Here is a 57,671-nt window from a genome sequence, read left to right as displayed (position 1 = left end):
AGTCGAGAAGTTTTCCTTGGTGCCGCACATCGATTCCACCGCCCGCGAAGGCTTGCAAGACCTGTATCCGCTGTCGCCGATGCAGCAGGGCATGCTGTTCCATTGCCTCGAATCGCCGCAGCTCAACCCCTACGTCAACCAGTTGAGCGTGGCAGTGGACGGCTTGCAGGTGCCGCGATTCCGCGCGGCGTGGCAAGCCTTGATCCAGCGTCATGAAGTCCTGCGCGCCGCGTTCCGTTGGCGCGATGGCCTGGCCGATCCGCTGCAAGCGGTGTTCGCCAGCGTCGAGTTGCCGATCGAGGAACTCGACTGGCGTGAGCACAGCGACACAGAAAAGGCGCTGGGCGAACTGGCCGCCGCCGAACAGGCCAAGGGTTTCGACCTGAGCTGCCCGCCGCTGATGCGCTTTGTCCTGGTGCGCCTGGGTGAAGAACGGTACCAGATGATCTGGATCTACCATCACCTGCTGCTCGATGGCTGGAGTGCCTCGCGCCTGCTCGGCGAGATGCTGCGCCTGTACCACCACGACAGCCTGCCGGCGCTGACCGGGCGCTATGCCGACTACATCGCCTGGCTGCAACGCCAGGACCAGGCGCAGGCAGAAAGCTTCTGGCGTGAGCGCCTGGCGTCGCTCGAGGCACCGACCATCCTGGCCTCGGCCTCGGGTGCCGCAGGTTCCGGTCACGGCGTGATGTACAGTGACCTCGACGCCGAGGCGACGCGCAAGTTGCATCGTTTCGCCAAGCGTCAGCGCGTCACCCTCAACACCCTGGTGCAAGGCGCCTGGCTGTTGCTGCTGCAACGTCACAGCGGCCAGCGTAGCGTGGCGTTCGGCGCGACAGTGGCGGGGCGGCCGACGGGGCTGGCCGGTGCCGAGGACATGCTCGGCCTGTTCATCAACACCTTGCCGGTGATTCAGGTCCTCGACCCGCACCAGCCGCTGGGCGAGTGGCTGCGTGACTTGCAGGACTACAACCTGGCCGTGCGCGACTTCGAACACACGCCATTGTCCGACGTGCAGCGCTGGGCCGGGCAGGGTGGCCAGGGCCTGTTCGACAGCATCATCGTGTTTGAAAACCATCCGGTAGACCGTGCCTTGAAAGGGGGCGAGGAAGGTGAGCTGCGCTTCGCCGAAGTCGGCAGCGGCGGCGTCACCAACTTCCCGATGGACTTGATGGTCAGCGCCAACGACCAGGGCCTGGAAGTCGAGTACCTGTACCTGCGAGATCGCTTCAGTGAACAGGAAGTGCAGCGCATTCGCGCACAGTTGGAAGGTTTGCTCCGTGCGTTGCCGGAGGATGCGGACTGTCTGCTCGGTAACATCGGCCTGCCCGAAGCGCGCGTGAGCCTGCCGCAAGCCTTTAGCGACAACCCTGATCTGCTGCACAGCTTCAATCAGCATGTGCGCAGCCAACCGCAGAAAATCGCCTTGTTCTGTGAGGATCGCGAAGTCAGCTACGCCGATCTTGAACAGCAGGCCAATGCGCTGGCGCAGTTGTTGATCAGTCGAGGCATTGGCCCGGAAAGCCTGGTGGCGGTGGCCTTGCCCCGTTCGGAACGCACCATCGTCGCGTTCCTTGCCGTGCTCAAGGCCGGTGCGGCCTATCTGCCGCTGGACCTGGCCTACCCGGCCGAGCGCCTGGCCTACATGCTCGATGATTCGGCCGCCAGCCTGTTGCTGTGCGACAGCGACCTGGGGGATCGCCTGGTACTGGCCGCCAGCCCGCCACGCGTGTTGCTTGATCAGACGAGCCTGGTTGGCAACACCGAGTGCCCGGTTTCCCATCCACTGCCGGGGCACCTGGCGTACCTGATCTACACCTCCGGCTCCACCGGCCAGCCCAAAGGCGTGGCGGTGGAACGTGGACCGATTGCCCGGCATTGTCGCGGCATCATCGACCTCTACGAACTGGCGCCGCGCAGCCGCGAACTGCACTTCATGTCGTTCGCCTTCGACGGTGCCCAGGAACGCTGGCTTAGCGTGCTGTTGGCCGGTGGCAGCCTGGTGATTCGCGAGGACAATCTGTGGACCCCGGAACAGACCCTGGAGGTGCTGCATCGCCACAACGTCACCGTCGCCTGCTTCCCGCCGGCGTACCTGCAACAGATGGCCGAAGTGGCCGAGCGCCTGGGCAATCCGCCGGCGGTCGAGGTGTATTGCTTTGGCGGTGATGCGGTGCCGGACGCCAGCTTCGAGCAGGTCAAGCGCGCCCTGCGTCCGCAGCGTCTGGTCAACGGCTACGGCCCGACCGAAACCGTGGTCACGCCGCTGCTGTGGCGTGCGCAAGCCAGCGAAACCTGCGAGGCGGCCTATGCGCCGATTGGTCGTGGTGTGGCGGGCCGTGGTCTGTACATTCTCGACGCCGACCTCAATCCGTTGCCGGTCGGCGTCAGCGGCGAGTTGTACCTGGGCGGCGAATGCCTGGCACGGGGTTATCACCTGCGCCCGGGCATGAGCGCCGAGCGTTTCGTTGCCGATCCGTTCGCGGCCGGTGGTCGCATGTACCGCACCGGCGACCTGGTGCGCCAGCGCGAGTGTGGGTTGATCGACTACCTCGGCCGGCTCGACCAGCAAGTGAAGATCCGCGGCTTCCGTATCGAACTGGGCGAGATCGAAGCCCGTCTGCGTGATTGCGCAGGGGTGCAGGATGCCGCCGTGGTGGTGCATGACACGCCCACTGGCAAACAGTTGGTCGGTTATGTAGTGGCCGCTGCCGCTGCCGGGCTGGATCGGCGCTTGAAGGCCGAGCTGCAAACGCAGATGCCGGACTACATGGTGCCGGCGCGGATCCTGGTGCTGCAGCGCTTCCCGCTGTCGGCCAACGGCAAGCTTGATCGTCGCGCACTGCCGGTGCCGGAATGGACGCTTGGCGGTTACCGCGCGCCGCGTAACGCGCTGGAATGCGCGCTGGCGACGATCTGGCAAGAGGTATTGGGTGTGCCGCAAGTGGGCATCGACGACAACTTCTTCGAACTCGGCGGCGACTCATTGCAGGTGCTCAAAGTCATCTCGCGGGTGCGTAGCCAGCCACAACTGGGCTTCGAATTGAAACTGCGCGACCTGATGCAGAAACCCTGCATCGCTGAACTCAGTGGCTACCAGGCTGCCGAGACTTCGAGTGCGCCGGACCCGTTGCTGGCCTTGAATGGCCGGGTGGCGAAGGTGCCGGCGCTGTTCTGCCTGCACGCCGGGTTCGGCACGGTGTTCGACTACGAGCCCCTGGCCCGTCGCCTGGAAGGCCGGCGTACGGTGTACGGCCTGCAATGCCGCATGCTGCTCGACCCGCAATGGCAGGATGTGTCGTTGCTGGCCATGGCCCAGGCCTATGCCCAGCGCATTCGCACGCAACAGCCGCAAGGCCCGTACTACCTGCTCGGCTGGTCGCTGGGGGGCGCGTTGACGCAATTGGTCGCCCATGAACTGGAGAGCCAGGGGCAGACGGTAGCCTTCGCCGGGCTGGTCGACAGTTATGTGGCGGGTACCGCCGAAGCGGGGGACTGGCGCGAAGATTTGGCGGACTTCCTGAAGTTTGTCCTCGGTCAACCGTCTGAACAAGCACAGGCATTGATTGCCTTGAAAGCCCAAGGCCTCAACGAGCGCGAAGGCGCCGCCGCGGTGATCGAGGCGGCCATGCACGGCTCTAATGACCACGCGGCGCTGGGCGCTAGTGAACTGACGCAGATATTCGCCACTGGCTCGTCGCTCAAACAACTCGCCTTGGCCCAGAGGCAATTGCCGAAGGTACAGGTTGGCAGCCATCGATGGTGGGTGGCCGGGCGCGACGACGAACGCCGGGTGTTCGAAGCCCAGGTGGGGCATCACGGAGTGGATCGTCTGTTGGCGGGCGGGCACTACGAGTTGCTGCGTGGTGATCAATTGCTCAATGAACTGGACGACTTGCTGGAGCATCGCTTAGCGACTGCATGACAAAAATTGTGGCGAGGGGATTTATCCCCTCGCCACAGATGACCGCACTCACCTCTGGGGGAGCGTCGCTCGTTACAAGATTGATTATTGACCTCTTTGTGTAAAAGGACTCCCCCCATGGCCCTACTGCCAGAACTTGAAGCTTTCCTCGAACTCGCCGAGTTCGGTCGCCTCACCGGCAAAAGCCGCCCAATGCACGAACAAACCCCGCAACAGGCACGGATCGACTTCGAAGCCTCTTCCAGCTTCCTCGATGTACCACTGGACCACATTGCCTGCGACCACTTCACCATCCCCGCCCGCGACGGCCACAGCCTCGCGGCGCGCCTGTATCGCGACGGCCAACCCTTCGACGGCCTGCAACCGGTGATGCTGTACTTCCACGGCGGCGGCTACGTGGTCGGCAGCCTCGATTCCCACGACGCCCTATGTCGTCGCCTCGCAGCCCAGGGTGGTTTTGCCCTGTTGACCGTGGATTATCGCCTGGCCCCCGAATGGAAATTCCCAACCCCGGTACAAGACGCCTGCGACGCCGGCAACTGGCTGGTACGCGAAGGCGCCCCCCGTGGCCTGGACGCCACCCGCGTGGCACTGGCCGGTGACAGCGTCGGCGCGACACTGGCCACGGTGTTGTCGATCATCGCCGTTCGCGAGCCTGCGGAACTGGCGCTGAAACCCAAGGCGCAGCTGCTGGTGTACCCGGTCACAGATGCCACCACCCACTGCGCCTCGCACCGGGATTTTGCCGAAGGTTACCTCCTGGAAACCCCGACCCTGGACTGGTTCTACGCCCACTACGCACGCACGCCTGCGGACCTGGCCGACTGGCGCTGCTCGCCGTTGCTGGCTGACGACCTGTCGGGTTTGGCGCCGGCGCTGGTGTACCTGGCCGGTTATGACCCGTTGCATGATGAAGGGTTGGCGTATGCCGAACGTTTGCGGGCGGCGGGGAATGAGGTGACGTTGCTGGAACAACCGGGCATGACCCATGACTTTTTGCGGATGGCGGGGTTGTTGAGGGAGGTGGAAGGGATTCATGCGGAAGTGGCGGGGTGGGTGCGGTCGCGGGTGATCTGAACGAATACACACGCCAGGATCGTTCCTACGCTCCGCGTGGGAATGCATCCCGTGACGCTCTGCGTCACAGTTGGCTCCCGCCTGGTGGAGAACTTGAACACCTGATTTTGCGCGCAAGACATTACCATACCCGCTTGGGAAACTCGGCTTTACGCACTGGATGCGCGCTTTCTGGCAGCGGCTTCGTGCGCCCATTAGGTTCGCTCAAGTCTTGAAAGACCTGACCGTCCTCGCCGGCCAGTCGATAGAAGTAAGACGGCAATTTATTGCCCCACTCGTCCGCAACGACGTAGCGACCAAATCCCGGTTTTCCGGGCTCGGGCAGCCAATCAGGTAATAGCTGTGGGCGACGGTCTGGGCAGTTGGCGTAACGCCAAGAATCGAAGCAATCGGCGGCGCGTCCGGTGCGGATGGTTTGTAGCCTCAGGAAGTTAGGGTGCCACTTACCATCTGCCACAACGCTGCCGTTGGGATAGGTGAATTCGGTGTAGTTACCTTTTTTCTTTACCTTAGGGCCGGCTGAATAAATCACGTAATCGGAATGCAGGACAGGTTCGAAATACACTTGCCGTGCCTCTAATGCCTGATACGCGAGATAGATATCGCCTTCGCCTGCCAAGCGGATAGTTTTTTTGTACGGTCCTAGAAACTCCTCATCAACCCAAGGGTAGTAATCCTTCTTGAGTTTCAAATCTCCATCCACTTTGATATCCGCGCCGCCTCGTGGTGAGTTGTTATGGTCGAATATCACAACCACACCGCCTCCCCCTCCTGCGATTACGTTCTCGCCAAAGCGAGCCGGATCGGCATAGACAACGCCAAAAGTCACATTGGCCAGATGCCATTTGCACGCGCCACCACCATCTTTGGGTAGTTCGACTTGATAGAGATCGCTCTGCCCCTGACGTTGAAATTCCTCGTAAACCGAATGACGACCATCCTGCTCAACGCGCTGGCCGCTGGCACCATGACTGATACTTTTGCAAGTGGCTGAGCGATACATCACCCACATGGTTTCGGTTTTCAGTTCCTTTGGCAGTTTGACGGTCACGGTTATCTTTTCGCTGTTCGCGGGCGGCGCCATGCTGTAATCCTGACTGCAACCACTGAGACTGAAAAACAGTGTGCATAAAACGACGGGCAGCCTGTGGCGCATGGGTTTGTCCTTTGTCGCGTTCATGGGCTTAACCGAAGGTTTTCTCGTAATAGGCGCGCGGGTCAGCGATGGCATTGAAACGCTGTAGCGCTTCTGTACCGCCTTCGGCCTGTTGCGTTACCCCCAGCGCTTGGTCAATCAGCTTCTGTAATTCCAGGAACACGCTGTTACGCTCGTACTCATCCGCAGGAATGGTGGCGTAGTTGTCCTTCATCTGCTGCTTGAACTTGTTCCGCTGTACCTGGCGCTCCAGTAACGGACTGCGCTCCGGGTCGAGCGATTCCATCAACTGATTGTGGATATAGGGTTGGTACTGCGACATGAAGTGATCGCCAATACTCAGCATGCGGCCTATATCCGGGTGACTGTGGCGCGGAAAGAATCGGGCACGGCTCTCGGCGCTCAGGGACGTGATCAGACGTTCCTGGGCCTGCTCGGCCTGTTTGTCTTCGGCCGCGCTCAGGCTTGGAACCAGATACAACTTGGCCATTTCCTGCAACTTCACCGTGATGTTACTGCGATAGGGTGCGCCGTCCGGTTTGCGGTAAGCGGGGTATGGGGTGATTGCCTGTTCCCGGTGCTGCTCGGCTCTAAGAAACATGGCGAGTTCGCCATGATGGCTGAACGGATCACCGTGTTTGAACAGCGTACTGGCCAGTGCCCGACCTGAAGACCAGCTAAAACCCATGACTGTCCCCATTGAGCCGTAGACGTCGTAAAAATGATTGTCCAGGGCCGCTTCGGGCGGCACACGGGGGACGAGGTCGGTGTCGTTGACATGGCGGAAATGCCATAGCTCGCTCAAGGACTGAATGGCCTTGAGGGTAAAGGTGCGTGGCATGCCATAGGTATATAGCAGCGGATTGCGCTCTTTCAGTGAGGCGGCATGGACTAGACCAAGAGCACCCCCAAGACTGTGACCGCATATAAAAAGCTCTTTATCTCGGGAATGTACAGAAATCATGTCCCCAAAATCCGTGGCATAAATCCTCCTGGCTATTTCAAACGCATCTCGAAACCCCAGGTGCACGCTGCCCTCTGGAACCAGATCAGCACAGGGCACCTTCGGTTCGCAATTGGCTGCGACCTCCGGTTTCACCGGGCGAAAAGTCAAATCGGTGCTCAAGTCGGCCAGGCCATTCATCTCGGTGCCGCGCCAAGCCACCAGCATCTGGGAAGCACTGATGGCGTAAATCAGCTGGGTATGGCCTTCCGGTGGCTTGGCCTTGGCAGTGTCCAAGGACTTGACCGCTGTATAGCGATCGCGAAAGGGAACGTCGGTCACCAGACAAGGCCACGCCTGACCGTTATCCCAAACCCGAGGTGTGCGCGACAAATCCAGGCACTGTTGCTCGAACAGTTCCTTGACCGAACCCAGATCGCTTTCTGGCCGATTGCTGTAAGCCAGAATGCTCATCAGCCCCAGGTTGTATGCATTGGCCAGGCTGTAGTCAGCCTGGTGGTGCAACGTCAGCGACCAGGCACGGAACGGACAAATCTCCAGCACATGGCGACGATCCAGTTGATCATCAGCCACGGTAAAACCGCCAAATGACCGGTCCGGAAAATGGAAGGCCGGAAGCTGATCCGGGTCAGCCAAGGGTGGATCAAACGTAGGCTTTTGATCGCATAACTGACCAATACGCAAGTAGTGGTAGCCATGACCGTCCGCAAGCGCCCTTTCCTCGATCGGCGAAAAGCCCGAACGCTGTGGCCCATACAGCGGAGTGTGGTCACCCGGGCCAGGACGAGGTGGCTCGGGCCGTACGGCGCGCAGGCGGCGAGTCTGCATCTGCTCGAGCAGCGGGGCGGCCTCGATCTTGAGCGTGATGGCCAGCGGGTGCAGGCCGTCAAGGCGGATCACGCCTTGAGCATCGCTTTGGCCAGCGTATTCAGAAACATAACCGGTACGGGTGGCCTCATTAATCGCCCGATAGGGCATGTTCGCGACGGGCTCACCCAGTTCGTCCAGTAATTGGAATTCCACCCAGTAATCTTTTTGCTTGCCGCAAGTAACATTCTTGAAAGGGTTGAGTGTGTCCGTACGGTGCAGGGTGTCGTTCATATCAGTCCTTGAGTATTTGAATTATTCGAACAGCAGCTCGATAGCTTTCAAGAAACCGACAAGGGTCGAAATAGGATTTTTCCATTACACACGTAGGATGCATCCGAGATGGTTGTGCGCCGGATCTGTAGGAATGGTGCCGGGTTTGGAGAGGGGTGTTGCGCGGTGGAATCGGACGGCGTTCAAGCGTTCGGGTCGAGGGTTGTTGGGCATCTATTTGCGGCGCTTTTTCGAGCAATTTGCAGCGCGTTTAATTGCCAGACAGGTTACTTCCAGAAAGCCACAGCACCTTGCGTCGTTGCCTACAGTTACTCCAGAATCCGCCGGCTTGTGCGCCTTGGGGTCGCTCGGTAACTTGGCTCGGGTCACTGATTGTCAGTGATCGGGTTTAGTAGCCCGTGGTGTTATCAGTAAGGTGTACAGGCTCTGTCAATCAGGTATCCCATCCCTGAACTTGATGGTGGCTGGCGCAGGGCGCTTCGGCGCGCCGGTAAATGCTGATCTCCCCGGTCTACTAACCTGCGTCCAGCCGCCACCCTTCTTTTAGTAGAGAAGAGTTGGCGGCTCCATTCAGGAGTAATCAGCATATGATCAGAGAAACGCCGAATCGGCCGGACCGCGATCCGACACCCTCGTCAGAAAATTCCGACCCAAACAATCCCAACGACCGCATCCCCTCGGCCGCCGACATCCAGTCCACCCCACGCAAGCTCTGCAGCATGTTCATCGTCAACCCTGAGCTCGATGTCGAAACCCTGCTGGCTCATGCCTGTGAGTCTCTGGCTTCGGCCAATGTCATGGCGTTGGATCTGGCGGATCATATGGAAGGGACAGGTCGTCATTCGTTGCTGGGGATTGCCCAGGTGATCATGTTGGGGGAGTTGGCGGTGAACCGGGCGTTGGACCGGATCGATCCGCCTGAATAATCAATGTTGGGGCGAAGGCGGCATCACATGCACCGCAAATATCGGCACATACAAAAATGCCCGCATCTCTCAATACGGGCATTTTTTATTTCAGCTCAGCCTCAGAAGTCGTACTTCGCGGTGATCTGCATGTTGCGCGGCTCTCCGTAGAAGGTGGTGCCGAAGTTGCCCAGGCCCGTCAGGTAGCGCTTGTCGAAGACGTTGTAGGCGTTGACGGTAAAGCTCAGGTGGTCGTCGTATTGATAACGGGTCATCAGGTCGACGAGGGTGTAGCCGCCTTGCTTGAGCGAAGTGCTGCCATCGGTAGGGCTGAAGCTCTGGCCGTAAAACGCACTCTGCCAGCTGACGCCACCACCGACGGTGAACTGGTCCAATGCGCCGGGCAGGCGGTAAGTGGTGAAGGTGCGTACTACGTGTTCCGGTTTGCTGGTGGCCAGCGGGAAACCGTAGATGCGTTGGTGATCCTTGTCGCGGGTACGGGCATAGGTGTAGCCGGCCGATACGTTCCAGTCCTGGGCCAGTTCGCCGGCCAGTTCCAGTTCCACGCCGTTGGTGGTGGCGCCGGAGGTGGGTTTGTAGACGTCCTGGCCGGTGGTGGTGTCGGTGGTGACGTACTGGGCGACGTTGTCCTGCTCGATGCGGAAGAAGGCCAGGTTGGCATTCAGCTTGCCGTCGAAATAGGCCGCTTTCAGGCCGGTTTCGTAGCTGTCGCCTTCAACCGGCTCCAGGGTCTTGCCGCTGGCGTCCTTGTAGATCTGTGGCTGGTAGATGCTGGTGTAGCTGGCGTAGACCGAGTAGGTATCGTCCAGGTCATAGACCACACCGGCGTAAGGCGTGACGACGCCATGTTCCTTGTAGCTGGCGTGGGTGTCGGCCAGGCCGGCGCCGGGGTAGTAGGTGTAGTCCTCGTTGTACTTGTAGGTGCTTACGCGACCGCCAAGGATGAACGACAGGTCGTCGGTCGGGCGCAGGCGCGTGGCCAGGTAAGCGCCGTTCTGGCTTTGGGTGCGTTCGTACTTGCCGTTTTTCGGGAAGTCCGGTTTCGCGATATGGCCTGTCCAGTCGAAGATGTTGCCCGGTACCAGTCCATCGGAGTCGGTGGGGCTACCATAGGTTGCGCCAGTCTGACGGGAGTGGGACGTCATGAAACCCGCCACCAGTTCATGCTCGCGACCGCCCAGGGTAAAAGGGCCGGAGACGTTCACGTCAGCGGTGTTCTGCACGCGATGGCCTTCCCAGTGCCCCTGGTAAAAGAACATGCCTTCGCCGGTGTCGCGGTTCGGGTAGCCACCGCTGGCCGAGGCCAGTTGGGTGTCGTGATCGGTGGTTTTCTGGTCGAGGCTGAGCTTGAGTTTCCAGTCGTTGGCCAGCGCTTGCTCGAGGGACGCGAAGTAGGTGGTGCTGTCGAAGTCGCGGCGGCTCCAGTCGGCGCCCGGGTTGAAACCGCGGGAGAAGTCGGTCTTGCCGCCGTCGGCGTAGTAAACCGTGTTACCGGTCCAGGAACTGCCGCGAGGGGTGGCGCTGGATTTGTCGACGCCCAGGGTCAGCAGGGTATCGTCGGTCAGGTCGGCTTCGAGGATGCCGTAGTACAGGTCTTTCTTCTGGCTGTAGTGGTCGATGTAGGAATCTTTGTCCTGCAAGGCACCGACGAAACGGCCGCGCACGCTGCCGCTATCGTTCAGCGAGCCGGAGATGTCGCCCTCGGTACGGTAGTTGTCCCAGGAACCGGCGGTGGCGCTGACCGAGGCCTTGAATTCCTTGGTTGGTTTCTTGCGGATCAGGTTGACGGTGGCCGCCGGGTCGCCGGCGCCAGTCATCAGGCCGGTCGCGCCCTTGATGACTTCGATGTGATCGAGGCTTGCAGCGTCATCGCTGTTGTTGGGGTTTTCACCGTACACGCCGTCGTAGGGAATGTTGACGCCATCGTATTGAAAGTTGGTGATGGCAAAGCCTCGGGCGGAAAATTCGGTACGGTCGCTGTCGTACTTCTGGGCGGTGACACCCGGGGTGTTGCGCAGCGCATCGGCGACGCTCGTCACACCGCGATCGTCCATCTGCTGACGGGTCACCACGGTCACCGACTGCGGCGTTTCGCGAAGGGTCAGCGGCAGCTTGGTGGCGGTAGTAGTCGCACCCGTGGTGTAGGAGCCGGTGTCTTCAGTGGTCAAGCCCAGGGCCTGGCCGGAAATGGTGGTAGCGCCCAGTTGCAGGCTCGACGAGCCACCCGACACCAGCGTCACGCTGTTGCCGTTGATCTGGAACGAAATGCCGGTGCCCTTGAGCATCTCGGCCAGGGCTGCGGAAGGCTCCAGCGAGCCGGACACCGCGCGGGACTTGATGCCGGCCACCTGGTCCGGGCTGTAGAGGATTTGCAGATTGGTCTGCATGCCCAGTTGGGTCAGCGCGCTGGACAGCGGCTGCACGGCAATACTCACTTTTACAGGCGCTGCGTTGGCCATCGTGCTCCCCAGCAACGTGGCGGTCAGCAGGACGCTGGTCAACAGCGTTTTGTGCAGTGACGGGCGCTGTACGGCCAGCGCGAGAGGGGTACGGCGTGGAAGAGATCGCATTACTTGCCTGTGCTCCTGAAAAGTGTCGTGCAGATTTTTTATTAATGGGAATGATTATTAAGACGAGATGCGATTGCGAAACCGGAAAAGAAATGTGAAAGAAATGTCATTGGGGTTCAGGCAGGCACCAGCTCGGTGACGACCCGGCCGCTTTCCATGCGCACCAGTTGGTCCGCTACATCGAAATAACGGTCATCGTGGGAGATCACGATGATGGTCTTGCCCAGGCGCTTGAGGTCCGGCAGCAGCTCGGTGTAGAAAATCCGTCGGAAGGTCGGGTCCTGGTCGGCCGCCCACTCGTCGAACACCAGCACCGGCCGCTCTTCCAGCCAGGCATTGACCAGCGCCAGGCGCTTGCGCTGGCCGGTGGACAGGTCGGTGGTGGTGAAGTTGCCGTCCTTGACGCTGACCTTGTGCGCGATCTCTAGGCGCTGCAGGTATTTGTTGGCGTCTTCGGGGATTTGCGTATCGCCCTGGACCACGTCGTCAAACAGGTAATAGTCGGCAAAGATGGTGGTGAACAATTGCCGATAGTCATCGCGATTGTGCGCGTCGATGGCCTCGCTGTTGACACGAATCTGTCCCTGTTGCGGCGTGTACAGGCCTAGCAGCAATTTGATCAGGGTGGTCTTGCCACAGCCGTTCTCGCCGACGATGAAGGTGATGTCGCCCTGCTTGATCGACAGGTTGACCGGGCCCAATTGGAAGGGCGCAGCACCCTCGACCGACGGGAAGGCGTAGCGCACGTCCGTCAGTTGCAGTTCGTGCACGGCCTGTTTGACCTTGCCTTGGTCGCTGAGCAGCAGGTGAGGTTCCGGGGTGGAAAACTGTTCGGAAAGTTCAGCGATGCGGCGAAAGGCAATCTGCGCACGGCTGACGATCGGCAGGGTGCCGATCAAATGCTCCAGCGGGCCTTTCATGTACAGCAGCACCAGCACGAAGCCGCTCATGACGGTCTTGTCGGCGCTCGGCCAGAACGCTTGCAGGGCCAGGGCCAGGCCGATGACCACAAAGAACAGCATCGAGCCGAAAGTCTTGGCGATGACGAAGGTGTTGATCGAACGCACCTGGGTGTTGCAGATGAATTCGGCGGTGCCCTTGATGCCCGAGCTGAACATGCGCTGGCGGCGAGGGCGGTGGATGCGCAGTTCCTTGGCGCCTTCGGCAATGGCGTTGTAGTGCTTTTGCAGCTCGTCTTCAGCGTCGCGGGCGGCCATGAAGCCTTGCACACCCTTGCTCTGGGCGTAGGCCTGGATCGCGCTGCCGATCAGGATCGCGGCCACCATGATCAGGAACATCGGCCACGACAGGATCGCCAGGTAGCCCATGCATCCCAGGGTCACGGTCAGGGAAATCGCCAGCGGCGCGAAGGCGAAGGCGAAGTCGCTGATGGTGTCGACGTCGTGGGTCAGCACCGGGATCAGGCGATGGCTGCGATAGCGCTCGATCTGTTCGATCGGCGCCGACAGCACCTTCTCGCCCAGCTGTTTGCGCAGCTTGGCGATGATGTGCTGGCCGACATAGTTGGTGCCGATGTCGGAGCAGATCGAACTGGCCAGCGCCAGCAGGCACAGGCCGGCGAACAGCGCGACCACGCCCTGGGTCAGGCCGCTGTCCGAGTGCAGGGCATTGTTGATGGTCGCCAGCAATACCGTGACGCTCAGGCCGCCGACCATGCCCAGGAATATGGACGCGACGACGATGAGTCGAAAGGGCTTGAGCAGGGCGAACAATTCGCCGATGGCGCCTCGGGTAGGCTGGGTCATGGAAGACGGTTCCTTGGGTCGGAAGGCAGATACCCAGTAGAACGTCTGGTCGAGGGGTTAATTTAGAGGGGGTGACTGGTGGCGGGGAACTACACGTAAATCCCTGTAGGAGCTGCCGCAGGCTGCGATCTTTTGATCTTGTTTTTAAAAAAATCAAAGTCAAAAGATCGCAGCCTGCGGCAGCTCCTACAGTGGATGGTAGGGGGGGGGTCAGAGATTGCGCACTACACGAAAGCCTATCCAGTCCCCGCGTTCCTGAGGGTATTGGCTGTTGCGGTTTCCGGAGCGGGAGAACACCGGGGCTTCCCCCCAGTCGTTGCCGCGGATGCGCACGGCTTCGCAGTTGGGTTCCAGCCAGGCGCTGCCATCGGTGGGGGCGTCGACGTAGTTCGGGTGTTCGCAATCTTCGACCCACTCATAGACGTTGCCGTGCATGTCGTACATACCGAAGGCGTTCGGTGGGTAGCTGCCCACCGGCGAGCTGTAGCTGTAGCCGTCCGCCGGGCCGTAGGTGTTGGCGTGTTTGGCGATGCTGTATCCCTTGCCTTCATCGAACGGAAAGGGGAACGGGCCTTGGGTGCCGCCGCGTGCGGCGTATTCACGCTGGGCCTCGCTGACCATGCTGTATCGCTGTCCGGTTTTCTTCGACAGCCAGGCGACGTAGTTCTTCACGTCGTCGAAGTTCATGCACACCGCCGGCTGACGCGGGCCCTGCGGGTAGCGCGGCTTGCTGGCGATGCACTCGCGACCTGGCCGGGTATCGCCGTTGGCGATGGTCACGCCGCTTTCCTTGATATAGCTGTCCCATTCACCGGCGGTGATCTGGAAGCGGCTCATGGCGAAGGGGTTGGCGAAGGTCACCTCATGCATCGGACCCTCATCGGGCTCGCGGCCGACTTCGTCATCCGGGGTGCCCATGGTGAAGGTGCCGGCGGGCAGCACGACCATTTCCGGGCAGTTCTTGCAGTCCTTGAATACCTTGCCCGCTGGCGGTGGGGTGGCGGCCTGTGCGGCGCAGGGGAGCAGGCCGGCGATGAGGGCGGTTAGGGCGAGGGCTAACATGTGACGGGTCATTTTCTATCTCGATAAAGAAGAGCGAACCCTGTAGGAGCGAGCATGCTCGCGATGGACGTCAACGATAACGCGGGGTGTCTGAATATCCGCAGTGTTCTGGCGACCATCGCGAGCATGCTCGCTCCTACAGTGAATGGTGGTTTCAGGCGGTTTTGTTCAGTAGGGCCGTGAACCGGTCGATTTCGTGTTCACTGTTGAGCAGGCCGGGAGCGATGCGGATCACCGGGCCAGCGTCACGGTCCACCGAGTCGCAGACCACGCGGTTCTGCATCAGCCCGCTGGCGACCTTTTCGCAGTCCTGGTCCTTGATCCGGAAGAAGGTGAAACCGGCGGACAGTTGCGGGCTCCTTGGCGTGACCAGTTCGATCCGCGGCTGTTCCAGCAGGCGATCCTTGGCATAGCTGTTGAGTTCATGAATGCGCGCCTGGACCTCGGCCTTGCCCAAATCCAGGTGCAGCTTGAACGCTTCGTCCACGGCCCAGCGATGTTCGAAACTGTGATAGCCGCCGGGGGTCATGATGGTCGCGAAATCGGTGGATTCGCTGAAGGTCGGAATGATCGGCGTGACGTCCCGGACCTCGGCGGAGCGGGCACAAATGATCCCGGTGCCACGGGGGCCGAACATCCATTTGTGCGTACCGGCGATAAAGAAGTCGCAGTGCATGTCGGGAAAGTCGAGGTCCTCGACGCCAAAGCCGTGCACGCCGTCGACCACATACAGGATGCGGTCCTTTTCGTCGCGCTTGCGGTTGTGCTCTTCGACCAGCTTGCCGATTTCGCCGATCGGCAGTTTCACACCGCTGCCCGATTGCACCCAGGTCATGCCCAGCACGCGGGTTTGTGGGCGGATGCCTTGGGCGATCGAACCCAGCACTTCGTCCACGGAAATGTCGCGGCTGCTCTCGAACAGCTTGAGCTTGCGCACGTTCGTGCCTTGGCGTTGCTGACGAAATTCCAGCGTGTAATTCGTGGAATAGTGTTCATGTTCGCTGACCAGGATTTCCTGATCCGGCCTTACATGAATCCCGCCATAGATCATCGCCAGGCCTTCAGTGGTGCTGCCGGTCAGCGCGATCTGCTCGGGTTTGGCATTGAGGTAGCGTCCGGCCCATACCCGCACATTGTGCTCGCGTTTCTCGGTTTCCTGCAGGTCCCAGTCCATGGCCCGGCCAGGGTTGCGGTCGATGTTGGCGCGGTGCATGTCGATCGCGTTGCGCACCGGCGTTGGGTGCGAGGTGATGAGGAAATTGGCGAAATGCAGGTAGTTCGGGTCCTGATTGAACAGCTGGCGCAACTGCGCCCATTTGCCCTTGGGCAAAGGCGGTGGCTGCTGTTGTAGATCGCCGGCCAGGGCTGGCGGGTACACGGAAGCAGCCAGGGGCAGGCCGGCGGCGAGAATGCCGGCCTGCTTGAGGAAGGAGCGACGGTTGGTCATGGCTTCGGGTTCGCTTGGCAAAAGTGGCATCAGTTTTTGGCGACGGGCCGGGAGGCTTTTTCGACCTGGTCCCAGACCCGCAGGAAATTGCCGCCCCAGAGTTTGGAGATATCGGCTTCGCTGTAGCCGCGGCTGATCAGCTCGGCTGTCACGTTGCGCGCCTCGCTGACGTCTTTCCAGCCGTCCAGGCCGCCGCCATCGTTGAAGTCGGAACTGATGCCGACGTGATCGATGCCGATTTTCTTCACCGCGTAGTCAATCGCGTCGCCGTAGTCCTTGAGGGTGGCCTTGGGTTCTTCGTCGACAATCGCGTAGAGCTGGCTGGCGTATTCGCCGAACCGTTGTTCCGACCACACGGTGATGATCGGGTCGCCCGGCATCAACGCCATCTCCAGGCCTTGCAGGGGTTGCAGGTCGAAACGCGCACGCAGGGCGTTGAGCTTGTCCTGGGTGGCCTGGCTCAGTGGGCGGATGTAGGTCGGGAAGCCGACGATCTGCACCACGCCGCCGCTGTCCTTGATCAACTGCATTTCGTGGTCGCTGAGGTTGCGCGGGATGTCTACCAGGGCGCGCGGGGCGGAGTGCGAGGCCACCATCGGCGTGCGGCTCAACCGGGCCACTTGCTCCAGGGCCTTGGTCGACATCTGCGAGACATCGATGATCACGCCGAGGTCGTTGAGGCGCTGCACCGCCTGCTTGCCGATGTCCGAGAGACCGCCGAGGGCGTCCCGGGAATCGTTGAAGAATGGCAGCGGCCTGGATGAATCGGCCCAGGCGTTGTTACCCACATAACTGAAGCCGAACATGCGCATGCCCCGTGCCGCCCATTTATCCAGGGCATTGAGGTCGTTGCCCAGTGGGTAGGCGTTGAGCATGCTCATGAAGATCGCGAACTTGCCTTCGCCATGCAGGCGCCGGAAATCGTCAGGGGTGTAGGCGATGGCGGCCTGGTTGGGGAAGTCGCGCACCAGGGCGCTGATGATCTTGTAGCGGGTTTCCTGTTCGAAGCGTGCCTCTTCGACGAAGCCGGCGGTGGGGCGATGCGGCGCGTTGGGACCGTTCCAGATTTCCGGCCAGCCGAAAATTGTCAGGGCCGCACCGGACAGGCGTCCGCGTCCGCTCTTGACGAGGTCGAACTGGCCGCTGCCGTCCTTGTCGGCTTCATTGCCGGCGGTACCGAAGTCCATGGGTACGGTGATGTGGCTGTCGAACGAGAGAAGGCGCTCATGCAGTTCTTCGGCCTGCTTCATCACTTTGACCGGGTAACCGTGATTGTCCTTGAGCCCGTAATCCCAGGCCGCAAAGCCTGCGCCCGCGCAGATCGCCAGGGCTAGCGGCAGGCCGATGAAAAGAGCCTTTTTCGAACGTGGTTTTGTCATTGCCGTCTCAGTCAGGGAGCCTTTGCTATCTGGGAGGAACGAGTGATCGACCAAGGAATTTAGGTGCTCCTGAAAAGATCGCAGCCTGCGGCAGCTCCTACAGGGGCAGGCATTTCATGTAGGAGCTGCCGCAGGCTGCGATCTTTTGGCTGCACCATAAATTTTGGAAGGGAACAAACGTTCTAGCTTGGATAAAGCCTGCTTCATGGCTGACACAGGTAGGGCAATGACGATTTCTCGACGATGGTTCATGGCAGGCCTGGCGCTGACCGGCGCGGCTGTGCCCGCGGCTTTTTATGGGCATCGCCAATGGACGAAGCCGGACCCGACGATCACCCCCGGCGAAGCGTCGTTCGAGGTGGCGGATGTCGCCGGCCAACGCCTGGCGGATACGCTGCGTGGTGTCTGGCAGATCCGTTTCGAAGGACGTGATGCCGGGCTTGAAGGCTTGCCACGGGACGGGCTGGAGTTGTTTCTCGACATTGGCCACAAGGGCCGTGGCCTGGTTGGTTTTCTCGACACCGCCGAGCGCTTGCGTTCCAGCGAAGCACCGCGATATCAGGTGCTGGGCGATGTGGCCGGGGTCAAGCCGGCGCAGTTGAGTTGGCGCTTGCTCAGCGCCCGTGGCAGCTGTGACTACGAGTTCAGCATGGCGCTGGACGAAGTCTGGGCCGGTTTCGGCAATGCCGGCAGCGGCAGCCTCAGTGGTCGCGTGCTGGATCTGGATCGCCCCTTGATGATGACGACCCAGGACAATCGCTTTGTCGCGGTCAAGAAGGTGTTCCCCGAAGCCCGCGAACGCACCGCTCTGAATCCACCGCTGCTGGCCTGGCTGACGTCCCAGGAGCATCGCTTGTTCCACCAGCTCTGGCATGCGTCCAGGGATAAATGGCACACCTTGCCCGAAGACAAGCGCGACGCCTTGCGCGGCATCGGGTGGCAGCCCGGGCCGCGGGATAAGGAGCGTGACGCCCGTGGCACACGCAAGGATCGCAACGGCTCCGGCGTGGACTTCTTCTTCATGCATCGGCACATGCTCGGCACCGCACGTTCGATGCAGGACTTGCCGTCATGGACGCGGTTCCCCTTGCCGCAACCGGAACTGGCCCGGGACCGCATCGGCTTCGCCAATTATTTCGACAACCACGACGGCACGGCGCTGCCACCTACCTGGCTGGCCGAAGACGATGACGAGTATTCGCAATGGGTCAGCGACATCAAGACCGCCGAGACCTACCACAGCAATTTCCAGGTCTGGGAGTCGCAATACCGTGACCCGCGTTACCTGTCGAAGTTGACCCTGGGGCAGTTTGGCTCAGAGGTCGAGTTGGGCCTGCACGACTGGTTGCACATGCGCTGGGCCTCGGTGCCGCGCGATCCGTCCAACGGCCAGCCAGTGCCGTTCGCCCGGGATCCAGCGGACTTTTCCGCGCGCTGGTATGCGCCGGAAAACGACTTCCTCGGCGATCCGTTCTCGTCCCATGTAAACCCGGTGTTCTGGCACTTCCACGGCTGGATCGACGATCGCCTGGAAGACTGGTTCCGCGCCCATGAGCGTTTCCACCCGGGGCAGGTGAGTCGGCTTGAGGTCAATGGCGTGCAGTGGTTCGCGCCAGGGCGTTGGGTCGAGATCGACGACCCGTGGCTGGGGCCGGGGACCCATGGTTGCAGCGCCACGCCGGGGTTGCAGGCGGGCAAGTCGGTGGAGATGGACCCGGAGACCATGAAGCTGGCGTTGCGGATTACCTTTGGCGAGGACGAGAAGAAGCTGGCGGATCTGTTCAGGAAGGTGCCGCAGCGGCCTTGGTATGCGCGGAATTTGAAGGTGAAGCCGGTCGTTACATGATCGTTCCCACGCTCTGCGTGGGAATGCCTCAACGGACGCTCCGCGTTCGGCTCTGGATGGGACGCAGAGCGTCCCGGGCTGCATTCCCACGCAGAGCGTGGGAACGATCAACTACAAAACCTGCCACCCACCCCCAAGCGCCTTGTACAAAGCAATGCTCGCCTGCATCCGCGACAGCCTCAGTTGTACATTCAAATCCTGCGCCGCATACAGTGTGCGTTGCGTCTCCAGCACTGTCAGCAAATCCTCGGCCCCCGCCTCATAGCGACTTTGGGCGATGTTGAACGCGGTCTGCGCCTGGCTCAGCTCCTCGCTCTGCCACTGGCGCTGTTCGTCCAGTCCGCGAATGCTGTTCAAGGCTTTTTCCACGTCGGCGAAGCCATTGATAATCGCACCGCGGTAGCTTTCCAGCAGTTCTTCCTGGCGGCCCAAAGCCTGGTCGCGCTCGGCGCCCAGGCGCCCATTGTTAAACACCGGCGCCAGCAATCCGGCGGTGAGGTTGTAGAAGGGGCTGCGCAGGATGTCACCGGCACGGTCGGCACCGGAGCCGATTTCCGCGCTCAGGGTCAGGGTCGGAAACATTGCGGCGCGGGCAACGGTGACGTCGGCCTGGGCAGCGGCCAGTTGCGCTTCGGCCCGGGCGATGTCCGGGCGCCGGCTGAGCAGTTCGCTGGGTACGCCCGCGTCAATGGCGGGCCAGGACAATTGATCGAAATGCTCCTGGCCCAGCGCCAGTTCCTGCAGCGGGCGGCCGAGGAGGGTAGCGAGGCTGATCTGCGCGTCGATGGACTGCTGCCGTACCAGCGGTAATTGCCGCTGTTGCGCGGCCACCAGGCTTTTCTGCTGAGCCAGTTCCAGTGCGGTCGCGGAGCCGGAATCGAAGCGAGTCTGCACCAGTTTCAACACGTTCTGCGCGTTGGCCAGGTTGAGCCCGGCAATACGGCTTTGCTCCTGCAGCGACAGGGTTAGCGCATAGGTGTTGGCGACGCCGCTGAGCAACGTCAGCTCCACCGTCGCCTGATCGAACTCGCTGGCCTGCAACGCGAATTGCGCACTGTCACGGGAAGCGCGCTGGCCACCCCAGAAATCGATTTCGTAAGTGGCGGTCAGGTTGGCGTTGAAATAGTCCACGGCGCTGTTGTCGCTGTCGGCATCCAGTTGGCTGTAGCCATTGCCGCGCAGCAATTTCTGGCGGTTGGCGTTTGCCCCTGCCTGGACTTCCGGTAACTGCGAACCACCGGCGACCACCGTTTCGGCCTGTGCCTGGCGCACCCGCGCAATGGCGGCGGCCAGGTCGTAGCTGCCGACTCGGGCCTGTTCGATCAGGCGTCCCAGTTGCGGGCTGCCAAAGCGGTTCCACCATTGCTGGTTGTCGCGGGTAGCAGCCGAGGAGTGTGGTGATTGCCAGGCGGTGGGCGGCGTAATGCCGCTGTCCGGACGCTGGGCGGGACTGCCGCAGGCGCCGAGCAGCAGGCAGAGGGTCAGCAAACTCAGTTGCGGCTTCATGGAAAGATCATTCACTGGTAAGGGCCGTGACCGGGTCGAGTCGGGCAGCTTTGCGGGCCGGCATGAAGCCGAAGACGACACCGGTGACCAGGGCGCAGCCGAAGGCGCCCAACACCGCTATCAAGGAGAACGCGACGGCGACTTCGCTGAGGATCAGCACGCCGCCGACGATCAGCGCCAGGGCGATCCCGGCCAGGCCACCGACCACCGAAAGCATCACCGCTTCGGTGAGGAACTGGCGCAGGATGTCGCGCTGGCGGGCACCGGTGGCCATGCGGATGCCGATCTCGCGGGTCCGTTCGCGCACGGTCATGAGCATGATGTTCATCACGCCGATGCCGCCCACCAGCAGCGAAATCGCGGCAATCGAACCGAGCATCAGCGACAGGGTGTTTTGCGTGCGCGCTTCGGCCTGGATCATCGCCGCGTTGTTGGTCAGCTCGAAATCCTTCTTGCCGTTGTGCAGGCGCAGCATCAATTGCTCGATGGCGTGTTCCGTTTCCTTGACCTTGCGCGCATCGGCGGCGGCAATCGCGATGTATTCCGGGTTGTAAGTGCCGAATAACCGCACGCTGGCGGCGGAGTAGGGGATGGCGATGCGGTCGTCGCTGTCGGAGTCGCCGGAGCTGGCGCCTTTTTCCGCCAGCACGCCGACCACCTGGAAGGGTACGTTTTCGATCAGGATGTACTGGCCGATGGGATTGGCGACGTCCTTGAGCAGTTTGGTCCGCACCTTGTGGCCGATCACCGCGACCGCCGCGGCGTTTCGTTCATCGGCCTCGGTGAAGTAGCTACCTTGCACCACTGGCCAGTTGAAGATCGCCGGGAAGTTGGTGTCGTTGCCGCCAACGTAGCTCAGGTGGTCGAGGTTGCCGAAGCGTACCCCGGCTTCCTGGCCGTTGACCGGCATGATGCGCATCACCTGGGGCAGGCTCGCCACCGCCTTAACTTCGTCCAGGGTGACGATACCCAGCGGCGTGCGCGGGTTTGGGGACGCGCCACTGAGGTAAATGATGTTGGAACCGAACGCGCCCATCTGGGCCATGACTTGGCGCTTGCTGCCTTCGCCGACGGCCAGCATCACCACCACCGACGCCACGCCGATAATGATCCCCAGCAGGGTCAGCGCGGTGCGGAACCTGTTGATCCACATCACCCGCCAGGCGGCTTGCACCGCGTCGACCAGCTCGCCTTTCCAGGCACCGCTGGCTTGCGTGCCTTCAGTCAGGCGCTTGCGCAGGTCCACTGCTTGCAATGCACCGGGATTGGCAGGGGTTTGCGCGGCGCGATTGTCCAGGGCGCTGTCACTGATGATCAGGCCGTCGCGGATCTCGATGATGCGCTTGGCCCGCGCCGCCACTTCGCGATCATGGGTAATGAGGATCACCACGTGGCCCTGGCTCGCCAGCTCGTCGAGCAGCGCCATGACTTCCTTGCCGCTGTGACTGTCGAGGGCGCCGGTGGGTTCGTCGGCGAGGATGATATGGCCGCCGTTCATCAAGGCGCGGGCAATGGACACCCGTTGCTGCTGGCCACCGGAGAGCTGGTGTGGACGATTGCCGGTGCGTGTGGCCAGGCCGAGGCGCTTGAGCAGGGCGGCGGCACGGGCATGTCGTTCGGCGGCTGGAGTGCCAGCGTAGATCGCCGGCATCTCGACGTTCTCCTGGGCCGAACCGGACGGAATCAGGTGATAACCCTGGAACACGAAACCAAAAGCTTCGCGGCGCAGCCAGGCCAGTTCGTCGCTGTCCAAGTCGGCGACGTTTTCTCCGGCGAAGCGGTATTCGCCCGAGGTCGGACGGTCGAGGCAGCCGAGGATGTTCATCAGTGTCGACTTGCCGGAGCCGGAGGCGCCGACGATCGCCACGAATTCCCCGGCATGGATCGACAGGTCGATGCCGCGCAACACATGGACTTCAGGCGCGTCGCCACCGCCGTAGGCTTTGCGGATGTCTGAAAGGTCGATCAGGGGCGTATGCATTTACCCGCCGCTCCCGTCGGCCGGGCCGATCAACAAGTGATCGCCTTCCTGCAGGCCGTCGAGGATCTGCACCCGCAGGCGGTCGCTGATACCGGTGCGCACGTTGCGTTGTTCGATACGGCCATTGCTGGCCACCACTTGCGCGGTCTGGCTGTCGGATTGCGCGCCGGCCTGCAGCGCGGCGATCGGTGCGGTCAGGACGTTTTGCGCCTGGCCTGCGACGAAAAATACCTGGGTGGTCATTTCCGCCATCAGCGCGTTGTCGGCGTTATCGACATCCAGCAGCACGGTGTACAGCACCACCCGTGCGCTGCCGCTTTTGCTCGAGCTGGCGGGGCTGCCGCCGCCCTGGCTGGTTTGGTCTAGGGGTTTGGGCGGTACGGGCAGGATCTGCCGCACGGTGCTTTTCCAGCGCCGGGTGCCGCCGCTCAGGGTGGTGAACCAGGCGTTCATGCCGGGTTTGACGTGGCCGATGTCGGCTTCGGAGACCTCGGCCCAGACGGTCATCGGCGACAGTTTGGCGATGCGCAGAATCAGCGGTGTCTGTTGCTGGGCGTTGAGGGTCTGGCCTTCGCGGGCATCCAGTGCGACCACAGTGCCGGACATGGGCGCATAGATCCGGGTGTATCCGAGCTCGGCCTGATCGCTGCGCAGGCTGGCCTGGGCCTGGCGAATCTGCGCCTGGATCATGTCGATGCGCGCCTGGGTGGCGCGCAGTTCGGCCTGCGCAGTCTGCACGTCTTCTTCGCGGGTGGCGTTGCCGGCCTTGAGGTGTTGCTGGCGCTGGAATTTCTGTTGGGCCAGGTCGTGTTGCGCGCGTTGCTCCTGAAGCTGCGCCTTGAGGTTTTCGATGGAAAAACGCCCGGCATCGAGTTTGGCCTGTTGCGTGGAGGGATCGATTTCCACCAGCAGCTGGCCTTCCTTGACCACGTCACCGACTTCCACGTGGATCTTTTGAATCTGCCCGGACGCTTGGGCGCCGACGTCCACGTAACGCCTGGGTTGCAGGGTACCCAAGGCCGTGACACTGCTTTCGAGGTCGGCGCGGGTCACCTGCACGGTGGCGAACCGGTCGCGCCCGGGCGGAATGAACTGCCAGGCCGCAACGGCGATAACGGGGATCAGGGTGAGTGCTACCAGCAGGGCGCGTCGGGTACAACGGGAACGTTTCATGCAGGGTTCCAAAGCAGTTGAACACTGCCGTGGAGCCGGCAGGGACGTGGAGCTGTCCTAGTAGACGAGGACAGCTGCAGGGAATTTAGCCTCGGACACGCGGCGTAACACTGTCGTTTGCCTGACTGATCGTTCCCATGCTCTGCGTGGGAATGCAGCCCCTGACGCTCCGCGTCACCCTTGCGCAAGATCCGAGCCATGCGTCGACAGCGGAACGCGGAGCGTCCCTGGCGGCATTCCCACGCGGAGCGTGGGAACGATCAGCTGTAGCCCATGGCTATTTGGCAGGTAAAACAAAGCAATACTTTAAATCTACATGAGAATTACTATAAATTACGCATCTCAAATTGCCACTACCGTGCCACTGTGGCCGACAGGTTGCTTCAAGGACAGAAACCGCACCCGTGCGGACGGGAGTCATGTTGGAAAACTACTATCGAGAGCTGGTGTGTTTCCTCAACGCCAAGCTGGGCAACCGCCAGGTGGCTGAAGATGTGGTGCATGACGCTTACCTGCGAGTCCTGGAACGCTCCAGCGACACGCCGATCGAGCAGCCCCGGGCATTCCTGTATCGCACGGCATTGAACCTGGTGATCGACGATCATCGACGCAATGCATTGCGCCAGGTCGAGTCGCTGGAGGTGCTCGACAACGAAGAGCGCTATTTCAGTCCCTCGCCCCTGAGCAGCCTCGATCACGGCCAGCGCCTGGACATGCTCCAGCGTGCCCTGGCGGAGTTGCCCCGTCTGTGCCGCGAGAGTTTTCTGCTGCGCAAGATCGAAGGCCTGTCACACCCCCAGATCGCCGAACACCTGGGCATCTCCAAGGCTCTGGTAGAAAAGCACATCGTCAACGCCATGAAGCATTGCCGCGTGCGGATGCGCCAATGGGATGCGCATTGATCCTCGCGCTGATCCGTTCTTGTTAAATTTTATTTCACTGTCCTCGTTCCTAATCAACAGACGACCTGCTGTCCTGCTCAAGGCCTGCCAGGTCACTTAGGCTTATCTCCCCGCCGCTCGGGGGTTCATCCAGAGGACACTGGAAATGACACAGGCAATTGCATCGCCCATCGTTCACGACCTGATCGGCGTCGGTTTCGGCCCTTCGAACCTGGCACTGGCCATCGCCCTGCAAGAACGCGGGCCGACCCAGGGCGAGCTGGATGTACTGTTTCTTGACAAGCAAGCCAACTACAGCTGGCATGGCAACACCCTGTCGACCCAAAGCGAGCTGCAGATCTCCTTCCTCAAGGACCTGGTGACCCTGCGCAACCCGACCAGTCCTTACTCGTTCGTCAATTACCTCAAGGCTCACGGTCGCCTGGTGGACTTCATCAACCTGGGCACGTTCTATCCCTGCCGCATGGAGTACAACGACTACCTGCGCTGGGTGGCTGCGCAATTCGAGAAACAAAGCCGTTATGGCGAAGAAGTGCTGGCCATCGAACCGGTGCTGCACAACCAGCAAGTCGAAGCGCTGCGGGTGATTTCTCGCGATAGCGCTGGACATCAACAGGTTCGAACCACCCGTTCGGTGGTGGTCAGCGCGGGCGGCACGCCGCGAATCCCCGAGGCGTTCAAGGCACTCAAGGGCGACAGTCGCGTGTTCCACCATTCGCAGTACCTGGCGCAGATGGCCACGCAGCCGTGCGTGAACAACCAGCCGATGAGCATTGCAATCATTGGTGGCGGGCAGAGCGCGGCGGAAGCCTTCATCGACCTCAACGACAGCTTCCCGTCGGTGCAGGTCGACATGATCTTGCGCGGTTCTGCCCTGAAACCGGCGGACGACAGCCCGTTCGTCAATGAAGTGTTCTCGCCGGAGTTCACCGACCTGGTGTTCCAGCAAGACAGCAGCGAGCGTGAGCGCCTGGTCAACGAATACCACAACACCAACTATTCGGTGGTGGACATCGACCTGATCGAACGCATCTACGGGATTTTCTACCGGCAGAAAGTCTCGGGCATTGCTCGCCATGCGTTCCGTACCCTGACCACCATTGAAAGCGCCAGCGCCACCGAGCGCGGCATCGAGCTGGCCGTGCGCAACAACGCCACCGGCGAAGTCACGGTCCGTCTCTATGACGCCGTGGTGCTGGCCACCGGTTACGAGCGGCAGATGCACCGCAAGCTGCTGGCCCCGCTGGAACAGTACCTGGGTGATTTCGAGGTGGATCGTAACTACAAATTGATCACGGATGAGCGCTGCAAGGCCGGCATCTATATGCAGGGCTTCTGCCAGGCCAGCCATGGCTTGAGCGACACGCTGCTGTCGATCCTGCCGATTCGTGCGCACGAGATCGCCGGTTCGCTGTATGACCATGGCAAGAAGCGCGGGCATCGCTCGATGGCGGATCTGCTCCTGGCGACTGCCAGCTGAAATCTTCGGCGGCGGTGAGGTCGCCTTCGTTGCAAACCCGCGACTCGCGTCAGACTTTTCGGGTGGTATTTCGGACTTTTCCTACAGAATGCGTCGTAAGTCTTCCGTAGCCTTGCCCCCCTCATCAATCTGACCCGGGGGGCTACGTTGCCCAGCAAGTCCTTACGCATCCTGATCGCCGACGAACAACACTTCAACCGGATGAAAATAGAGCGGTTGTTCAACCAGCTCGATTACTTTCGCGTGGCACCGGTGCAAAGCTTCGAGGAGCTTCTGAACCTGGTTGAATATGGCTGCGCGCCATTCGATCTGCTGGTCATCAATGCTGGCCTTGCGCACGGCAAGCTGGACCTGCTGGATTTCTGTCTCGACAACGAGCAGCTTGCGCATGCGCTGATCTTCGATGGCCAGTGCGCACAACTCCCTGTCATTGCGGCCTGTGAACGGCACAAGGTGCAGGTGAGCCACGCCTTGTTGCCGGACCTGGCGACGGTCCAGCGTTTGATGGCAATCGTCGATCGACCCCGACCGCTCGTCGGGACTGTCATTTCTGTCAGGTAGTTCAATCGAGTTATACGTGCAAGAGTTCAGGTGCAGCTACTGTGTCCCGTGCGGGCTCTTACCCATGGACCATCAGTGTCCGAATGTTGTGTTTATGCATAGGGAGTTGCCATGAAGCGCGCGTTGATTGTGGATGATCATCCGGCGATTCGAGGTGCAGTCAAAATCGTACTCAAGCTGGAGGGATACCAGCACATCTTTGAAGCGGCAAGCGGTAACGAAGTCTTGTCGATGATCCGCGAACATAAGCCTGAACTGCTGGTGCTGGACCTCAAACTCCCGAAGCTCGACGGTCTTGAGGTACTGGCACGGATCCAGATGGAAGAGATGCACTGCCGGGTGGTGGTGTTCACCGCCCAGGAGCCAGCGTTTTTCCAGGATCGTTGCATGCGCGCGGGTGCCGTGGCCTACGTCCCCAAGACCAACGATCTGCAGCATCTGCACAAAGCCGTGCGCGCCGTGATGGCCGGCTACACCTTTTTCACCCGATTGCCCTCGAGCTCGGTGTCCGTGAGCCAGGTGCTACGCAGTGAAAAGCACATGATTGACAGCCTCTCGGACCGCGAGTTATCGATTTTCCAGTATCTGGCCCGCGGTACGAGCAACAAGGAAATCGCCGAAATCCTGCACGTGAGCCACAAGACCGTGAGCACCTACAAAACCCGCTTGACTGAAAAGCTCAACGTGAAGTCGTCGGTGCATCTGCGTGAACTTGCCCAGCGTCATGCCTTGGTCTGAATGAACGCTATTCGATACCTGCTGTTGGCTCTTTGCCTGGGGGCATCGAGTGTCCTTGCGCAGCCGCAGACATTGGCGTTGCTGGGCCGTTCCAGCGCGGAAGGCCAGGTGCTGCCGTTATCGGTGGCCGACTCGCGCTGGTTGCAGCAGAAAGCCCGTTTGGTGCTTGCCGTTTCAGCCCCGGATTATCCACCTTTTGACATCACCACCGATCACACGCTTGAGGGGGTGACGGCCGACTATGCCGATCTGCTGCGCCAGCTGCTGCAGGTGGAGATCGAAGTCCAGCGCTATCCAGCCCGCGAAGACGCCCTTCGAGCAGTCAAGCAAGGGGCAGCAGACCTCCTGGGAACGTCCAACAGCTACGAGTCCCAGGACCGCCAATTACAAATGTCCCACGCCTATGCGGTGGATCAGCCGGTATTGGTGACCCGAGTTGACTCGCTCCAGGCACTGGACCCGACGCTGGCTGACAAGCGCCTGGCAACGCTCTACCACTACTTGCCTGAACAAAGCGTGCAGCAGTTCTATCCTGAAGCGCAGGTCCAGCTTTTCCCCTCGACACTGGCAGCGGTCGGCGCAGTCGCCTTTGGCCAGGCGGATGTCTATCTGGGCGATGCGATCAGCGCCCATTACCTGATCAGCAAAAACTACCTGAACAACGTCCAGCTGGCTGACTTCTCGCCCATGGAACCGGGGCGCTTCGCCTTTGCCATGGCCCGCGACAACCCGGCGCTGCTGCGCGTTGTCAACAAGGCCCTGACGGCGATAACGGCCAATGAACAAATGAACATCCTGCGCCGCTGGGGCGCGAGCGGGGTGTCCATGCCGGGCACGCAGTCGCTGCAATTGAGCGTGGCCGAGCAACGCTGGCTCGACCGTCACCCGCGCGTGAGTGTGGCGATCAACGAGAACATCCCGCCGATAACGTTCATGGACAGTGAAGGCAAGTTTCGCGGCATCGGGGTCGATGTGTTGGCGAAAATAAGCCTGCGCACCGGCTTGCAATTCGACATCCGGGGCATGCGCTCAGTGGCCGAGATGCTGCAGGCGATCAAGAGCGGCCAGGTCGACGTGCTGGCCGGCATCGGCCTGAGTTCCCGGCGTGAGGAAGACTTGCTGTTTACCCGGCCGTTCCTGACCAGCCCTTCCGTGCTGGTAACGCGCCTGGCGCCGGATAGCCCCAGGACCCTGGATGATCTGGCCGGAAAGACCCTGGCGCTGACTCAGGGCAATATCGCTGGCGAGTTCATTCGCCAATACTTCCCGTCGATTCGTTGTGTTGATGCGCCGCTGTCGGCCGATGCCATGGAAATGGTTGCCCAGGGCAAGGCACAAGGTGGCATCAACTCATTGATCAGTGCCCGTTACCTGATATCCCGGCAGTACCGTGATCGCCTCCAGGTCACCAGCACCGTGGGCATCGATCCCGCGCGCAGTACCCTGGCGACCGGTCGCGACGACACCGAGTTGCATTCGATCCTGGACAAGGCCTTGCTCAGTATCCCTCCCGAAGAAATCGACGACCTGATAATGCCCTGGCGCAATGACCTGATGGTGGAGCAGAGCTATTGGCTGCGTCATCGACAGACCATATTCCAGGCGTTCGCTGCCGCGGGCGCCTTGCTTCTCCTTGCCCTGTTGTGGATTGCCTGGCAGCGCCGGCAGATCCGCCAGCGCCAGCAATGGCTTGCCCGATTGCAGGAGGCCAAGGACACCGCCGACGATGCGAATCGCGCCAAGACCACGTTCCTGGCGACCATGAGCCATGAAATCCGCACGCCGATGAATGCCCTGATCGGTATGCTTGAACTGGCACTGAAATCCGCCGACAAGGGCGTCACCGACCGCGCGGCCATCGAGGTGGCGTCAAGTGCCGGGCAACAGTTGCTGGCCTTGATCGGCGACATCCTGGACATTGCCCGAATCGAGTCCGGACATTTGTCCCTGATGCCGGAGCGCACCAATCTGCACGCGCTGGTGGTGTCGGTGTGTCGGGTCTTCGAAGGCCTGGCCCGGCAGAAGAACCTGCTGTGGCGCATCGAGCTGGATGAGCACAGCGACCGCGATGTGTTGATCGACCCCACGCGTTTCAAGCAGGTGCTGTCCAACTTGCTGAGCAATGCCATCAAGTTCACCCACAAAGGCGAAGTCAGCCTGAAGTTGCAGGTTATGCCCGTGTTGCCGGACCGTATCGCGGTCAATGTGTGTATAGAGGACAGCGGCAGTGGTATCAGCGACTTTGACCAGCAACGCTTGTTCAGTCCGTTCGTGCAGGTCGGGAATCGCCAGGTATCAGGCCGGCAGGGGTCCGGCCTGGGGCTGGTGATCAGCCGCACGCTGTGCGAAATGATGGGCGGGCAATTGCAACTCGCCAGTGTCCTGGGGCGCGGTACCCGTTTGGACATCAGCCTTGAACTGCTGGCATTGGAGACGTTGCCCGCCGCTGAAAAAGCGCCGGGCGAACCGCCGGCAAGGACCCGGCCGCTGACAATTCTGGTGGTGGACGATTACCCGGCCAATCGGTTGCTGCTTTCGCGGCAACTGAGTTACCTCGGGCACCAGGTTCTGCTCGCGGAGGATGGCCAGCAAGGCTTCGAGCAATGGCGTGAACACGTCTGCGATCTGGTCGTCACCGACTGCAACATGCCGGTGGTCAGCGGTTATGAACTGGCGGGTGCGATCCGCGATGAGGAGCGCTTCCAGGTGGGGCCGCCGACGTTGATTCTAGGCTTCACTGCCAGCGCGCAACCCGAGGAGAAAATGCGTTGCATTGAAGCGGGCATGGACGATTGTCTGTTCAAACCCATTCAATTGGTCGACCTGAGCGCATGGTTGAGCTGCAGATTTCCCGTCGAATCGGCAGGCGTGCCCGAAGCGCCCCCCATCACCGAAATCGATTTAACCGGGTTGCAACGCTACACCGGCGCCGACAGTGAATTGATCGTGCAACTGCTGCAAGATTTGGCCGTGACCAACCGCGAAGATCGCGAGCGTCTTATGCAAGAACATGCCAGCGGTAATCGCCATGGCTTGAAAGACCTGGCGCACCGCATCAGGGGTGGTGCGCAAATGGTCCGGGCACAGGCTCTGGTGGCGTGTTGCGAACAACTGGAGCGTGCTTGTGCCGAGCGCGATGCCGCACTGATCGACGCAGCCGTCGATCAGTTGCACCAGGCGATGACGCGCCTGGACAAAACGCTTGAACAGGGCAGGGGCTTGAACCCGGCTGCTTAATCCCAGGTCGGCGCCAGGCCCTTGGGGCTGGTCAGTCGATAGCCGCGATCCAGGCTGGCGATCAATGCCATGTCGGCATCGCTCAACGTGATCGCGCTGGCCTTGAGGTTGCCGGCGAGGTTGGCGCGTTTGGTCGACGAAGGAATCACGCCATGACCCAGTTGCAGGGCCCAGGCCAGGGTGACTTGTGCCGGTGTTGCTTGCAGACGGTCGGCGATCTGCATAATCACCGGATCCTTGAGCACTTCACCGTAGGCCAGGGTCATGTACGAAGTGATCTGGATACCCTGGCTTTGCGCGAACTCGACGACCTGGCGGTTTTGCAGGTAGGGGTGCAATTCGATCTGGTTAGTGGCGATGTTCTGCGCGCCGACGGCGGTTATCGCCTGTTTCATCAGGTCGACGGTGAAGTTGGAGACACCGATCTGCCGGGTCAGGCCCAGGTCCCTGGCTTCGAGCAAGGCACCCATGAACTCCTCGACCGACACCTGGTCTTGCGGCGACGGCCAGTGGATCAGGGTCAAGTCCAGATAGTCAGTCTGCAGTTTGTGCAGGCTCTCCCGGAGGCTGTCGATCAGGCGATCCTTGGCGAAATTGGCGACCCAGATCTTGCTGGTGATGAACAGGTCTTCGCGGGCAATGCCGCTGGCAGCGATGGCATGGCCGACTTCGGCTTCGTTTTCGTAGATCTGCGCGGTATCGATGACCCGGTAACCCAGTTCCAGGGCGGTGCTCACCGAATCGATGACCACCTGGCCTTGCAAGCGAAACGTACCCAGGCCGAAAGCGGGGATAGACATGAATGACTCCAGTGGGTGCAGTGGGAATGGGCGCGAGTATCCGCGCCTGTATCCGTGAGAAAAACCGCTGGATGGGCAAAGCAATGTTTACTGGAAATCAAAAATCGATGGCACGTGGTCTGGAATGCATTCCCCTGTAGGAGCGAGCATGTCGAATCGTCGCACCGTCGCGATGGACGTTAACGATTACGCGGGCTATCTGATTGCCCGCGTTGTTTGGGCGTCCATAGCGAGCATGCTTCCTACAGGGGAACCAGCGCCCAGGCAATATCGCTGCGGCTGAACTCTTCGCCAAGAAAGTCGATCAAGGTCCGCACCGACGGCAGCAGGCCACGGCGTGACGGGAAGATCGCATGGATAACGCGAAACCCTGATGTTCCACCACCTGGGTGAAGTAGTAGAGGGTGTTGAGGTCTTCCACCATCGTTCTCCAGATAGAACGCTAAAGCTGATTTTTGCAGTCTAGCGCAGCAAAGGTCACGGTTTTAAGCTCTGTCCATGACTTCACGCACCTCATCAGGAGACACCATGAAAAACATCATCGGTATCTACACCAGCCCGCGGGCCCATTGGGTCGGCGACGGTTTTCCGGTTCGCACGCTCTTTTCCTACGACAACCTGGGCAAGCACATCAGCCCGTTCCTGCTGCTGGATCACGCCGGCCCAGCTGAATTCACCCCGACCACCGCGCGACGCGGCGTTGGTCAGCATCCACACCGTGGTTTCGAAACCGTGACTATCGTCTACAAGGGCGAACTGGAACATCGCGACTCCACCGGCAGTGGCGGCAAGATCGGCCCCGGTGACGTGCAATGGATGACCGCCGCCTCGGGGATTCTCCATGAAGAGTTTCACTCCGAAGCTTTCGCCAAGAGCGGCGGCACCCTGGAAATGGTGCAGTTGTGGGTCAACCTGCCGGCCAAGGACAAAATGGCCGATGCCGGTTATCAAACCATACTCAATGGCGACATTCCGAGCATTGCCCTGGCGAACGACGCCGGCAGCTTGCGCTTGATCGCCGGTGAATTTGAAGGCCACAAAGGGCCGTCGCGCACCTTTACCCCAATCGACGTCTGGGACCTGCGCCTGAATGCCGGCAAGCTGCTCACGCTGGATCTGCATGAAGGACGCAACACCGCACTGGTGGTTTTGCGCGGCACGATTGAGGTCAACGGCGTGGAGTCGGTGCGTCAAGGGCAGTTGGCCTTGTTCGACCGCAAGGGCGATCAACTGACCCTCCAGGCCAGCGAAGACGCTGTAGTGCTGCTGCTCAGTGGCGAACCGATCGACGAGCCGATCGTCGGCCACGGTCCGTTCGTTATGAACACCGAGCAGGAAATCCACCAGGCGTTCGCCGACTTTCAGTCCGGTCGTTTCGGCCAGATGCACGGTTGATGCCTCGGGCAACCACTCCAGATCTACAATTGTTGATCGAGAGCTACCTCAAGGCTCAACAAGTGGCGAACGAACATGAAGCGCTGGATTCGCAGCGCTAACCGGGATACCCACGCCGACTTTTTCGGCATCGATAACACACGCGGACCCGTTCGGCCTGGCCTGTGAGCTGTACCGCGACCGGCGCAACGACATCGGGCTACAGCACCCTGACCAAGTAACCCGGACATATCGCCCCCTGTAGGAGCTGCCGCAGGCTGCGATCTTTTGATCTTGATTTTGCATGATTTGCAATTCGCCGAAGATCAAAAGATCGCAGCCTGCGGCAGCTCCTACAATGTGTGCGATATTTGCGTTAATCACCCGTGCCGGAGCTGCTTGATGCTGTCGTTACTGACCGAACACCCGCTGATTTGTGCCTTGCTCCTGATCCTGACCGATCTGGTGTTGTGGCGCTTGATCGGTACCCGTGGCCACAACGTGAAACTGCTGGTGCGGGTGGTGATTTTCTCACTGTTCAGCCTGGTACTGTTCAACGAAGGCATGAACCCGCTGGAACCCGCGCCCTGGGATGACAACGTGCCGTTGCACCTGGCAGCCACCGGTTTGCAGATCGGCTGGTGGCTGTTCGCTGCGCGCACCCTGACCGTGCTGATCGGTGCGGTAATGATGCAACGGGTGGGACACACCGGGCGATTGCTGCAGGACTTGCTGGGTGCGGTGATTTTCCTGGTCGCGGTCATCGCAGCCCTGGCCTACGTGCTCAATCTGCCGGTCAAAGGCGTACTGGCTACCTCCGGTGCCTTGGCGATCATCGTCGGCCTGGCCTTGCAAAGCACCCTCAGTGACGTGTTCTCCGGGATCGTGCTGAACACCACCAAGCCCTATCAACTGGATGACTGGATCGCCATCGACGGCACCGAAGGCCGGGTCATCGATATCGATTGGCGGGCCACGCGCTTGCAGACTTCCCAAGGCAGCATGATCGTGATTCCCAACTCGTTGGCGGCCAAGGCCAAGATCACCAACTTCAGCCGTCCCAGCGATATGTTCGGTCTGTCGATCAGCCTGCAGGTCAGCCCCCATGTCCGTCCGCAAATCGTGATCGATGCCCTTGAGCGAGCGGTGCAGGGTTGCCGAACCTTATTGACTTCACCCGGCGGCAAAGTAGCGCTCAAAAGCTCCAGTGCTGCCGGCAACGAATACGAAATCAGCGGGTTTGTCGCCTCGATGAGCGAGAAGCGCTCGGTACGTAATCAACTGTTCGATCTGGCGTACCGGCATTTGCGGGCATCGGGGATTCACCTGCTGTCGAGCGTCGAAGCCAACCCGTCGAACGACCTCACACGCCCACGGGCGCTGCTCGACAGCTCGCCGCTGTTTTCCAGCCTGCGCCACGATGAGAAAGAAACCTTCAGCCAGAACATGTCCCTGCAATCGTTCCGCACGGGCGAGACGATACTGGAGGCGGGGGAGGTCAGCGATCACTTGTTCATCATCGAGTCCGGGGTGGTTTCCGTTACGCTGAACCGTCACGGCACGCCCATCGAATCCGGACGCATGGGGCCAGGGGAGGTGATCGGCGAGGCCGGTATCTTGACCGATAGCGCGCTACCCGCCCAGTTCACCGCGAAAACCCCGTGTACGCTCTATCGCATCGAAAAACAGTACCTCAAGCCCTGCCTGGATGCCCGCCAGGACATCAACGATGCGATGAAAACCTTGCTGGATTTCCGTCTGAACAAGGCCAAGTCGCTGATCGCGGATGTCCCCCTCGTGGTGCCGAAGAAAGGGTTCTTGCAATGGTTGCGCAGTCGGGTGTGACGGGAGCATGGCGCGTTTAGCGGGCCATTGGCCTCCTCGACTTCTGCCCGATTGGCTATTTGTACACGCAGGCGGTAGAGCTAACTTAGTGCCACACCCACTTGCCCAGGAGCATGCCATGCAACCGCGTATCGATTTCTACACCGCTTCCCCTGACGCCCTCAAAGCCATGATCGCCCTGGAATCCGCCGTTTCCAAACTGCCGCTGGAAAAGTCCCTGATCGAACTGGTCAAGCTGCGCTCTTCGCAAATCAACGGCTGCGCCTTCTGCATCGACATGCATACCGCCGACGCGATCAAGGCCGGCGAAACCCCGCGTCGCCTGTTCGCCGTGACGGCCTGGCGCGAAGCACCCTTCTTCACCGAGCGCGAACGCGCCGCACTGCTCTGGACCGAATCGCTGACCCAGCTCAGCCTGACCCATGCGCCGGATGAAGACTACGAAGTGGTCGCCGCCCAATTCACCCCCAAGGAATTGGTCGACCTGACCGTTGCGATCAACACCATCAACGGCTGGAACCGCCTGGCGGTGGGCTTTCGCAAGACGCCTCAGGCCTGATTTTTTTGCCCCTGCGTCATTGAATCGCTCAGTTAATGAAAAGCAGACTGGGCGAGGGAAATGATGCTGTCGGTTACCTATTGCAAACGCCTCCTTTATTGGAGGCGTTTTTGTGCGATCCGTTGATTGTTCTGGCGTGGTAGTGACTATCTCGCTTGATAGTCTTCATTCACTTTTCCTTTCATGCTGCAGTTGTTAAATGGTTTGGTTCTAAATAACTATCAGTTGTGCTAGTTACATAAACTTGCTTCCCGCGTCTATGATTCGTTCGATGTTGAACGCTTTTCCATGGGGGAATTTGATATGGCCGTCACGTATGAAATTTACAGCCTTGAGCGGCCAGATTGGTTGCTCAGCTCAGGGCTTAGTAAAGGCATTTATCATGATCGAAATGCCCTTAATATGATTCTTTCTGCAGGAAAAAAAGTTAGATTTCGGCAATCTCACCCGCACTTAGATATGCGCGTTACGCTGAATTTATTGAATGATGATCGGGAAAAAGAACACCATGCCGTAGTGACTACCCAGTGGGGGGGAATCGTAGCCAGTCATACGTCAGTACTTTTTTTAACGACACCGTACACTGACTCCGCTGGAGAGCTTGTTAGTATTGAGGTGGATTTTGTAGACGGTGGTGAGTATCTACCAATTTGCCAGGCGGGATTAGAGGCGGATAAGTTTTTTAGAGACTGGAATCTGCTGGAAGCAGAATTCGCATTGTATATTTCTGACTGTGCAATGATTTTGATTCCGGCTAAAGACAAGGCGGTGCTGTGGGCTATGCATCAACGATCTGGCTTACAAAGCCTGGCTGCGTACTATGATGGTATTTTTGAGCACTTCAACTACCTTGCTGGGCTTTCATTTAATCCAACTGTGCCGACCGATAAAAACATCCCTAATCGCTACTTTATGAAGGCGGATAAGTCAGGGCCCGGTGCCGCCTACTATGGATGGTCGTGGACAGCGGAGTCAAAAGATTCTGTTGCAGAATTTTGGCTTAATATTGACGGGGCCAACTGGGGCAGTATTCATGAAATAGGTCATGGTTACGAGGGGCTGTTCAGGGACTCCAGCTCTATCAATCTGCGTGAGGTTTGGAATAATGTGTTCGCCGCAAGTTATCAACTTAAGGTATTAGGGGATGAGTTTTATCGAAAAGGGTGGCTATACGCTAGCGGCGAGGAACGTCTTTATACAATAGCTATGGAAGAGTTCGACAAAGGGACAGTTGGCAACAATTTAGCGTTAACGCTGTATTTTTTTCTGTTGATATTTGGGTGTGCTGGCGATCCGAGTATGGCCGAGTTTCACAAGCGCTATCGTCGACTCAGTAATGAGCCAAGGTTTCGGGCTGACAGCCATCCGGCGATGGATCTTTTGAGTGACGTCACTATTGATAAAGCTAATGTTGATACTTCCGAGTTTATGTCGTTTGCCAGTGCGCCACTGACTCTGCAGCAGACAATCAGGAATTCTTTTAGCAATGCTGTTCCGGTTTACCCTCTCTATTTACTGGTTAAGAACAATAGTCTGAAACAGATTCAGGCGCAGCTAGGGTTGAGAAGCCCAGTGGATCTTGTCAGTAGCTCTCAGCTAAGCATCACTGGTTTGACGGCTAGCATCACGATTAATTTTGATGGGATTTTATTAAGGGAACTACGGGGTAAGTCTCTTTTACTAGGAAATGGTCAAGGAATGGCCAGGGTTGTTGAAATAAAAAGTGCGACGGTTATTGTGAGCGGCTTGAGTTTGGGGGTCTATGCATTGCAACTGCCTTCTGTACGCGGCGGGGAATATCAGAGTGTCAGGTGTTATGCCGTGATTAGAGATGCACCTAATGAAATAAATTGTTCCTACGTTAAAAAGGACGGAAGTTATCTGGTAGATCAGGTTGTAAGTTTGGGAGGCTTATATGGTGTTTTTTGCAGGCTTGACGTGCAGGTTTCTAGGGGGCGCTTGTTGGTCGATGTTGTTTATCCAGCTCCGCACAGTCTTTTTGAGAAAGAAGTGTATGCGCGGATAACAGTAAAAAATGTACATGGTGATGTCGTTTTTTTTCGAGAAATGTTGGGTGAGAAGACCGAGTTGTATTCTACGGTAGTTGCAATTTCAACGGGTTTTACAATTGAGGTTATGCACAGGGAACCATCGCGCTTATTTGTATCTAGCAGCCTGGAGTCGGCAGTGATTGATAGGTGGGCACTTATCAATGAGTTGGTGGTGACTGAGCAAGGGCTTGTCAATGTCAGTCTTGGGACTAATGCTGGTGAAAATCTAAGGTCTGAAATTGATAAGTGTACGGAGTCTTTTTATACGCATCCGCATCTTGTTATACATGATGAGTATCCAGTTAAACAAGATCTTCGTAGGGCGATCAATACATTCGCGGAACCCGTAAGGAGTCAGCTGTTTGAACGTTATCGCAAGATTGAATTCGTACTGCCGCCCGTCAATCATACAGTTGATGGGTGGGACTTTACTTGGTATTGGCAAGGGAACGGTGGTCGCGCAGTTGGTTACTTAAATATGCAACTGCTGGCGCGTACAATTGACTTGGTTTTTTATGCAGGTCGCCCCCATAGTTACTTTGCATCGACTTACCTGTCGGTGATGGTGAAATCAGAGAAGGGCGAAATAATTTACCTTCAGGAGTTTCGCGGAGATGTCTGGGCTCAAGCGAGTCATGTGCAGTTGCCGTTGGTGCCGGGGAGTGAAGTGAGTGTCATGCACAGGGAAGCCACACGCAGTTGGATCGTAAATAATTCTAGCGGGAGCATAATTTCAGTCGGGCACGTGCAACATGTTCAAATCGGAGGTCCGCAACGCTTGAATCTGTCCAGCTACTGGCCGGTATCGACCAACGAATCGGATACTGGGGACTTGCAGGCGTAACACGCCAGGCCTCAATGCGCAGCCGGTGGTTGCACCTTGCGCATCAAGGGCACCATCGCCGTGGCGACGATGAAGCAGACCATGATCATCAGGAAGGCGTCGCCGTAGGTTTGCGTTTGCGCTTCGCGGTAAGTCAGCAGCCAGAGCTGGCGCAGGCTGGCGGTGACACCCACGTCGCCGCTCTGGCCGAGGGCGGCGAAGTTGTGGCCAACTTGGGACAGCCACTGGTTGAGTGCTTCGTTGGTGCTGTTGAGGTTCTCCGCCAATCGGGTGAAATGCAGGTTGGTGCGGTCATTGAGGATGGTCGCGCAGGCGGCGATGCCGATGGCGCCGCCCAGGTTTCGCATCAGGTTGAACAACCCCGAGGCATGTTTCAGCCGCGCTGGCGCCAGGCCGCCGAGGGTCAATGTCACCGCAGGCGGTACCGCCAATTGCTGGGCAATCCCGCGCAACGCTTGCGGCAGCATCAATTCCTTGGCTCCCCAGTCATGGGTGATCGGGCTGAAATCCCACATCGACAAGGCGAACAAGCCAAGGCCGGTCATCATGATCCAGCGCAGGTCGACGCGGTTGGCCAGAAAGGCATACAGCGGAATCGCCATGATCTGGAACACGCCGGTGGAGAAAACCGCCAGGCCAATGTCCAGCGCGCCATAGCCACGGACGCGGCCGAGGAACAGCGGTGTCAGGTAAATGGTGGCGAACAGACCGATGCCAGTGACAAAGGAAAAGAAACAGCCGAGGGCGAAGTTGCGGTCTTTCAAGGCGCGCAGGTCGACGATCGGGTTGGCCACGTGCAGGGTGCGGCCAATAAACGCCAAGCCGGCCAGACCGCTGATCCACGCCGTGGTCAGGATCGTGTGGTCGCTGAACCAGTTCCAGCGCGGACCTTCTTCGAGGGTGTATTCCAGGCAGCCGAGGAACAGCGCCAGGAACACCATGCTCAGATAGTCGGCGCCTTTGAGCAGCGACAGTTCAGGCTGGTCGATTTTCACCAGCATCGGCACCGCCACGGCGACGAAAATCCCCGGAACCAGGTTGATGTAGAACAGCCAGTGCCAGGACGATACATCGGTGATCCAGCCACCGATCACCGGCCCCAGGGTCGGCGCCAGGGATGCCACCGCGCCGATGGTTGCAGCGGCAATCACCCGTTGCTTGCCGGTGAAGAAAACGAACGCCGTGGTAAACACCATCGGAATCATCGAGCCGCCGAGAAACCCTTGCAAGGCCCGGAAGGCGATCATGCTCTGGATGTTCCAGGCCATGCCGCATAACAGGCTGGTCAGGGTAAAACCCACCGCTGAGGCGCAGAACAACCAGCGCGTGGAGAACACCCGGGATAGCCAGCCGGAGAGGGGGATCACGATGATTTCGGCGATCAGGTAACTGGTCTGTACCCAGGCGGTTTCATCGGTGCCGGCGGAGAGCCCGCCGCCGATGTCACGCAGCGACGCCGAGACGATCTGGATATCCAGCAGCGCAATGAACATGCCGATGCACATGCTGGCGAAGGCGAAAACCTTGGTCGCCGTCGCCATGCTCGCGGCATTGAACGGTGGTGCCGGGGCGGCGAGGGCGCGGCTCATGGCGCGCTGGCCACGGCTGGCGTTTCAGGCTCCTTGCGTGTGTCCACTTCGGCGGTGACCGAGAGACCGGGGCGCAGGTGGCCGAGCACGCTGTCTGCCGGGTCGAGATGAATGCGCACCGGTACCCGCTGGACGATCTTGGTGAAGTTGCCAGTGGCGTTTTCCGGCGGCAGCACGCTGAATTGCGAACCGCTGGCCGGTGCCAGGCTGTCCAGATGGCCGTGGAATTCCTGGCCCGAGAGAACGTCGGCGTAAATGATGACTCGCTGCCCAGGCACCATGCGTGCCAGTTGATCCTCTTTGAAATTGGCATCGACCCACAAACCACTGGACGGTACCACTGACAGCAGCTGCGAACCGGCCTGGGCATAAGCGCCCACTCGTGCCCGGCGATTACCGATCACCCCGTCTACCGGTGCGCGAAGTTCGGTGTAGCCGACGTTCAGCTGCGCCAGGTCGCGCTCGGCGAGAGCCTGAATCAGGGCGGCGCGGGCTTGTTGTTTTTGCGTGGCGATCACGTTCAACTGCCGTTGCGCCGCCAGCAACTCGGCCTGGGCGCGGTTGCTTTGGGCCTGCGCGGTCTTGAATGTGGCGTTCGCCCGTTGTGCGCTTTCCACTGAAACGGCATTGGTAGCGACGAGTTTTTTGTAGCGTGCATCGTCATCACGCGAACGAGCGGTTTCGGCACCGGCGGCATCGATACCGGCGCGGGCCTGGCCGATGACGGCCTGTTGCAGTTGTTCGGTGGCGTCGAGGTTGGCGAGCAGGGCTTCTTCAGCCGCCACCGCGCCTTCCGCCTTGGCCAGGTTGGCGCGATAGTCGCGTGAGTCGAGGCGGATAAGCACATCGCCGGCCTTGACCTGCTGGTTGTCGGTCACCAGCACTTCATCGATGTAACCCGCCACCTTCGGCCCGATCACCGTCACGTCAGCACCGATATAGGCGTCGTCGGTTTCCTCGATGAACCGGCCGGCGGTCCACCAGTGTGCGGCGTACATACCAGCAAGTACCAACACGGCGATGCCCAGTGTCGGCAGGAGCAGGCGTTTGAGCAGCGGCTTGGGAGTGTTCACCGGGACAGCAAGGTCTGGCTCTACGGTGGGCATGCTGGTCATGGAGGATTACCTGTGGAGGCCATTAAATTACGTGCGTAATATGACGTATGTCATATTTTGTCGCAAATGGTTTTTGCTGCCGGCTGTCAGGTAGTTGTGGGGGAGAAAATGAATGAGTGCCTGGTGGCAGGTGACCGATTGTGAAGGGCGCCAACAGGCGCCCGTCGTTGTCCTGTTGTCTTAAGCCGAAAGTTGCGCCTGCAATCGACGGCCAATCACATCCAACAAATCACAGCCATCGCGCAATGAGGTCACCAGTACCCGCGCTAAATCGCTGTGAACGCCTTCGCTGAGCGCAAAGCTTTCCAGCAGTTGAGTCGCGGTGCGGATGCGGTAGGCCGCAATTTCGTGCAGCACGTCCAGTGGTGCTTCGGTATCGATCAGCAACGATGGAACATTACAGTCGATACCGGTGACAGGCATATATCGATCCATGACAAAAAACCTCCTTTGGGTAATAGAGCGTGACCACTCAGCTAGTTGTTTGGCGGTACCTCGGGGAAACCACCCGGTGGGTCAAGGTTGTCCAGCGCCCGATTGACCAGTAGTTCGCCCAGCACGGCCAATTGCTGAATCGCCAGCATGACATTGCGGCGCGAGCCTTCCAGTTCACACGCAAGGTCGGTGGCCATGACATTCAGGGACGCGAGCGTTTCACAGGCGTGACAGAGCAAGGACTCAGTGTCGATGTTCGGCATGATGGTGAAGACGTGGCTGACAGGGTCGGGACGATTTGGATTGCGCAGGCGCGCGCTGACCAGGGGTTCGGTGATCTCGGAGAGTTTGGAGATATCGATAGGCTCGTAGATCGACCGGTCGGGCGATTGCGCGGAATTGGGGGTGGTCTTTTTCATGTCGAGGTCCTTGCAGAGTTGAAATGCCTACCCATGCCGTCAATCAGGATTGGTTAGCGGCACTGCATGAGTTGGCGGGCCGCTAAAGTTATTACCAGAAAATACCATTTAATTAATCAAAAAAATGAACATCTATGTAATTAAATGATTCATGTTTAGTTGCGGTGCTAATCGTTTTCGTTTTTCTGAAGGTTTATTCGCCAGAAGATTTCCGGTTCTGTAAGAAATATCCTCAATGTAAGTAGGGTAGGGCTGTAGGAATTGACGCTGAATGTGATGCTGTGAAACATTGTTTGACGGCTGTTAGGTGTGGTTGCAGTATTGTTTTTCGCTCGGAGGGCAGGGTGCAGGAAACCGGGGCTGATCAAAAAAACATCAGGGTAGATTAGATCTTTTGATGGATAATTTAAGTGGTAGATATTTAATGTATAAAAAAGAGAAGACAGAAAAACTGAAGAGCAATATTAAATATCTAATAAAAAGTCGCGGGGAAACTCGGCTGTCGTTGTGCAATTCAAGTGGTTTGACCAGAACAACAATCTATAACATTCTTGAAGGAAAAGTCGTCAACGTTCAGCAATCCACTATTCGTAAGATTTCTGACTTTTTCGGGGTGTCTTACAAGGAAATAGAGACGGTTGATTTTGAAGAGAAGGAGATTATAGAAAGTAGTGTTTCTCTGCAGGGGAACATGAATCCAGCTGCGGTACCTATCATCAAAGAAAGCTTGCTTTTTCAGAGCCTTGACAAGCGAATCGGCGAACTGGCTGCAACTCATCCTCTTACTTATTATTTTGGTACCGCTTGCAATCTCATCGCTGTGCTGCTGGAGAATGAAATTGTTGGCATGAACGAGCCTGGAGATCTATTGATAGTGAAAAAAGGATCATCGAGTGGTGAAAAAGAAAAGCTCATCTATGACAAAATAACGAAAAAACTGCTTGTGACGTGTGAGTCTGTTCTTGATTTGGATGCTGTTAGTGTTGTGGGGGAAATAATAGAGGAAAGATTCAATGGGTAGAAGTCAGGAAAACAGTAGCTACCGGCTGCTGGGGTTTGAAAAGAGCAATAGTCTTGCTTTGGTTATGGTTGTCTCCACAGGAAGAATTATCAAGATCAAACTTGCTGAGTTGATGAAAAGTGAGGTGATGGATAACTTCAATAAGGTTGAAATAAAAGACGTATACAGAAAGTTTTATTCTGGCGGCTCGGCCTTGACGGCTTATGAGATCGCTGATCGCCATGAAAGGTCGTGGATGACCTATGTCGCTCTAAATCTAATGCTGTTCGCTCTTTATATTTTTACGAATGTTGCAGCAGCTAAACTTGTATATTTGGAGTATTTCGATATTGTTGTTACTCCTGGCGTTTTCCTCTATCCATTGACCTTTTTAATAGTTGATCTTTTGAATGAGTCTTATGGGCTTAGGCTTGCAAGGAGAGCGATATTTTTCGCTTTCGCAAGCAATGCCTTTATTCTGGTGTTACTCACTGTCACTGGTTTTCTTCCTGGGCTGCCTACTTGGGAGCTTGACGAGTCATACAATAAGGTTATTGGTCATGTCTCGTCTGCATTAGTAGCCTCATCGGTATCGTTTCTTTTTTCTGAGTACGTAAACTCATATTTGCTGTGTAAAATCAAGGAGCTTACAAGCTCAAGGTTTCTTTTTTTACGGGTTTTCTTTAGTACCTTTTTTGCAGTAATAATAGATAGTTTTATTTTTTGCTTTATTGCATTTTATGGCTCCATGGAAAATGACGAAATCCTGAATATAGTTTATGTTCAGATAGTCATCAAAATGTGCTTTGCTGTGTTCAACGTGTTGCCCGCTTATGGTGCGAGGTCGCTGTTCAAGAAATATGTGGCTGGAGCTCAGGCGGCATAAGTTGTGGAGGCTATAATTAACAATCTGGAATTCATACCGCCCGATAACGTGCTAGCTATTTTAGGCTTATTTTGCTCTTCAGGGTTTTCATGGTTTTCTCCTTGTCTTCCAGAAAGTCATTCAGCCCTTTCGCACGAAGATTGCAGGCGTCGCAATTGCCACAGCCGCTGCCTTTCATCCCGTTATAACAAGTCAAGGTATGGTCGCGGATCAAGTCCAGGCTATTATGGTGGTCAGCTAATGCCCACGTTTCCGCTTTGTTTAACCACATTAACGGAGTTTCAAGGTGTAATTTGTAATTCATTCCCAGCGCGATGGCGTTGTTCAGCACCTCGACGAATTCATGCCGGCAATCAGGATAGCCAGAGTAATCGGTTTCACAAACACCGGTGATGACGGTGTCCGCTTGCACTTGATAGGCGTAAATAGACGCCAAGGTTAAAAACAGAATATTTCTACCGGGTACGAAGGTGCTCGGTAGACTGTGTCCTGCGTTGCTTGTGCTTGGCACGGGAATGTTGTCGCGCGTCAAGCTGCTAATGGCTAGCTCATTAAGCAATGAAGTATCTAATACCTTATGCACTTTTATGCCAAGCTTTTTGGAAAGTTGTTGCGCGACTTCAATTTCCGCGCGATGGCGCTGTCCATAGTCGAAGGTAATACAGTGAATTTCATCAAACAGCGGTAGCGCATGGATCAAGCAGGTGGTTGAGTCTTGTCCGCCACTGAAAACGATAACTGCCTTTTTAGTCATGCTTTTTTCTTCCTTGGAGGGAATCCAACGTGTGTTGGGGGCATTGACCGTACCGGGAAGATCAAACTGTGGCTGTGGGACGTTTCCGAGATGGCTGTCGGCGCTTTCCGAATCTGTCAGTTATTGGCAGATATCTGGAAATTCCGAAGGGTAGTGGTGCGACGGGAATGGTCGTCGGGTATGGGGCTCACTTGTAAAGACACAACCCTGTAGGAGCTGCCGCAGGCTGCGATCTTTTGATCTTGATTGTTCAGATCAAAGATCGCAGCCTCGTTTCACTCGACAGCTCCTACAGGTTTCTACAGGTCCTGCGGGACAGGAGTCAGGCGCGTTCGAAAATCGCCGCGATGCCCTGGCCACCGCCGATGCACATGGTCACCAGTGCGTAACGGCCGTTGATGCGGTGCAGTTCGTGGATGGCCTTGGTGGCGATGATTGCGCCGGTAGCGCCCACTGGGTGACCCAGGGCGATGCCCGAGCCGTTCGGGTTGACCTTGGCCGGGTCCAGGTCCAGCTCCTGGCTGACGGCACAGGCTTGTGCGGCGAACGCGATGTTGGCTTCGATCACGTCCATGTCGGCGACGGTCAGGCCGGCGCGCTTGAGCGCCAGGCGCGTGGCCGGGATCGGGCCCAGGCCCATCAGTTCCGGTTCGAGGCCGGCGTGGGCGTAGCTGACCAGGCGGGCCAGTGGGCGCAGGTTGTTGACCTGGACCGCAGCGCCGGTGGCCATGACCAGTGCGGCAGCACCGTCGTTGAGACCGGAGGCGTTGCCGGCGGTGACCGAGCCGTCCTTCTTGAACGCCGGCTTCATCGCCGCCAACTGTTCCAGGGACGTGGCGCGTGGATGCTCGTCGACGTTGAACAGCTTGGTGCCCTTGCGATCCGGGATTTCCACGGTCGCGATCTGATCAACGAAATAGCCGTTGGCAATCGCGTGGGCTGCGCGTTTCTGGTCTTCCAGGGCCAGGGCATCCTGCATTTCACGGGTGATGCCGTTGCGTGCGGCGACGTTCTCCGCGGTGATGCCCATGTGAATGTTCTGGAACGGGTCATGCAGGATGCCGAGCATGTAGTCGACGGCCTGGACGTTGCCCATGCGCGCGCCCCAACGAGCGGATGGCAGCAGGTACGGGCCACGGCTCATGGACTCGGCACCGGCGCCGATGGCGATTTCGGCGTCGCCCAGCAGCAGGGTCTGCGCCGCGCTGATGATCGCTTGCAGGCCCGAACCGCACAGGCGGTTGACGTTGTAGGCCGGGGTTTCCTTCGGGATGCCGGCGTTCATGGCGGCAACGCGGGAGATGTAGGCGTCGCGGGTTTCAGTCGGGATCACATGGCCCATCACCAGATGACCGACCAGCGCCGGGTCAACGGCGGCTTTTTGCAGGGCGGCTTTCACGGCGGTGGTCGCGAGATCGGCCGGTGGCACGTCCTTGAGTGAACCGCCGAAGGTGCCAATGGCGGTACGAGCGGCGCTGACGACGTAAATTTCCGGGGTGTTCATGGCTGTGTTCCTTTTGCTGGATTCTTATCTGTACTGCGATTGAGCAGGGCGTTCAAGGCCGTTTTTGCCTCAACGGTGTTGAGACGCTGGATGAACAGCAGGTTTTCTTCGCGCAGGGTGGCTTGCAGTTCGGCCATGCCGGCCTGGGTCATCAGCTGCCGGGATTGGCGCAAGGCTTGCTGGGGCATCGCCAGGAAGCGCTGGGCAATTTTTGCCGCCGCGGCCAGGCACTGCTCGCCGTCATCGAAGGCTTCGTTGGCCAGGCCCCAGGCCACCGCTTCGCTGCCATCAAGGCTGTCGCCCAACAACAGCAGGCGCGCCGCGCGTGCCTGGCCCAGTCGGCGTGGTAGCAGCAGGCTGGCACCGAACTCGGGGCACAGGCCCAGATTGACGAACGGCGTGCGCAGCTTGGCATTACGGGTCACCAGCACCTGGTCGCAATGCAGCAGCAGGGTGGTGCCGATGCCGATGGCGGCCCCGCAAACCGCCGCGATCAACGGCTTTCGCAGGTGGGTCACGGCGCGCATCAGGCGAAATGCCGGGCTGTCCAGGTGCGTTGGCGGCTCTTGCAGGAAATCCACCAGGTCGTTGCCACTGGTAAAACAGTTCGGGCCACCGGTCACGATGACCACCCCGATTTCGTCGTTCTCGTCAGCTGCAAACAGCAGGTCGGCCAAGCGCGTGTACATGGCGTTGGTCAGGGCGTTGAGCTTGTCGGGACGATCAATGGTCAGTGTCAGCACGCCATCGCGATAGTCTTGTTTGATCAGGTCGGTCATTGCGGGCTCTTGCAGAGTCGGTTCGACGGCCACTTTAAGCGGCAGGGGAACCCCGCAGCTATGACAAAACGGGTCAACCGAGCTGATGCTTTTTGCCATATTGCGTCGGTAAATCCGCCCACACACCCATTCGGGGTATGGTGCCGCCTGGCGAATCCACCAATAGTAGGTTCATCCGCTCATCCAGAGCCGAACTCGCTTGATAAGGTGCATTTGCTATGGGCAAGACACTGCTTAAGGTGATTTCCAGTCTGTTTGTTGTACCGCTGACCCTGAGTGCCCACGCTGGCGAGCCGGACGGCGCCAATACGCTGCGGCTATATAATTGGGCGGACTACATCGGTGAGAAAACCCTGGCCGATTTTGAAAAGGCCACCGGTATCAAGGTGATCTACGACACCTTCGATGCCTATGAAACGGTGCAGGCCAAGCTGCTCACCGGCCACTCCGGTTACGACCTGATCGTGCTGAATGCATCCCTCGCGCCGCCGCTGATCCAGGCCAAGGTGTTCCAGCCACTGGACAAGAAACTACTGCCGGGCTGGAGCAACCTGGACCCGAAAGTCTTGCACGACCTGCAAGGGTTCGATCCGGGCCCCACCTACTCGGCACCTTATACCTGGGGCAGCAATGGCATCACCTACAACGTCGACAAGATCAAGGAGCGCATGCCGGATGCGCCGATCGGCTCGCTGGCAATGATTTTCGATCCGAAGATCGTCTCGCGCTTCGCCGACTGTGGTGTGACCCTGGTCGATGCGCCCACCGAAGTGATTCCCCTGGCGCTTAAGTACCTCGGTCGTGATCCCCGTAGCGCCAAGCCGGATGACCTGAAGGCGGCGCAGGAACTGCTGTTGTCCGTGCGGCCGTACATCCGCAAGTTCGACTCGGTCAATTACCTGACCAGCCTGCCCAACGGCGATGTGTGCATGGCCATGACCTGGTCCGGCGACTACGCGACGGCCATGGCCCGCGCGGAAGAAGCCAAGTTGAACATCAACCTGTCCTACTTCATTCCCAAGGAAGGCTCGCTGATCTGGTTCGACAACATGTACATCCCGGCGGACGCACCCCATGTCGCCAATGCGCACAAATTCCTTGAATACCTGATGCAACCGCAGGTGATGGCGGACGTCACTGACTACATCCATTACGCCAACAGCAACGCGGCGGCCACGCCTTTGTTGAATGCCGATGTGCGCAATAACCCGGCGATTTACCCCGATGACGCCACCCGCGAGCGCCTGTTCCCGCAGAAGACCCAGGACGCCAAGGACATGCGCGCCATGACCCGTGTCTGGAGCACGGTGAAAAGCGGCATCTGATTCGTTCGATCGTTAGTCAATCCGGTTAGAGGTTTATTTATGGCGACGCCAACACGCAGCGTTTTTTCCCCAGCGGACGAGTCCCGGCTGGTCAAGGCCGACAAGGCCCACCATATGCACGGTTATCACGTGTTCGACGAGCATGCCGAACAAGGCTCCTTGAACATCGTCGCCGGTGATGGCGCCTATATCTACGACACCCAGGGCAACCGCTTTCTCGATGCCGTGGGCGGCATGTGGTGCACCAATATCGGCCTGGGCCGTGAGGAAATGGCCCAGGCCATTGCCGATCAGGTGCGGCAACTGGCCTATTCCAACCCGTTTTCCGACATGGCCAATAACGTCGCCATCGAGTTGTGCGAAAAACTCGCCAGCCTGGCGCCCGGCGACCTCGATCACGTGTTCCTCACCACCGGCGGCTCAACTGCCGTGGACACAGCCTACCGGCTGATCCAGTACTACCAGAACTGCCGCGGCCTGCCGGAAAAAAAGCACGTCATCGCCCGTTTCAACGCGTACCACGGCTCCACCACCCTGACGATGTCGATCGGCAACAAGGCTGCCGACCGGGTGCCGGAGTTCGATTACGCCAACCCGCTGATTCACCACGTGTCGAACCCCAATCCCTACCGTGCGCCGGATGGCATGGACGAGGCGCAGTTCCTCGAGTTCCTGGTCAAGGAGTTTGAGGACAAGATCCTGTCGATTGGCGCAGACAAGGTCGCCGGTTTCTTTGCCGAGCCGGTGATGGGCTCAGGCGGGGTGATCATTCCACCCAAGGGTTATCTCAAGCGCATATGGGAAATCTGCCAGCGCTACGACATCCTGTTCGTCGCCGACGAGGTGGTCACTTCGTTCGGTCGCCTGGGCAAGTTCTTCGCGTCAAAGGATGTGTTCGACGTGCAGCCTGACATCATCACCACCGCCAAGGGCCTGACTTCGGCTTACCTGCCGCTGGGCGCGTGCATCTTTTCCGAGCGCATCTGGAAGGTCATTGCCGAGCCGGGCCAGGGCCGTTGCTTTACCCATGGCTTCACCTACAGCGGCCATCCGGTGTGCTGCACGGCAGCGCTGAAGAACATTGAAATCATCGAGCGGGAAAACCTGCTGGCCCACGTCGACGATGTTGGCGGTTACCTGGAGCAGCGCCTGGCCACGTTGCGCGACCTGCCCCTGGTGGGTGATGTGCGTTGCCTGAAATTGATGGCGTGCGTGGAGTTCGTCGCCGACAAACGCACCAAGGCGTTGTTCGCCGACGCAATCAACATTGGTGAGAAAATCCATGTGCGGGCACAAGCGAGGGGGCTGCTGGTGCGGCCGATCATGCACCTTAACGTGATGTCGCCGCCGCTGATCCTGACTTATGCACAGGTCGATGAGATCGTCGACATCCTGCGCGAGTGCATCCTGGAAGTGGCGGCCGAGCTTGAGGCGAGCGGCCAGTATTTCGGCCAATGATTTCAACCCTCAGGTCGTTACCAAGGGACTGTTCACCCGCTAGACTGCGTGGCATGAGCAAGCCAAACGACGAAACACTGATCACGATGCCCTTCGGGGCACTGCATAAATGGCATGGGGGCATGCGCGAGGCGTTCGCCCATATCGATGAGCCCGACGCGCTGCAATACCTGGCGTCGGCGTTGGCGCAGCTGGTGTCCATCGAGTCGATGATGATCAGCCTGGAGCGCAAGGACCGCGCACCACAGTTGCTGTATCAGCGCGGGATTGCCCAAGAGTATCAGGTCTCGATTCTTGAGCGCTATTTTGCCGGGGGCTACTTGCTCGACCCGTTCTGCCTGGCGGTGGAGCAGGGACTGGCACAGGGGTTTTATCACCTGGAGGAAATTGCGCCGGACAACTTCTTCGACAGTGATTACTACAAGACCTATTACCTGAAGGCGAACTGTTCGGAAGACAGCTACTACATCGTCGATACCGGCAACGACACGAAAATCTCCGTCAGCCTCTTTCAAGGTTTCGGCGGTGAATGCCTGCGGGTGGAGCAGTTGAATCTGCTGCGCGCCGTCGAACCGCTGGTGCGCGAATTCATCAGCGAATTCAGTCGCCGTGGCCTGCAGCGCAGTGACGAGATCCAGGGCGATAACGATCAAGGCCTGCGCGATGATCTCAAGCATCGGGTGCAAACGGCGTTCGAACAGTTCGGTTGTGACTTGCTCACCGAACGCGAGCGCGAAGTGGCGCACATGGTGCTGCGGGGGCACTCGGTGAAATCCACTGCCAGCCAGATGAACATCTCACCGGAAACCGTGCGCATGCACCGCAAGAACCTGTATCTGAAGCTGGAGGTGGGTTCGCAGTCGGAGTTGTTTGCGCTGTTCATCGAGTGGTTGCGCGGGCATTGAGCCTGTAACGATCGTTCCCACGCTCTGCGTGGGAATGCCTCAAGGGACGCTCCGCGTTCCAGCGCTGGAGGGGACGCAGAGCGTCCCGGGCTGCATTCCCACGCGGAGCGTGGGAATGATCAGGTGAGGCAGGTCAGTCTTCGCGTTTGACTACGAGGGTCAGAATGTCATAACTGGCCACCAGCTCGCCGAGCTGGTTGGTCACTTCCACATCCCACGCCACCACCCCTTGCGGAACGCCTTGCGGGCTCTTCTTGCCCTGGTCGATCTTGCGTTTGCAGGTCAGGCGCGCCTGGATGGTGTCGCCGATGCCGACCGGGTTGATGAAGCGCAGGGTGTCCAGGCCGTAGTTGGCCAGTACCGGGCCGACGCCAGGGGATACGAACAGGCCGGCTGCTGCCGACAGCACGAAGTAGCCGTGGGCGATGCGCTTGCCGAATTGCGATTCCTTGGCCGCGATGTCGTCGAAGTGCATGTAGAAGTGGTCGCCCGACAGGCAACCGAAGTTCACCAGGTCCGCCTCGGTGACGGTGCGACGGTGAGTCAGCAGCGACTCGCCGATCTGCAGGTCCTGGAAATAGCGACGGAATGGGTGCACTTCGGTTTCGATGACCTTGGCGCCGCGTACGTATTCACCGGTGACCGCTGCCAGCATGGTCGGCGAGCCTTGTACCGCCGCGCGTTGCAGGTAGTGTTTCACCGCACGCAGGCCGCCGAGTTCTTCACCGCCGCCGGCACGACCCGGGCCGCCGTGCTTGAGTTGTGGCAGTGGCGAACCGTGACCGGTGGATTCACCGGCGCAGTTGCGGTCAAGTACCAGCAGACGGCCGTGCAGGGCAGCGGCCACCGGAATTGCCTTGGCGGCGACTTGCGGGTCCTTGGTCACCAGGCTGGCCACCAGGCTGCCCTTGCCGCGTGCGGCCAGGGCCAGTGCTTCGTCCAGATCGTCGTAAGCCATCAGGGTGCTGACTGGACCGAACGCTTCGATGTCGTGAGCGCCACCTTCGGCGTGCGGGTCGCGGGCCTGCAACAGGGTCGGGGCGAAGAACGCGCCCTTATCGACGTTCTCGCCGCGAGGTTCGAAACCGTCGCGGGCGCCGAACAGCAGGTCGCTGCTCTGCAACAGCATTTCCAGGCGTTCGGCCACGTCTTTCTGCTGATCGTGGGACGCCAACGCACCCATGCGCACGCCTTCTACCGACGGGTCGCCGACCACCACTTTGGCCAGGCGATCACGCAAGCGAGTGGCCACTGCATCGATGTGCTTGGCCGGGACGATGGCGCGACGAATGGCGGTGCATTTCTGCCCGGCCTTGGTGGTCATCTCCCTGGCGACTTCCTTGATGAACAGCTCGAACTCTTCGTCATCCGGGGTGACGTCCGGAGCGAGGATCGCGCAGTTCAGCGAGTCGGCTTCGGCAGTGAACGGCACCGAATTGCGAATCAGGTTCGGGTTGACCCGAAGCTTGGCCGCGGTGTCGGCGGAACCGGTGAAGGTCACCACGTCCTGGCCTTGCAGGCGATCGAGCAGGTCACCGGTGCCGCCGATAATCAGCTGCAGGCTGCCCGCCGGGAGCAGGCCGGAGTCGTCCATCAGGCGCACCACGGCTTCGGTCAGGTAGCTGGTGGCGCTGGCTGGCTTGACGATGCACGGCATGCCGGCGAGGAAGCTCGGCGCGAATTTTTCCAGCATGCCCCAGATCGGGAAGTTGAAGGCGTTGATGTGCACCGCGACACCGCCGCGTGGCACCAGGATGTGGGTGCCGGCGAAGGTGCCCATCTTGCTCAATTGCAGCGCCGGGCCTTCGTGGACGACGTTGCCCGATGGCAGTTCACGTGAGCCAAGGCTGGCATAGGTGAACAGCGTGCTGTTGCCGCCTTCGATGTCGATCCAGCTGTCGGCACGGGTCGCGCCGCTGTGGTGGGATATCGCGTAGAGCTGTTCCTTGCGTTCGGCCAGGTACAGGGCCAGGGCCTTGAGACGCTGGGCGCGTTGCTGGAAGTCCAGCGCCATCAGGCCGCTGACGCCTTGGCGGCGGCCGTGTTCGATGGCTTCGGCGAAGTCCGGACGCTCTTCATGGGTGCGTGCGATTTCATGGCCGTCGATGGCACTGCGCAGGATTTGCGCGCCTTGTTGGCCGATCCAGCGGCCGGCGATGAAACTTTGCAGGGTAGGGGCGTGGGACATTGCAAATGCTCCGGGTTTGGTCATCAAGTTAAGAACTAGTGTTGGCTGGCGCCCGAAGCGCCGATGCCGGTCATGGAACGAATGAACTGCGCCAGGTAACGGCCGCGCTCAAGGGCGGCACGTGGCGAACGGTCGGTGACGGAAAACAGCCAGGCGCTGAAAAAGGCCAGGCTCATGGAAAACAGTGCGGGGTTGGAATAGGGGAACAGTGCCTGGTCGTGATGCAGCACGTTGACCCACACCGCCGGGCTCAGCACCAGCAAGACGATTGCCGACACCAGCCCCATCAGGCTGCCGCTGACCGCGCCACGGGTGGTCAGGCCTTTCCAGTACATCGAGAGGAACAGCACCGGGAAATTCACCGAGGCCGCGATGGCCAGCACCAGCCCGGACAGGAAGGCAATGTTCTGCGATTCGAACAAAAGGCCAAGGATGATCGCCAGCACACCAATGCACAGGGTGGCGATTCGCGATACACGCATTTCCTGCTGCTCGCTGGCCTGGCCCTTGCGCATCACGCAGGCATACAGGTCGTGGGACACCGCCGAGGCGCCGGACAACGCCAGCCCGGCCACCACCGCCAGGATGGTGGCGAAGGCCACCGCCGAGATGAACCCGAGGAACAGGTTGCCGCCGACCGCCTGGGCCAAATGCACGGCGACCATGTTGCCGCCGCCGATGATCGCGCCGCTGGCATCGCGGTACGCCGGATCGGTGCCGACCATGACGATCGCACCGAAGCCGACGATGATCAGCAGCAAGTAGAAGTAGCCGATGAAACCAGTAGCGTAGAACACGCTTTTACGCGCTTCCCTGGCATCGCTGACGGTGAAGAAACGCATCAGGATATGCGGCAGGCCGGCGGTGCCGAAGATCATGCCCAGGCCCAGGGAAATGGCATCGACCGGATTGGACAGCAAGGCGCCGGGGGCCATGATCGCGCTGCCTTTGGCGTGCACGGCGGTAGCACCGGCGAACATCGCTTCGGTGCTGAAACCGAAATGCTTGAGCACCATGAACGCCATGAAACTGGTACCGAATAGCAGCATCACCGCCTTGATGATCTGCACCCAGGTGGTGGCGAGCATGCCGCCGAAGGTGACATAGAACACCATCAGCACGCCGACCAGCATCACCGCGTAGAGGTAATCGATACCGAACAGCAATTCGATCAGCTTGCCGGCGCCGACCATCTGCGCCACCAGGTACATCAGTGCCACGGTCAGGGTGCCGAAGGCCGACGTCAGGCGCACGGGCGTCTGTTCCAGGCGATAGGAAACCACGTCGGCGAAGGTGTATTTACCGAGGTTGCGCAGGCGTTCGGCGATCAGGAACAGGATGATCGGCCAGCCGGCCAGGACGCCCAATGCATAGAGCAAACCGTCGTAGCCGTTAAGGAACATCATCGCGGAAATGCCGAGGAAGGATGCTGCCGAGATCATGTCGCCGGCAATCGCCAGGCCGTTCTGGAAGCCGGTCATGCCGCCGCCAGCGGTGTAGAAGTCACTGGCCGAGCGGGTGCGCAATGCGGCCCAGCGCGTCACACCGAGGGTGAACAGGACGAACAGCATGAACATGCCGATGGCGTTCCAGTTCAGTGGACGGGACGCGCCCTCGGCGGCTACCGCAAGATCGGTGACCAGAGCCAGCGGCAACAGGAACAACGCAAGAAGACGGCTCATCGGGCGCACTCCTGCTTGAGTTTTTCATTCAGCGGGTCGATCACGTTGTTGGCGCGATAGACGTAGAAACCGGTCAAGGCAAAGGCCAGCACCACGATCACCACACCCACCAGCATGCCCACGGTGGTCACGCCGCCACTCAGGGACTGGCCGAGGGTGGAGGGGGAGAACGCCACCAGCAGGACAAAGCCGAAATAGATCACCAGCATGATCAGCGACAGGGACCAGTACAGCGCCTGCTTGCGGCGTACCAGCTGGATGAAGTGGGGGTGCTGGTGGATGAGTTCTATGTCTTGGGGGCTCATGGTGGTGTCCTTTGTTTTTTTTGTTGTGGGCGCAGCTATGGGATACAACACAGATCATTGTGGGAGCGGGCTTGCCCGCGAAGACGGAATATCAGGCGACATCAATGTTGAATCTGATGGCCTCTTCGCGGGCAAGCCCGCTCCCACAGGGTTTTGTGTAAGTCCGGTAGATCGGATATCAGAGCTGATCGAAATCCAGCACCACCTTGTCGCTGATCGGGAAGGCCTGGCACGACAGCACATAGCCGGCGGCCACTTCGTAGTCTTCCAGGGCGTGGTTGCTGTCCATTTCCACTTCGCCTTCGATGACCTTGCATTTGCACGTCGAGCACACACCGGCCTTGCACGAGTAGGGCAGTTCGGCGCCCTGGGCGTTGCCGGCATCGAGGATGCTCTGGCTGTTGCGCGGCAGGTCGAAGGCCAGGGCACGGCCATCGCTGATCACGGTGATCTGGCTGACCGCCGCATCGACCTGGCGGGCGGCTTCGCGGGCCTGGCGTTTCTGCTGGCTGCCAGCGGCGGCGAACAATTCGAAATGAATGCGCTCAGGCGCCATGCCCTTGGCCTTGAGGCTGTCGCGCACGGTCTCGGTCATTTCCTGCGGGCCGCAGATGAAGGCGGCGTCGAGAGCCTTGACGTCGAGCCAGCGGCTGAACAGCTGCTCGCATTTCTCGGCGTTGATCCGGCCGTTGTACAGGTCGACATCCTGCTGCTCGCGGCTGAACACGAAGATCAGGTTCAGGCGTTGCAGGTAGCGGTTCTTCAAGTCTTCCAGCTGTTCGCGAAACAGTGCGCCCGAGCTGGAGCGGTTGCCGTACAGCAGGGTGACGCGGCTGTGGGGCTCGGTTTCCAGGGTGGTCTTGATGATCGACAGGATCGGCGTGATGCCGCTGCCGGCGGCGACGGCCAGGTAGTTGCCGTGGCGGGCGGGATCGAGTTCAACGCTGAAATGCCCGGCGGGCGGCATCACTTCCAGGCTGTGCCCGGCCTTCAACTGCTCGTTGGCAAACGCGGAAAAACGACCGCCTGCGACGCGCTTGATAGCAACCCGCAGTTCACCGTCGTTGACGCCGGTGCAGATCGAGTAGGAGCGGCGCACTTCCTCGCCGTCCAGCTGGGTGCGCATCACCAGGTGCTGGCCCTGGGTGTAATGAAAGCTGTCCTGCAGGTGCTGCGGAATCTCGAAGGCGATGGACACCGCGTCACGGGTCTCGGTGCGCACATCCTTGATGGTCAGGCTGTGAAATTTGCTCATTGTTGTTCTCCAGCTGGACGGCAGACGCCGCTCAGATGCACTTGAAATAGTCGAACGGTTCCCGGCAATCGACGCAGCGATACAGCGCCTTGCACGCGGTGGAGCCAAACTCGCTGAGCACTTCGGTGTGGACGCTGCCGCATTGCGGGCAGGCGATCACCGGGCTTTCGCCGAGCAGGCTGCGTTTGCTGGTGCTGCCTTCAGGTGGTGCGATGCCGTAGGCGCGCAGGCGTTCGCGGCCGCTGTCGGTGATCCAGTCGGTGGTCCAGGCCGGGGTCAGGCGGCGCTCCAGGTTCGGTGTCTGGAAGCCGGCCTGTTCCAGCGCCTGGCGGATATCACCCTCGATCACTTCGGTCGCCGGGCATCCGGAATAGGTCGGGGTGACCACCACATGCAAGTGCCCGGCTTGCCAGTCGAGATCGCGGACGATCCCCAGGTCCACCACGCTGACCACCGGGACTTCCGGGTCCATGACCTCGGCCAGGATCGCCCAGGCGGCGGTTAAGTCGCTCGGTTGTACCGGCCGGGCGCCCTGGTCGCTGGCGATCAACTCACCAGGTTGCATCGGGGTACGCTCGTGGCAGGAACTGCATTTCGGCCAGCAGGATGCCCAGGTGCTCGGTGTGCAGGCCCTTGCGCGCATTCAGGTAGAAATAGCTCGGTGCTGCCGGCACGGGCAGGGTGGCGCTGGCGAAAATGTCGTTGACCTTGGCTTGCCACTGCGCCCTCACGCTGGCGATGTCCGGGGTGATACCGGCTTCGCACAGGCGCTGTTCGCTGTCATCGGCGGCGATCAATTCAACGGTAAAACGCCAGACCTCGGGAATGGCCGTGAGCATGCGCTGGTGGCTTTCCTCGGTGCCGTCACCCAGACGCTCGACCCACTCGCCGGAGCGGCGCAGGTGATAGGTGACTTCCTTGACCGCTTTGGCGGCGATCCCGGCAATGCGCTCATCGCTGGACTGGCTCAGGTCCTGGAGGACCGGCAGGTGCCAGGCGTCATACAGGAACTGCTTGAGGAGGGTTACCGCGTAATCGCCGTTAGGTTGTTCCACCAGCAGCAGGTTGCGATAGGCGCGCTCGTCGCGGCGGAACGCCAGGTCGTCGGCGTCGCGGCCGTCGTCCAGCAACTCGGCGGCGTAGTCCAGCCAGTTGCGGGCCTGGCCCACCAAGTCGAGGCCGACGTTCATCAGTGCCAGCTCTTCTTCCAGCGCCGGGGCCTTGCCGCACCACTGGCACAGGCGCTGGCCCTGGATCAGGGCGCTGTCGCCCAGGCGCAGCAGGTATTCGATCAGATCGGTCTTGTTATTCATGGTCGACCTCACATGTGCCCGACTTCGGCCGGCAGCTCGTAGAAGCTGGCATGGCGGTAAACCTTGTCGTCCGACGGATCGAACAGCGGGTCTTTCTCATCCGGCGATGAGGCGGTGATCAGCTTTGAGGGCACGACCCACAGGCTCACGCCTTCGCTACGGCGGGTGTACAGCTCGCGGGCGTTCTCGATCGCCATGGTGGTGTCGGCGGCATGCACGCTGCCGACGTGCTTGTGGTTGAGGCCGTGCTTGCTGCGCACGAAGACTTCGAAGAGGGTCCATTCGGACATTTCAGTTACTCCACATCTGTTCGGTTTTTTGCTGACGGGGCTGAAGATCAAAAGATCGCAGCCTTCGGCAGCTCCTACATGGGATCACCGGCTCCTGTAGGAGCTGGCGCAGCCTGCGATCTTTTGGCGGCATGGAAGCCGCCGAAGATCAATCAAGCGGCGTTCTTGTTTTGTTTTTTGCGGGCGTGGGCGACGG

The 57,671-nt window shown here is 59.5% G+C and carries 44 protein-coding genes and 1 pseudogene (2 of these 45 running past the window's edge); 19 read left to right on the top strand and 26 right to left on the bottom strand.

Features of this window, described 5'->3' with window-relative positions; genetic code table 11:
• Nucleotides 1-3,928: the end of an amino acid adenylation domain-containing protein gene (locus PSUM_RS28250; RefSeq protein ID WP_083349543.1), read on the top strand. 7,826 nt of this gene lie to the left of the window's left edge; only the last 3,928 of its 11,754 coding nucleotides appear in the window; its start codon lies off the left edge, out of view; it ends in the stop codon at nt 3,926-3,928.
• 117 nt (nt 3,929-4,045) lie between these two features.
• Entirely contained in the window at nt 4,046-5,005 is a 960-nt protein-coding gene (locus tag PSUM_RS28245) for an alpha/beta hydrolase (RefSeq protein ID WP_083349542.1), read from the top strand.
• Between the two features lie 121 nt (nt 5,006-5,126).
• Here PSUM_RS28245 and PSUM_RS28240 read toward each other — a convergent pair whose 3' ends face one another.
• Together PSUM_RS28240 and PSUM_RS28235 are read right to left on the bottom strand one after the other, a co-directional pair.
• Nucleotides 5,127-6,089, bottom strand: a complete 963-nt coding sequence (locus PSUM_RS28240) for a hypothetical protein (protein WP_231989884.1) — start codon at nt 6,087-6,089, stop codon at nt 5,127-5,129.
• A 100-nt stretch (nt 6,090-6,189) separates the two neighbouring features.
• Nucleotides 6,190-8,226, bottom strand: coding sequence for a lipase family protein (locus tag PSUM_RS28235; RefSeq protein ID WP_083349540.1), 2,037 nt, complete (start codon nt 8,224-8,226; stop codon nt 6,190-6,192).
• A gap of 587 nt (nt 8,227-8,813) precedes the next feature.
• Between PSUM_RS28235 and PSUM_RS28230 the strand changes: the two genes are divergently transcribed.
• Complete coding sequence (locus tag PSUM_RS28230; RefSeq protein ID WP_083349539.1) at nt 8,814-9,152, top strand: DUF6124 family protein; 339 nt, start codon at nt 8,814-8,816, stop codon at nt 9,150-9,152.
• A 101-nt stretch (nt 9,153-9,253) separates the two neighbouring features.
• Here PSUM_RS28230 and PSUM_RS28225 read toward each other — a convergent pair whose 3' ends face one another.
• From PSUM_RS28225 to pvdM, 5 genes are all read right to left on the bottom strand, one after another.
• A complete protein-coding gene (locus tag PSUM_RS28225) occupies nt 9,254-11,722 on the bottom strand; it encodes a TonB-dependent siderophore receptor (RefSeq protein ID WP_083349538.1) in 2,469 nt (822 codons plus the stop codon).
• Between the two features lie 116 nt (nt 11,723-11,838).
• Complete coding sequence (locus tag PSUM_RS28220) at nt 11,839-13,488, bottom strand: cyclic peptide export ABC transporter (protein WP_083349537.1); 1,650 nt, start codon at nt 13,486-13,488, stop codon at nt 11,839-11,841.
• A gap of 210 nt (nt 13,489-13,698) precedes the next feature.
• Nucleotides 13,699-14,550 carry a dihydropyoverdine dehydrogenase gene (gene pvdO / locus PSUM_RS28215; protein ID WP_414896140.1) on the bottom strand — a complete coding sequence of 284 codons (852 nt, stop codon included), beginning with the start codon at nt 14,548-14,550 and terminating at the stop codon, nt 13,699-13,701.
• A 154-nt stretch (nt 14,551-14,704) separates the two neighbouring features.
• Nucleotides 14,705-15,997 carry a pyoverdine-tailoring periplasmic protein PvdN gene (pvdN, locus tag PSUM_RS28210; RefSeq protein WP_083350182.1) on the bottom strand — a complete coding sequence of 431 codons (1,293 nt, stop codon included), beginning with the start codon at nt 15,995-15,997 and terminating at the stop codon, nt 14,705-14,707.
• A 29-nt stretch (nt 15,998-16,026) separates the two neighbouring features.
• Complete coding sequence (gene pvdM, locus PSUM_RS28205; RefSeq protein ID WP_083349535.1) at nt 16,027-17,376, bottom strand: pyoverdine-tailoring dipeptidase-like protein PvdM; 1,350 nt, start codon at nt 17,374-17,376, stop codon at nt 16,027-16,029.
• A gap of 226 nt (nt 17,377-17,602) precedes the next feature.
• On the opposite strand from pvdM, the gene pvdP reads away from it, so the two are divergent.
• A complete protein-coding gene (gene pvdP / locus PSUM_RS28200; RefSeq protein WP_033042615.1) occupies nt 17,603-19,222 on the top strand; it encodes a pyoverdine maturation tyrosinase PvdP in 1,620 nt (539 codons plus the stop codon).
• Between the two features lie 111 nt (nt 19,223-19,333).
• Here the strand turns inward: pvdP and PSUM_RS28195 are convergent, their stop codons facing one another.
• Genes PSUM_RS28195 through PSUM_RS28185 form a run of 3 tightly spaced genes read right to left on the bottom strand, consistent with a single transcriptional unit; the run spans nt 19,334 to nt 23,882 of the window.
• Nucleotides 19,334-20,728: an efflux transporter outer membrane subunit gene (locus tag PSUM_RS28195; RefSeq protein ID WP_083349534.1), complete on the bottom strand. Its 1,395-nt coding sequence runs from the start codon at nt 20,726-20,728 to the stop codon at nt 19,334-19,336.
• A gap of 7 nt (nt 20,729-20,735) precedes the next feature.
• Nucleotides 20,736-22,709, bottom strand: a complete 1,974-nt coding sequence (locus tag PSUM_RS28190) for a MacB family efflux pump subunit (protein ID WP_083349533.1) — start codon at nt 22,707-22,709, stop codon at nt 20,736-20,738.
• Nucleotides 22,710-23,882 (bottom strand): efflux RND transporter periplasmic adaptor subunit, encoded by a 1,173-nt coding sequence (locus PSUM_RS28185; protein ID WP_083349532.1) that lies wholly within the window; start codon nt 23,880-23,882, stop codon nt 22,710-22,712. It abuts the gene before it with no gap.
• 419 nt (nt 23,883-24,301) lie between these two features.
• Here PSUM_RS28185 and PSUM_RS28180 point away from each other — a divergent pair, with 419 nt between their 5' ends.
• The 5 genes from PSUM_RS28180 (at nt 24,302) to PSUM_RS28160 (ending at nt 30,800) form a co-directional block, all read left to right on the top strand.
• Nucleotides 24,302-24,784, top strand: coding sequence for a sigma-70 family RNA polymerase sigma factor (locus PSUM_RS28180; protein WP_008056197.1), 483 nt, complete (start codon nt 24,302-24,304; stop codon nt 24,782-24,784).
• A gap of 145 nt (nt 24,785-24,929) precedes the next feature.
• Nucleotides 24,930-26,264: a lysine N(6)-hydroxylase/L-ornithine N(5)-oxygenase family protein gene (locus PSUM_RS28175; protein WP_083349531.1), complete on the top strand. Its 1,335-nt coding sequence runs from the start codon at nt 24,930-24,932 to the stop codon at nt 26,262-26,264.
• A 147-nt stretch (nt 26,265-26,411) separates the two neighbouring features.
• Complete coding sequence (locus PSUM_RS28170) at nt 26,412-26,825, top strand: hypothetical protein (RefSeq protein WP_020795688.1); 414 nt, start codon at nt 26,412-26,414, stop codon at nt 26,823-26,825.
• Nucleotides 26,826-26,936: 111 nt separating this feature from the next.
• Complete coding sequence (locus tag PSUM_RS28165) at nt 26,937-27,563, top strand: response regulator transcription factor (protein ID WP_020795687.1); 627 nt, start codon at nt 26,937-26,939, stop codon at nt 27,561-27,563.
• Nucleotides 27,564-30,800: a transporter substrate-binding domain-containing protein gene (locus PSUM_RS28160; RefSeq protein ID WP_083349530.1), complete on the top strand. Its 3,237-nt coding sequence runs from the start codon at nt 27,564-27,566 to the stop codon at nt 30,798-30,800.
• Here PSUM_RS28160 and dkgB read toward each other — a convergent pair.
• A complete protein-coding gene (gene dkgB / locus PSUM_RS28155; protein WP_083349529.1) occupies nt 30,797-31,600 on the bottom strand; it encodes a 2,5-didehydrogluconate reductase DkgB in 804 nt (267 codons plus the stop codon). The two genes, PSUM_RS28160 and dkgB, sit on opposite strands and share 4 nt — an antisense overlap.
• A 528-nt stretch (nt 31,601-32,128) precedes the next feature.
• Here dkgB and PSUM_RS28150 point away from each other — a divergent pair.
• The 5 genes and pseudogenes from PSUM_RS28150 (at nt 32,129) to PSUM_RS28135 (ending at nt 38,273) form a co-directional block, all read left to right on the top strand.
• The gene (locus tag PSUM_RS28150) at nt 32,129-32,995 is read left to right on the top strand and encodes a pirin family protein (protein WP_083349528.1); all 867 of its coding nucleotides are present in this window, start codon (nt 32,129-32,131) and stop codon (nt 32,993-32,995) included.
• Nucleotides 32,977-33,096 (top strand): annotated as a pseudogene (locus PSUM_RS32745) (hydrolase); the annotation flags it as partial. The gene PSUM_RS28150 and the pseudogene PSUM_RS32745, both read left to right, overlap by 19 nt.
• Before the next feature lie 280 nt (nt 33,097-33,376).
• Complete coding sequence (locus tag PSUM_RS28145) at nt 33,377-34,819, top strand: mechanosensitive ion channel family protein (RefSeq protein WP_033041298.1); 1,443 nt, start codon at nt 33,377-33,379, stop codon at nt 34,817-34,819.
• A 118-nt stretch (nt 34,820-34,937) separates the two neighbouring features.
• On the top strand, nt 34,938-35,378 hold the full coding sequence (locus PSUM_RS28140) for a carboxymuconolactone decarboxylase family protein (protein ID WP_020795679.1): 441 nt from the start codon (nt 34,938-34,940) through the stop codon (nt 35,376-35,378).
• A gap of 303 nt (nt 35,379-35,681) precedes the next feature.
• The gene (locus tag PSUM_RS28135) at nt 35,682-38,273 is read left to right on the top strand and encodes a putative mucin/carbohydrate-binding domain-containing protein (protein ID WP_083350181.1); all 2,592 of its coding nucleotides are present in this window, start codon (nt 35,682-35,684) and stop codon (nt 38,271-38,273) included.
• Between the two features lie 11 nt (nt 38,274-38,284).
• On the opposite strand, the gene PSUM_RS28130 is transcribed toward PSUM_RS28135, so the two are convergent.
• From PSUM_RS28130 to PSUM_RS28115, 4 genes are all read right to left on the bottom strand, one after another.
• Nucleotides 38,285-39,862 carry a DHA2 family efflux MFS transporter permease subunit gene (locus PSUM_RS28130; RefSeq protein ID WP_020795677.1) on the bottom strand — a complete coding sequence of 526 codons (1,578 nt, stop codon included), beginning with the start codon at nt 39,860-39,862 and terminating at the stop codon, nt 38,285-38,287.
• A complete protein-coding gene (locus PSUM_RS28125) occupies nt 39,859-40,977 on the bottom strand; it encodes an HlyD family secretion protein (protein ID WP_020795676.1) in 1,119 nt (372 codons plus the stop codon). The genes PSUM_RS28130 and PSUM_RS28125 overlap by 4 nt, the downstream gene beginning before the upstream one ends.
• 180 nt (nt 40,978-41,157) lie before the next feature.
• On the bottom strand, nt 41,158-41,412 hold the full coding sequence (locus PSUM_RS28120; protein ID WP_083349527.1) for a hypothetical protein: 255 nt from the start codon (nt 41,410-41,412) through the stop codon (nt 41,158-41,160).
• A 41-nt stretch (nt 41,413-41,453) separates the two neighbouring features.
• Nucleotides 41,454-41,831 carry a DUF6124 family protein gene (locus PSUM_RS28115; RefSeq protein ID WP_020795672.1) on the bottom strand — a complete coding sequence of 126 codons (378 nt, stop codon included), beginning with the start codon at nt 41,829-41,831 and terminating at the stop codon, nt 41,454-41,456.
• 424 nt (nt 41,832-42,255) lie between these two features.
• On the opposite strand from PSUM_RS28115, the gene PSUM_RS28110 reads away from it, so the two are divergent.
• Both PSUM_RS28110 and PSUM_RS28105 read left to right on the top strand, forming a co-directional pair.
• Nucleotides 42,256-42,852 carry a helix-turn-helix domain-containing protein gene (locus tag PSUM_RS28110; RefSeq protein WP_020795670.1) on the top strand — a complete coding sequence of 199 codons (597 nt, stop codon included), beginning with the start codon at nt 42,256-42,258 and terminating at the stop codon, nt 42,850-42,852.
• Entirely contained in the window at nt 42,845-43,717 is an 873-nt protein-coding gene (locus PSUM_RS28105) for a queuosine precursor transporter (protein ID WP_083349526.1), read from the top strand. Before PSUM_RS28110 ends, PSUM_RS28105 begins: the two co-directional genes overlap by 8 nt.
• A 55-nt stretch (nt 43,718-43,772) precedes the next feature.
• Here the strand turns inward: PSUM_RS28105 and queC are convergent, their stop codons facing one another.
• From queC to PSUM_RS28090, 3 genes are all read right to left on the bottom strand, one after another.
• Nucleotides 43,773-44,471: a 7-cyano-7-deazaguanine synthase QueC gene (gene queC, locus PSUM_RS28100; RefSeq protein ID WP_083349525.1), complete on the bottom strand. Its 699-nt coding sequence runs from the start codon at nt 44,469-44,471 to the stop codon at nt 43,773-43,775.
• 322 nt (nt 44,472-44,793) lie between these two features.
• Complete coding sequence (locus tag PSUM_RS28095) at nt 44,794-45,975, bottom strand: acetyl-CoA C-acyltransferase family protein (protein WP_020795667.1); 1,182 nt, start codon at nt 45,973-45,975, stop codon at nt 44,794-44,796.
• Nucleotides 45,972-46,754 carry an enoyl-CoA hydratase-related protein gene (locus PSUM_RS28090; RefSeq protein ID WP_020795666.1) on the bottom strand — a complete coding sequence of 261 codons (783 nt, stop codon included), beginning with the start codon at nt 46,752-46,754 and terminating at the stop codon, nt 45,972-45,974. The genes PSUM_RS28095 and PSUM_RS28090 overlap by 4 nt, the downstream gene beginning before the upstream one ends.
• A gap of 218 nt (nt 46,755-46,972) precedes the next feature.
• Between PSUM_RS28090 and PSUM_RS28085 the strand changes: the two genes are divergently transcribed.
• From PSUM_RS28085 to PSUM_RS28075, 3 genes are read left to right on the top strand one after another with little or no spacing between them, the layout of a single operon-like run.
• Nucleotides 46,973-48,079 carry a polyamine ABC transporter substrate-binding protein gene (locus PSUM_RS28085; RefSeq protein WP_020795665.1) on the top strand — a complete coding sequence of 369 codons (1,107 nt, stop codon included), beginning with the start codon at nt 46,973-46,975 and terminating at the stop codon, nt 48,077-48,079.
• 39 nt (nt 48,080-48,118) lie between these two features.
• A complete protein-coding gene (locus tag PSUM_RS28080; RefSeq protein WP_083349524.1) occupies nt 48,119-49,537 on the top strand; it encodes an aminotransferase in 1,419 nt (472 codons plus the stop codon).
• Nucleotides 49,534-50,442, top strand: a complete 909-nt coding sequence (locus PSUM_RS28075) for a LuxR C-terminal-related transcriptional regulator (RefSeq protein ID WP_033045467.1) — start codon at nt 49,534-49,536, stop codon at nt 50,440-50,442. The genes PSUM_RS28080 and PSUM_RS28075 overlap by 4 nt, the downstream gene beginning before the upstream one ends.
• Before the next feature lie 133 nt (nt 50,443-50,575).
• Here PSUM_RS28075 and paaZ read toward each other — a convergent pair whose 3' ends face one another.
• The 8 genes from paaZ to paaA all read right to left on the bottom strand — a co-directional run.
• Complete coding sequence (gene paaZ / locus PSUM_RS28070; protein ID WP_083349523.1) at nt 50,576-52,630, bottom strand: phenylacetic acid degradation bifunctional protein PaaZ; 2,055 nt, start codon at nt 52,628-52,630, stop codon at nt 50,576-50,578.
• Between the two features lie 35 nt (nt 52,631-52,665).
• Entirely contained in the window at nt 52,666-54,312 is a 1,647-nt protein-coding gene (locus tag PSUM_RS28065) for a cation acetate symporter (RefSeq protein ID WP_083349522.1), read from the bottom strand.
• Nucleotides 54,309-54,617 carry a DUF485 domain-containing protein gene (locus PSUM_RS28060; RefSeq protein ID WP_020795555.1) on the bottom strand — a complete coding sequence of 103 codons (309 nt, stop codon included), beginning with the start codon at nt 54,615-54,617 and terminating at the stop codon, nt 54,309-54,311. Before PSUM_RS28060 ends, PSUM_RS28065 begins: the two co-directional genes overlap by 4 nt.
• A gap of 178 nt (nt 54,618-54,795) precedes the next feature.
• Nucleotides 54,796-55,872 (bottom strand): 1,2-phenylacetyl-CoA epoxidase subunit PaaE, encoded by a 1,077-nt coding sequence (gene paaE, locus PSUM_RS28055; RefSeq protein ID WP_083349521.1) that lies wholly within the window; start codon nt 55,870-55,872, stop codon nt 54,796-54,798.
• Between the two features lie 31 nt (nt 55,873-55,903).
• The gene (gene paaD / locus PSUM_RS28050) at nt 55,904-56,437 is read right to left on the bottom strand and encodes a 1,2-phenylacetyl-CoA epoxidase subunit PaaD (RefSeq protein WP_083349520.1); all 534 of its coding nucleotides are present in this window, start codon (nt 56,435-56,437) and stop codon (nt 55,904-55,906) included.
• A complete protein-coding gene (gene paaC / locus PSUM_RS28045) occupies nt 56,424-57,185 on the bottom strand; it encodes a 1,2-phenylacetyl-CoA epoxidase subunit PaaC (RefSeq protein WP_083349519.1) in 762 nt (253 codons plus the stop codon). The genes paaD and paaC overlap by 14 nt, the downstream gene beginning before the upstream one ends.
• 8 nt (nt 57,186-57,193) lie before the next feature.
• Nucleotides 57,194-57,475, bottom strand: coding sequence for a 1,2-phenylacetyl-CoA epoxidase subunit PaaB (paaB, locus tag PSUM_RS28040; protein ID WP_020795551.1), 282 nt, complete (start codon nt 57,473-57,475; stop codon nt 57,194-57,196).
• Between the two features lie 152 nt (nt 57,476-57,627).
• Nucleotides 57,628-57,671: the 3' portion of a 1,2-phenylacetyl-CoA epoxidase subunit PaaA gene (gene paaA / locus PSUM_RS28035; RefSeq protein WP_020795550.1), read on the bottom strand. The gene runs 946 nt beyond the window's last position; only the last 44 of its 990 coding nucleotides appear in the window; the start codon falls outside the window, past its right edge; it ends in the stop codon at nt 57,628-57,630.

Origin of the sequence: Pseudomonas umsongensis, assembly GCF_002236105.1 — a bacterium.
Classification (GTDB): Bacteria; Pseudomonadota; Gammaproteobacteria; order Pseudomonadales; family Pseudomonadaceae; genus Aquipseudomonas; species Aquipseudomonas umsongensis.
The sequence above is the reverse complement of the archived record's forward strand: the minus strand, read 5'-3'. Positions and strand labels throughout refer to the sequence as shown.

Coding starts and splice junctions, on each gene's coding strand:
- PSUM_RS28105 (WP_083349526.1), top strand. CDS start 42,845: ATGGGTAGAAGTCAGGAAAACAGTAGCTACCGGCTGCTGGGGTTTGAA.
- PSUM_RS28225 (WP_083349538.1), bottom strand. CDS start 11,722: ATGCGATCTCTTCCACGCCGTACCCCTCTCGCGCTGGCCGTACAGCGC.
- PSUM_RS28125 (WP_020795676.1), bottom strand. CDS start 40,977: ATGACCAGCATGCCCACCGTAGAGCCAGACCTTGCTGTCCCGGTGAAC.
- PSUM_RS28195 (WP_083349534.1), bottom strand. CDS start 20,728: ATGAAGCCGCAACTGAGTTTGCTGACCCTCTGCCTGCTGCTCGGCGCC.
- PSUM_RS28085 (WP_020795665.1), top strand. CDS start 46,973: ATGGGCAAGACACTGCTTAAGGTGATTTCCAGTCTGTTTGTTGTACCG.
- PSUM_RS28190 (WP_083349533.1), bottom strand. CDS start 22,709: ATGCATACGCCCCTGATCGACCTTTCAGACATCCGCAAAGCCTACGGC.
- PSUM_RS28060 (WP_020795555.1), bottom strand. CDS start 54,617: ATGAGCCCCCAAGACATAGAACTCATCCACCAGCACCCCCACTTCATC.
- paaB (WP_020795551.1), bottom strand. CDS start 57,475: ATGTCCGAATGGACCCTCTTCGAAGTCTTCGTGCGCAGCAAGCACGGC.
- PSUM_RS28185 (WP_083349532.1), bottom strand. CDS start 23,882: ATGAAACGTTCCCGTTGTACCCGACGCGCCCTGCTGGTAGCACTCACC.
- paaC (WP_083349519.1), bottom strand. CDS start 57,185: ATGAATAACAAGACCGATCTGATCGAATACCTGCTGCGCCTGGGCGAC.
- PSUM_RS28165 (WP_020795687.1), top strand. CDS start 26,937: ATGAAGCGCGCGTTGATTGTGGATGATCATCCGGCGATTCGAGGTGCA.
- PSUM_RS28220 (WP_083349537.1), bottom strand. CDS start 13,488: ATGACCCAGCCTACCCGAGGCGCCATCGGCGAATTGTTCGCCCTGCTC.
- pvdM (WP_083349535.1), bottom strand. CDS start 17,376: ATGACAAAACCACGTTCGAAAAAGGCTCTTTTCATCGGCCTGCCGCTA.
- PSUM_RS28150 (WP_083349528.1), top strand. CDS start 32,129: ATGAAAAACATCATCGGTATCTACACCAGCCCGCGGGCCCATTGGGTC.
- PSUM_RS28095 (WP_020795667.1), bottom strand. CDS start 45,975: ATGAACACCCCGGAAATTTACGTCGTCAGCGCCGCTCGTACCGCCATT.
- PSUM_RS28235 (WP_083349540.1), bottom strand. CDS start 8,226: ATGAACGACACCCTGCACCGTACGGACACACTCAACCCTTTCAAGAAT.
- PSUM_RS28090 (WP_020795666.1), bottom strand. CDS start 46,754: ATGACCGACCTGATCAAACAAGACTATCGCGATGGCGTGCTGACACTG.
- pvdO (WP_414896140.1), bottom strand. CDS start 14,550: ATGTTAGCCCTCGCCCTAACCGCCCTCATCGCCGGCCTGCTCCCCTGC.
- paaD (WP_083349520.1), bottom strand. CDS start 56,437: ATGCAACCTGGTGAGTTGATCGCCAGCGACCAGGGCGCCCGGCCGGTA.
- dkgB (WP_083349529.1), bottom strand. CDS start 31,600: ATGTCTATCCCCGCTTTCGGCCTGGGTACGTTTCGCTTGCAAGGCCAG.
- PSUM_RS28145 (WP_033041298.1), top strand. CDS start 33,377: ATGCTGTCGTTACTGACCGAACACCCGCTGATTTGTGCCTTGCTCCTG.
- pvdP (WP_033042615.1), top strand. CDS start 17,603: ATGACGATTTCTCGACGATGGTTCATGGCAGGCCTGGCGCTGACCGGC.
- PSUM_RS28245 (WP_083349542.1), top strand. CDS start 4,046: ATGGCCCTACTGCCAGAACTTGAAGCTTTCCTCGAACTCGCCGAGTTC.
- PSUM_RS28115 (WP_020795672.1), bottom strand. CDS start 41,831: ATGAAAAAGACCACCCCCAATTCCGCGCAATCGCCCGACCGGTCGATC.
- PSUM_RS28140 (WP_020795679.1), top strand. CDS start 34,938: ATGCAACCGCGTATCGATTTCTACACCGCTTCCCCTGACGCCCTCAAA.
- PSUM_RS28075 (WP_033045467.1), top strand. CDS start 49,534: ATGATTTCAACCCTCAGGTCGTTACCAAGGGACTGTTCACCCGCTAGA.
- PSUM_RS28160 (WP_083349530.1), top strand. CDS start 27,564: ATGAACGCTATTCGATACCTGCTGTTGGCTCTTTGCCTGGGGGCATCG.
- pvdN (WP_083350182.1), bottom strand. CDS start 15,997: ATGACCAACCGTCGCTCCTTCCTCAAGCAGGCCGGCATTCTCGCCGCC.
- PSUM_RS28135 (WP_083350181.1), top strand. CDS start 35,682: ATGGCCGTCACGTATGAAATTTACAGCCTTGAGCGGCCAGATTGGTTG.
- paaE (WP_083349521.1), bottom strand. CDS start 55,872: ATGAGCAAATTTCACAGCCTGACCATCAAGGATGTGCGCACCGAGACC.
- PSUM_RS28180 (WP_008056197.1), top strand. CDS start 24,302: ATGTTGGAAAACTACTATCGAGAGCTGGTGTGTTTCCTCAACGCCAAG.
- PSUM_RS28120 (WP_083349527.1), bottom strand. CDS start 41,412: ATGGATCGATATATGCCTGTCACCGGTATCGACTGTAATGTTCCATCG.
- PSUM_RS28130 (WP_020795677.1), bottom strand. CDS start 39,862: ATGAGCCGCGCCCTCGCCGCCCCGGCACCACCGTTCAATGCCGCGAGC.
- PSUM_RS28175 (WP_083349531.1), top strand. CDS start 24,930: ATGACACAGGCAATTGCATCGCCCATCGTTCACGACCTGATCGGCGTC.
- paaZ (WP_083349523.1), bottom strand. CDS start 52,630: ATGTCCCACGCCCCTACCCTGCAAAGTTTCATCGCCGGCCGCTGGATC.
- PSUM_RS28080 (WP_083349524.1), top strand. CDS start 48,119: ATGGCGACGCCAACACGCAGCGTTTTTTCCCCAGCGGACGAGTCCCGG.
- queC (WP_083349525.1), bottom strand. CDS start 44,471: ATGACTAAAAAGGCAGTTATCGTTTTCAGTGGCGGACAAGACTCAACC.
- PSUM_RS28110 (WP_020795670.1), top strand. CDS start 42,256: ATGTATAAAAAAGAGAAGACAGAAAAACTGAAGAGCAATATTAAATAT.
- PSUM_RS28230 (WP_083349539.1), top strand. CDS start 8,814: ATGATCAGAGAAACGCCGAATCGGCCGGACCGCGATCCGACACCCTCG.
- PSUM_RS28240 (WP_231989884.1), bottom strand. CDS start 6,089: ATGGCGCCGCCCGCGAACAGCGAAAAGATAACCGTGACCGTCAAACTG.
- PSUM_RS28065 (WP_083349522.1), bottom strand. CDS start 54,312: ATGAGCCGTCTTCTTGCGTTGTTCCTGTTGCCGCTGGCTCTGGTCACC.